Genomic DNA, 57,671 nt, shown 5'->3' with positions numbered 1-57,671 from the left:
CCTGGACGTCCCCGGCGAGCAGGGCGGTGGTGGCGTTGACGCCGGCGGGCTCGGTCATCAGCTCGACGTTGACGCCGGCCTCGGCGAAGAAGCCGAGCCGCTGGGTGAGCATCGCGGGCAGGTAGATGACCTTGTCCAGGCCGCCGACCATGATCTTGACCTTGGGCCCGTCGACCTGCTGCCCGGCCGGGGCGGCGACCGCCCCGTGCCCGGCGGTGGCGGCGTCGTTGGCGCAGGCGGAGAGCGGGAGGAGCAGGGCGGTGGCGAGGACGGCGGCAGCGGCTCTGCCAGTGGAGTTCGGGCGCATGGGTGGGGGGTGCCTCTCTCTTCTTGCCGGCAGGGGGGGTCAGCGGCCGTCGCCCGCGTCGGCGGGCTTCCAGCGGAACAGCTTCTTCTCGGCGAAGGTCAGCAGCCCCTCGGTGAGCAGCGCGACGACGGCGAGGATGGTCATGGCGGCGTACACGCCGGCCGCGTTGAAGGTGCCCTGGGCGGCCGCGACGAGCAGGCCGAGCCCCTTGGTCGCACCGATGTACTCGCCGACGATGGCGCCGATCAGCGCGAAGCCGAAGCTGACGTGCAGGCTGGTGAAGATCCAGGTGGTGGCGGCGGGGATGACCACCTGGAGGGTGACCCTGCGGTTGTCGGCGCCCAGGATGCGGGCGTTGGCGACGAGGTTGCGGTCCACCTCGCGGGCGCCCTGGAAGGCGTTGAAGAACACCGGGAAGAACACCAGCACCACGGCGGAGGCGACCTTGGAGGCCGGGCCGAGGCCGAACCAGATCAGGAAGATCGGCGCGAGCACGATCCGCGGGATCGCGTTGAGCACCTTGACGTACGGCCCGAACACGTCGGCCAGGAAGCGGATCCGGCCGAGTGCGATGCCCAGCAGCACCCCGCCGACGACGCCGATCACCCAGCCGGTGAGGGCCTCGTAGAGGGTGTAGCCGATCTGCTCGCCGAGCGAGCCCTGCGCGGTGCCGTGGGTGATCCACTGCCAGATCTGGTCCCAGATCCTCGACGGCTGCGAGAAGTTGAACGGGTCGATGACGCCCGTCCGGGCGCAGACCTCCCAGAGGCCGAGGAAGGCGGCGAGGACCGCACCCCTGGCGGCGTGCACTCCCAACTTCCGGTTGCGGGCGGCCCGTTCGCGGGCCTCGGTTCTCGTCGTGACGGCCGGGGGCTTCCCGGCGGCGGACGACGCGGTCTCGGACGCGCTCTCGGGCGCGGTATCAAGCGGCACGACCCGCTCCTCTCTCCCGGGTGATGCGCACCTCTTCGCCGAGCGAGGCCCAGATCTCGCGGTACAGCTCGACGAACCTCGGTTCCAGCCGGACGGCCTCCACGGTGCGCGGTCGCGGCAGGTCGACGGTGAAGACCTCCTTGACGGTGGCCGGTCCGGCGGTCATGACGACGACCCGGTCGGCGAGCGCGATGGCCTCGTCCAGGTCGTGGGTGACGAAGACGACCGACGAGCCCGTGCCGGCCCACAGCTCCAACAGCTGGTCCGACATGAGGGCGCGGGTCTGCACGTCCAGCGCCGAGAACGGCTCGTCCATCAGCAGGATCGCCGGGTCATTGACGAAGGTCTGGGCGAGCGCGACGCGCTTGCGCATGCCGCCGGACAGCTGGTGCGGGTAGCGGTCCTCGAAGGCGGCCAGGCCGACCCGGCCGAGCCAGTCCCGGGCCCGCTCCCTGGCCTCGGCGGCCGGCACGCCGCGGAAGCGCGGACCGGCCATGACGTTGGACAGGACGGTGCGCCAGGGGAAGACGGCGTCCTGCTGGAAGACGAACCCGACCTTCGGGTCGATCCCGCCGACGGGCTCGCCGTACACCCGGACCTCGCCCTCGGTGGGCTCCTCCAGACCGCTGACCAGGGTCAGCGTGGTCGACTTGCCGCAGCCGGTGGGGCCCACGACGGCGACGAACTCGCCCTGGGCGACGGTCAGATCGAGATCGCGGACGGCGGTGTGCAGGGCCCCGGACGGGGTGCGGAACCGTTTGGTCGCGCCGGTCAGCTCGATCGCCGGGGTTGTGCTCATTCGTTCCTCCCGGGTCAGTGCTTGCCCCGGAAAGGTAGGAGCGGCCCCGGCCCCGGCGGGAGCCTTCTTCGCGTAGTGCGACTTCTCCGCATTGAGGGGTGTTCTGCTCGTTTTGCTTCCGCTACAACTGCGGGGACGCGGCTGACAGAAACCCGCCCGAAACGTAGGGTGTCCCGACCCCCACCCGCGGACGCCCCCGGCTCCTCCCGAGCTCACGGCCCCGCCCGAGAACCGTCCCGCTCCCCCACGGGACCGAACGCCCCCGAACCACCCGCCCCCGGAACCACCCGCACCCCCGCGGAACCGCCCGAAGCCGCCGAGAGGAGGCCCGGATGAAACTCCCCCACTGGCCCCGCCGGGTCTTCGCGCAGCTGCTGCTGAGCCAGACCGTCGTCACCGTCGGTGTCACCGCCGTGACCGCAGGGCTGTTCCTGGCCCCGGTCAGCAGCGAGCTGGACCACGACGCGATGCAGCGGGCGCTGTCGATCGCCCAGGCCACCGCGACCGACGAGACGATCGCGCGGGCCGCCGACGCCCGCGACGTGGTCACCGCGCAGCGCAACGCCGAGCAGATCCGCCTGGCCACCGGCGCCAGCTTCGTGGTGGTCACCGACCTGGACGGGATCCGGCTCTCGCACACCGACCCGGGCCGGATCGGCCACCGGGTCAGCACCGACCCGGAGCCCGCGCTGGCCGGCCGCAGCGTCACCGCGATCCAGGAGGGCACCCTGGGCCGCACCGCGCGCGGCAAGGTGCCGCTGCGGATGTCGGACGGCCGGATCGTCGGCGAGGTGTCGGTGGGCATCAGCGACGACTCGATCCGCCGCCGGCTGCTGAAGATGCTCACCGGGATCCTGCTGTGCGCGGGCGCCGGCCTGGCCGCCGGTACGGTCGCCACGCTCGCCCTGGCCCGACGGCTCAAGCGCCGCACCCACAACATCGCGCTGGCCGACATCTCCGCCCTCCTCGTGGAGCGGGAGGCGATGCTGCACGGCATCCGCGAGGGCATGCTCGCGCTGGACGAGCGCGGCCGGATCCGGCTGGCCAACGACGAGGCGGTCCGGCTGCTCGGTCTGCCCGGGGACTGCACCGGCCGCCCGATCGCCGAGGTGCTGCCGCCGGGCCGGCTGACCGACGTGCTGACCGGGCGGATCACCGGCGCCGACCTGCCGGCCGTCCGGGACGACCGCGTGCTCGTGGTGAACCGGATGGCGACCGCCGCGGAGCTCGGCGGCCGGCCCGTGGGCGGCGCGGTGGTCACGCTGCGCGACCGCACCGAGCTGGAGTCGCTGGTCCGCGAGCTGGACACCACCCGCAGCCTCACCGAGGCGCTGCGCGCCCAGGACCACGAGCACGCCAACCGGATGCACACCCTGCTGGGCCTGCTGGAACTGGGCCGCCACGAGCAGGCGGTGGCCTTCATCTCGGAGCAGTCCGGCTCGCACGCCGTGGTCGCCGCGCGGATCGCCGAACAGGTGCAGGACCCGCACGTCGCGGCGCTGCTGGCGGGCAAGACGGCGGTGGCGGGCGAGCGCGGGATCCGCCTGGCACTGGCCCCGGCCGCGCACCTGCCGGACGCGGTGGTGGACGCGCGGGCGCTGGTGACGGTACTCGGCAACCTGGTCGACAACGCGGTGGACGCGTTGACGCCCGGAGGGGGCGGCCGGGTGGAGGTGAGCCTCGCGGCGTCCGGCTCCACCCTGCTGCTGCAGGTCGCGGACAGCGGCCCGGGCGTGCCGGAGGAGCTGCGCGAGCGGGTCTTCGAGGAGGGGTGGACCAGCAAGGACGCACCCGCGCACCGTCCGCGCGGGCTGGGACTGGCGATGGTGCGGCGGCTGGTCGAACGGACCGGCGGCCGGATCGTGCTCGACGCAGGGCCGATGGGCGGCGCCCGGTTCACCGTCGAGCTGCCCGAGGCCCTGCTCACCGATCGGCTCGTGGAGGCGTGATGATCGACGTACTCGTGGTGGACGACGACTTCCGGGTCGCCGACGTGCACGCCGCGTACGTGGCCAAGGTGCCGGGCTTCCGGGTCGTCGGCACCGCGCACTCGGCGGGGGAGGCACTGGCCTCGCTGGAGCGCCGGCCGGTGGACCTGCTACTGCTCGACCACCACCTGCCCGACGAGACCGGCCTGGCCCTGGTCCGTCGGCTGCGGGAACGCCAGGTGACCTGCGACGTGATGATGGTGACCGCCGCCCGCGACGTGTCGACGGTGCACGCCGCGATGCAGCACGGTGCGCTGCAGTACCTGGTCAAGCCGTTCACCTTCGCCGGTCTGCGGGACAAGCTGGCGGCGTACGCGCAGCTGCGGCACGCGCTCGCCGCTCCGGCCCGGGAGGCCGGCCAGGACGAGGTGGACAGGCTGTTCGCGACCCTGCGCAGCGCCGCCGCCCCGGCCGGGACGCTGCCCAAGGGGCACTCGGCGCCGACCACCGACCTGGTGCTGGGCGTGCTGCGCGGGGCGGGTCGGCCGCTGTCCGCCCAGGAGGTCGCCGACGCCACCGGGCTGAGCCGCTCCACGGCGCAGCGCTACCTCAAGCAGCTGGAACGGGACAGCCGGCTGCGGCTGACCCTGCGGTACGGCGACACCGGCCGCCCGGAGCACCGCTACGGGCTGGCGGCCCGCGCGTAGCCCCGGCCCGCGGCGCGGCGCCCGGCCCGATCGTGACCTGGCCCTGACCTGGCCCTGACCCTGGTCCGGCCCCGGCCCCGGACATGGCCCCGGACATGGGGGAACCCCGGCGGCCCCAGGCCCGCCGGGGTTCCCCGGGCGCGACGGCTCAGGCCGCGCCCGCACCGGTGAGGGCCCGCACCTCCAGCTCGGCGAACCGGTCCGCGTCGGCGGGCTCGGGCGAGGTGATCGTCCCGATCCAGCCCGCCAGGAAGCCGAGCGGGATGGAGACGATGCCGGGGTTCTCCAGCGGGAACCAGTGGAAGTCGACGCCGGGGAAGAGCGCCACCTTGGTGCCGGAGACCACCGGCGAGAAGAACACCAGCACGATCGCCGGAACCAGCCCGCCGTACACCGACCAGACCGCGCCGCGGGCGGTGAACCGCGACCAGAACAGGCTGTACAGCAGGACGGGCAGGTTGGCGGAGGCGGCGACGGCGAAGGCCAGGCCGACCAGGAAGGCGACGTTCAGCTGCTGGGCGTAGAGGCTGATCACGATCGCCGCCGCGCCGATCCCGCCGGCCGCGAAGCGGGCGACGACGACCTCCTGCTGGTCCCCGGCCCCGGGCCCCGGCTCCCCCGCGGACCGGGACGTCGCGACGCCCTCGGCCGACCTGGTCGCCGGGACGGCCTCGCCCCGCCGCCGGCGCCCCCGGGCGCGCGCTGCCCGGGCCCGGCGCGGCCGGGTGCGCCAGGCCCCGGCCCAGATGTCGTGGGCGAAGGCCGCCGAGGACGCCAGGGTCAGCCCGGCGACCACGGCGAGGATGGTGGCGAAGGCGATCGCCGAGATCAGCGCGAACAGCACCACCCCGCCGGTGCTGCCGTTGCCGCCGCCGAGCACCAGGGCGAGCAGCGGTACGGCGGTGTTGCCGGCCGAGTTGGCGTGCCGCACCTCGGCCGAGCCGACCAGCGCGGTGGCGCCGAGGCCCAGCACGATGGCCATCAGGTAGAAGCCGCCGACCAGGCCGATCGCCCACATCGTGGAGCGGCGCGCGGCGCGCGCGGTGGGCACGGTGTAGAAGCGGGACAGGATGTGCGGCAGGCCGGCCGTACCGAGCACCAGGGCGAGGCCGAGGCTGAAGAAGTCCAGCCGGCTGGTGAAGCTGTGCCCGTACTTGAGCCCGGGTTCCAGGTAGCGGTGCCCGGCGCCGCTGTGCTGCGCGGCCTGGCGCATCAGCTCGCCGAGGTCGCCGTGGAAGCGGACCACCAGCAGCACGGTGAGCAGCACCGAACCGGCGGTGAGCAGGCAGGCCTTGATGATCTGGATCCAGGTGGTGGCCCGCATCCCGCCGATCGTGACGTAGACGATCATCAGGGCGCCGACCGCGATGATCGTCCAGGTCCGGGCGTGCGGGCTGTCGGTGCCGAGCAGCAGGGCGACCAGCGAACCGGCGCCGACCATCTGGGCGACCAGGTAGAGCAGGGTGACGACGACGCTGGCGCCGCCGGCCGCGGCGCGCACCTTGCGGCGGCGCAGCCGCAGTGCGAGCACGTCGGCCAGGGTGTACCGGCCGGCGTTGCGGACGAGTTCGGCGACCAGCATCAGCACCACCAGCCAGGCGACCAGGAAGCCGATGCTGTAGAGCACGCCGTCGTAGCCGTACAGCGCGATCAGCCCGGCGACACCCAGGAAGGACGCGGCGGAGAGGTAGTCGCCGGAGAGCGCGAAGCCGTTCTGCAGCGGGGTGAAGTCGCGGCCGCCGGCGTAGAAGTCCTCGGCGGCGTTGCCCTGGCGGCCGACCCAGAGGGTGATGCCGAGGGTGACCAGGACGACGACGGCGAACAGCACGATCGCGAGCGAGTGGTGGTCGCCGGTGGGGGCGACGGGGGGCGGGGTGGCGGTCGTCAGCACGGTCGTCACCGTGTTCCTCACCGCACCGGTCATCAGGGTCGTCATCACGCTCGTCATCGCAGTTGGTCCTGGGTGTCCCAGCGCAGGCCCAGGGCGGCGCGGTCGCGCTTGGTCCGGGCGTTGCGGGCGTAGAGCCAGGTGAGCAGGAAGGTGGAGGCGAACTGCAGCAGGCCGAGCAGCCAGGCCACGTTGAACGGCCCGGCCACCGGGGTGCGCATCAGGCCGGGGGCGGCCGCCTGGGCGGCGACGTACAGCAGGTACCAGCCGAGGAAGGCCCCGGCGACCGGGAAGACGAACGAGCGGTAGCTGTGGCGGATGGCCTGGAAGGCCGCGCTGGCCTGGACGGCCCGGTAGACCTCGGTGCGGTCGACGGCCTCCGGAGCAGCCGCGGCGGGCGGCCCGTCCCGGTGGACCGGCGGGACGGCGGTCCCGTCGACCGGCGCCGCGGCGGCCCACGGTTCGGGCCCGGCCGCGACCGGGTGCTCCGCACGGGCGGGGGCCGTGTGGGCCGGGGCCGGATGGGTGGGGGCCGTCCGGACGGGCACCGGCTGCGCCGGTACGGCCGTTCGGCGGTGCGCCGCCGACTGCTCGGACGGGAAGCCCGGCGGGATGCCGGACGGAGCCCCCGGCGCGACGCCGGACGGGGCGTCGGCCGGGTCACCGGACGGGGTGTCGGACGGGATGCCGGCGGCCGGAGCGGCCCACCAGTCGAATCGCTGCCCCTGGCCGGGACTGCTCGCCTGTTGCTGTGGCACTGCTGCTCCTGGACGGCCGGACGTTCTGACCCGAACCATGATGCTGGCCCCCGGACAGCCCCTCCGACCATCGCAGATACGTTCACTCGATGAGGTGATCGATCATCCGACAGACACTCATCCGACTACTGCTGCGTACCGGTGATTCCGTGTCGGAACGCGTATGCGACCGCCTGCGCCCGGTCCCGGACGGCGGTCTTGGCGAACAGGTTGTTGATGTGGGTCTTCACCGTGGCCTGGCTGACGAACAGCCGCTGGGCGATCTCGGCGTTGGAGAGCCCCTCCGCGATCAGCGCCAGCACCTCGGCCTCCCGGGCGGTCAGCCCGTCGGGCAGCTCGTCCGGCCGGGCGGCGGGCCGATCGGCCGTCGGCGCGGACCGGCCCTGCTGCTCCGACAGCCTTTCCAGCAGCCGGAGTTGGACCTGCGGGGAGAGCCCGGCCGTGCCCGCCCGGACGTCCGCGATGGCCCGGGCGATCTGTTCGGCTCCGGCGTCCTTGGTGAGGTAGCCGCGCGCGCCGGCCTGCAGGGCCGGGAACAGGGAGTCGTCGTCGGCGTAGGTGGTGAGGACCACCACCTCGGTCTCCGGGTGCGCCGCCCGGATCCGCCGGGTCGCCTCGACGCCGTCGCAGCGCGGCATCCGGAGGTCCATCAGCACCACGTCCGGGTGATGCCGCTCCACCAGGGCGACGGCCTCCTCGCCGTCCCCCGCCGCGCCGACCACCTCGATGCCGGGCAGCAGCCCCAGCAGCATCACGATGCCCTCGCGCACCACCGTCTGGTCGTCCGCCACCAGCACCCTGGTGACCGCCGCCGTCATGCCGGCACCCGCAGCAGCACGCGCCACCCTCCGTCCTCCGGGCCCGCCAGCAGCGTGCCGTCCAGCAGTTCCGCGCGTTCGCGCATTCCCAGCAGACCGTACCCGCCGCCGCTACCGGCCAGCTCACCGGAGGACTCGCCGCGCGGTGGCCGGGTGTTGCGCACCTCCAGCTCCACCACGTCGTCCAGGTAGCGCAGTTCGACCGAGCAGCGGGCGCCCGGCGCGTGCTTGCGGACGTTGGTCACCGCCTCCTGCGCCGTGCGCCGCACCGCCAGCGCGGCCTCGGCGGCCAGCGGTCGGGGCGTACCGGTCACGGTGAGCGGGGCGCGCTCCCGGTCGGCCAGTTCGACCAGGAACTCCCCGACCGGGGTGAGCTCGCCGCGCAGCGCGGACAGCGCCTGCCTGGTCTCGGCCAGGCCGTCCTGCGCCATCCGCCGGGCGGCGACGACCCGTTCGCGGATCTGCTCGCGGTCGGTGTCCCGCTCCAGCATCAGCCGGGCCGCCTCCAGGTGGACGAGCTGCGCGGAGAGGCTGTGCGCGAGCACGTCGTGGATCTCCCGGGCGATCCTGGCCCGTTCGGCGAGCGCCGCGCTCTCCGCCTCGGCCGCCCGGGCGGCCCGCTCCTGGACCAGCAGCCGGCGGGCGGTGCCGCGCGCCTCGATGTCCAGCCGCAGCAGGAAGCCGACCAGTACGGAACCGCCGATGGTGGCGGAGACGCTGAGCCAGCTCGCCGGGGACGCCGCCGTGTAGGAGCCCAGCGCGGCCGCTGCGACGAGCAGCGCGGGCGCGGGCGGCAGCCGGATCAGTGCCGTGACGGCCAGCCCGATCCAGAGGAAGTCGGCCAGCGTGTGGGCCAGCCCCCGGTTGGCGAGCCAGGCGCCGCCGACCAGGGCGGCGGACAGCAGGTACGAGGCCGCCGGGCGCTGTTCCCGGGTGACGCGCAGGAAGAGCGCCCAGAGCGCGGCGGCCGCGACCAGCCCCGCCGCCGCGGCCGCCACCGCCCACCCGGCGTACTTGCCGTCGGAGAAGGTCCCCCAGCCGACGACGACCAGCAGGACGGTCCGGCCGAACGCGGTGAGGACCCGCCGCGGGCGGCTCTCGGCCTCGCGCTCCAGCCCCTCGCGGGACGGCCAGCCGGTCCAGTGCCACCCGGCCACGGGTGCCTCCTCTGTGCTCACGGCGGCCCCGGGGCCCGCCGGCGGTGGATCACTGCGGTCCGTCGACGGGGTCACCGCGCTGCGGCGGTCCGCTCGGCGGGCTCCAGCATCCGGGCCCGCCAGTTCACCACGAGCGAGCGGACCATCAGCATGACCGCCATGCCCAGCATCAGCGAGCTGCCCGACTGGTGGACGTGCAGCGCCGAGCCGATCCCGTAGAGGCCGATCCGGATCGCGATCATCCCACCCCAGGCGGCCATCGTGGCCTTGGTGCCCTTGGCCAGCACGGCGCCGTCGGCATCCCGCCAGAGCCGGACGGTCCAGCCCCAGACCGAGCCCATCGCGAGCACCGTGACCAGTCCTGCGGCCAGCAGGGCCACCGAGAGTCCGGTGTGCCCGTGGTCGATGATCTGCGGATCGCGCAGGGCGAGGACGCCCAGGACCAGTGGCAGCAGCCAGAACCGCCGCTCGGTGTCCAGGCGCTGGACGCGCATCTGCCGCTGGACCACCAGGACCACCACCACCGCGATCACGAGGAGGTTGGCAAGGGCGTTCATGGGAGGTTCTCCGTCCCGACGGAAGGGCTTCTGCTGACCTCTCCGACGCTACGGACCGGCGCCTTCCCGCTGATCGGAGCCGGGGTGGACCTCGGGTGGAACGCAAACGCGCGGGCCCTCCACCCGTGGGTGGAGGGCCCGCGCGGCGGAACGCGTCAGGCGTCGATGCGCGAGCGGTCCAGGGTGGCCGCGGAGTCCACGATGAACTCCTTGCGCGGGGCGACGTCGTTGCCCATCAGCAGGTCGAAGATCCTCTCGGCCTGCTCCAGGTCGCCCAGGTTGATCCGGCGCAGGGTGCGGTGGCGCGGGTCCATGGTGGTCTCGGCCAGCTGGTCGGCGTCCATCTCGCCGAGGCCCTTGTAGCGCTGCACCGGCTCCTTCCAGCGCATGTTCTTGCGCTGGAACTCCAGCAGGGTGGAGCGCAGTTCGGCGTCGGAGTAGGTGTAGTGGTACTTCTCCTGGCCGCGCTTGGGGCTGGTGAGCTCGATCCGGTGCAGCGGCGGCACCGCGGCGAAGACCCGGCCCTGCTCGACCATCGGCCGCATGTAGCGGTGGAAGAGGGTGAGCAGCAGGGTGCGGATGTGCGAGCCGTCGACGTCGGCGTCGGCCATGAAGATGACGCGGCCGTAGCGGGCCTGGTCGATGTCGAAGGTGCGGCCCGAACCGGCCCCTATCACCTGGATGATCGCGGCGCACTCGGCGTTCTTGAGCATGTCGCTCACCGACGCCTTCTGCACGTTGAGGATCTTGCCGCGGATCGGCAGCAGCGCCTGGAACTCGGAGTTGCGGGCGAGCTTGGCGGTGCCGAGCGCGGAGTCCCCCTCGACGATGAACAGTTCGCTGCGGTCGACGTCGTCGCTGCGGCAGTCGGCCAGCTTCGCGGGCAGCGAGCTGGTCTCCAGCGCGGTCTTGCGGCGCTGGGCCTCCTTGTGCTGGCGGGCGGCGACCCGGGTGCGGGCGGCGGCGACGACCTTCTCCAGGACGGCACGTGCCTGGAGCTTCTCGTCCTTCTTGGCCGAGGTGAGGAAGGCCTTGAGCTCCTTGGCGAGGACGGCGGCGACGATCCGGTTGGCCGCCGAGGTGCCGAGCACCTCCTTGGTCTGGCCCTCGAACTGCGGCTCGGCGAGCCGGACGGTGACGACCGCGGTGAGGCCCTCGGTGGCGTCGTCCTTGGTGATGTCGTCCTCGGCGACGCGCAGCAGCTTGCCCGCCCGCAGCGCCTCGTTGACGGTCTTGGCCAGCGAGCGCTCGAAGCCGGTGACGTGGGTGCCGCCCTTGGGGGTGGCGATGATGTTGACGAAGGAGCGCAGGGTGGTGTCGTAGCCGGTGCCCCAGCGCAGCGCGATGTCCACGCCGAGGTGCCGGGTGACCTCGGTGGGGGTCATGTGGCCGAGCTCGTCCAGGACGGGCACGGTCTCCTTGAAGGTGCCTTCGCCGCGCAGCCGCAGCACGTCGCAGACCGGCTTGTCGGGGGCCAGGAACTCGCAGAACTCGGCGATGCCGCCGTCGTAGCGGAAGACCGACTCCTCGATCTGCTCGCTCTCGGTGAGCCGTTCGTCACGCACGACGATGGTCAGGCCGGGGACGAGGAAGGCGGTCTGCCGGGCGCGGCTGTGCAGCGTCTCCAGGGAGAGCTTGGCGTCCTTGAGGAAGATCTGCCGGTCCGCCCAGTAGCGGATCCGGGTGCCGGTGCGGGTCTTCGGCACCTTGCGGGCCTTGGTCAGGCCGTTGGCGGGCTCGAAGGGCGCGTCCGGGCTGGTCTCGGTGAAGATGCCGGGGGTGCCGCGGCGGAAGCTGATCGCGTGGGTGTGGCCACTGCGGTCGACCTCGACGTCCAGCCGGGCGGAGAGGGCGTTGACCACCGAAGCACCGACGCCGTGCAGACCGCCGGAGGCCGCGTAGGAGCCGCCGCCGAACTTGCCGCCGGCGTGCAGCTTGGTCATCACGACCTCGACGCCGGACAGCCCGGTCTTGGGCTCGACGTCGACCGGGATGCCGCGCCCGTTGTCGCGGACCTCGACCGAGGAGTCGGGGTGCAGCACGACGTCGATGCGGTCGCAGTAGCCGCCGAGCGCCTCGTCGACGGAGTTGTCGATGATCTCCCAGAGGCAGTGCATCAGGCCGCGGCTGTCCGTCGAGCCGATGTACATGCCGGGACGCTTGCGGACCGCCTCCAGGCCCTCCAGGACGAGCAGGTGCCGCGCGGTGTAGTTGGAACCGTCGTCGCCGGCCAGCAGCGCGGACGGCACGGTCGTTTCGGCACTCACGGCGGCACTCTCCTCGGTGAAGTTCTGTCTCATCGGTCACATCCGGACGGATCCGGACCAAACGCCAGTGCAGCACACCGCACCGACATCCGTCGCTCTGCGTGCCCGCACCCCTCCGCCGGGTCCACAGCACGTCGAGCCGGCCCCTCGCAGCTTGTACGCGCTGCGCGAACAAGGACCGCGCCGGGGCGTGGGCCCCCGGGGCGCCATCTCCTCCCGGTAGCACCGGTCCTGGCGGATCGTGGGGCCCGGTACAGGCTCCGGAACTGCCGTTATGCAGGCTACCGGGGCCCGGGACGGGGCTTATGCTCCAACCCGGCAGAGGATTATGCTACGCGGACCTCGAACCCGATCCCGATCGGACGTTCGAGCGACGGGCGGATCCCGGGTTTCCGGCACGCATGAACCACCGGCCCCCGGGGCACGTCCTCATCAACACAGCAGAATCCTCAGAGAAGAAAAGCCACGAGCGGGAACGTTTTCGGCCTGGTTGGATGTTGACCCTGGTACGACAGCTCGTCGAGCTAGAGAAGAGGCGACGTGACTACTGTTCTGACACCTGCGAGCCCGCTCACCGCGGCTGACCGCTGCGACCGCTGCGGCGCCCAGGCCTACCTGCGCGTCGTGCTCGCCAGCGGCGGAGAGCTGCTCTTCTGCGCCCACCACGGCCGGAAGTTCGAGCCCGAGCTCAAGAAGATCGCCGTGGAGATACAGGACGAGAGCGGCCGTCTCAGCACCACCACCGCGACGGCCGACGACGACGAGCGCTGATCCCAGGCGCCACCACCGGCAGCCGACGTCGAGCTGTGTCCGGTCGCGCACCGCGCGCGACCGGTGAGCCGGGCGACCGACCCCCGCGGGGGCCGGTCGCCCGGCTCTGCTGTTCCACCGACGGTCCCGGCCCCGCGGACGACTCCCGCCCGGAGGACGGCTCCTGTTCCGCGGACGGTTCTCCCGCGTTCATCCGCCCCGACCCGCGCTCTCCGACGCGGCGTCAGAACGTGACCGCCCCGTCACCCACCGCGAGGTCAGCGGCGGTCGCAGGCCGCTCACAGCACCGAGTGCACCGCGTCCGCGACCGAGGAGATCCGGGTGTAGACCCCCGGATGGGCCGCCTCGGCGCAACCCGTCCCCCAGGAGACCAGGCCGACCAGCCGCCCCTCGACGATCAGCGGGCCGCCGCTGTCGCCCTGGCAGGCGTCCTTGCCGCCCTTCTCCTCGCCCGCGCAGACCATGCCCCGGGCGTCGAACTTGCCGTCCTGCCCGCCCGGGTAGGCGTGCGCACAGGACTCGTCCGGGACCATCGACACGTCCACCCCGCGCAGCACGGGCGAGTAGTCGCCCCGCCCCGTGGTGTCACCCCAGCCGAACACCCGCGCCCTCGTCCCGGCCGCGTACGGCGCGGTCTCGCCCTGGCCGACCAGCTCGACCACCGGCCGCGCCCCCTGGGGCTCGGCGAGGGTGAGCACCGCGACGTCGTTCATGTTCGCGGCGAAGGAGTAGTCGGGGTGGATCCAGACCGAGCGCACCGGCACCTCGCGGCCGGACGTGCCGCGCATGTCGTCCCGGCCGACGATCACCTTGAGGCCAGGCCGTTCCACCCGCCCCTTGGCCTCGTCGTAGAAGCAGTGCGCGGCCGTCACCACCTTGGTCGGGCCGACCAGCGCGCCTCCGCAGAACTGACCGGAGCGGCCGCTGCCGAACTGCTGACGGCTGGCCAGCGCCACGATCCACGGGTGGTCGACGGTGCTCGCCGCATTGCCCCCGACCACCCGGCGCTGCGCCTCGGCCGGCGCCGCCCCGAGGGCGACCAGCGGGACGGGCACGGCGGCGAGCAGCGCCAGTGCGGCGGCCCGGCGGCGGCGGTTCGCCCGCGGGGCGGCCGGGTCGCTCCGCGGCGGGGCGGGGTTCGGCAGGTCAGTGCGGTCCGGCTCGGTCGGCACCGTGACTCCAGAAGGCTCGGCAGCAGGCAACCGGCACAGCGTAGGTGACCGGCTACACCGTGCGACCGCATCCGGACGAGCCGCCACCCGGACGAGCGACAACCACCACCCGGACGCTGACACACCGGGTCCGAACAGCCGCGAAGGCCCGGAACCGTACGGTTCCGGGCCTTCGCGCCGACGATCGTTGCCGATCCGATCCGGCGATCAGTCCAGGTAGTCGCGCAGCACCTGGGAACGCGACGGGTGGCGCAGCTTCGACATGGTCTTCGACTCGATCTGGCGGATGCGCTCACGGGTGACCCCGTACACCTTGCCGATCTCGTCGAGCGTCTTCGGCTGGCCGTCGGTCAGGCCGAAGCGCATCGAGACCACGCCGGCCTCGCGCTCGGACAGCGTGTCCAGCACCGAGTGCAGCTGCTCCTGGAGCAGGGTGAAGGAGACCGCGTCGGCCGGGACGACCGCCTCGGAGTCCTCGATGAGGTCACCGAACTCGCTGTCGCCGTCCTCGCCCAGCGGGGTGTGCAGCGAGATCGGCTCACGGCCGTACTTCTGGACCTCGATGACCTTCTCGGGGGTCATGTCGAGTTCCTTGGCCAGCTCCTCCGGGGTGGGCTCGCGGCCCAGGTCCTGGAGCATCTGGCGCTGGACGCGGGCCAGCTTGTTGATGACCTCGACCATGTGCACCGGGATGCGGATGGTGCGGGCCTGGTCGGCCATGGCGCGGGTGATCGCCTGGCGGATCCACCAGGTGGCGTAGGTCGAGAACTTGTAGCCCTTGGTGTAGTCGAACTTCTCGACCGCACGGATCAGACCCAGGTTGCCCTCCTGGATCAGGTCCAGGAAGAGCATGCCGCGGCCGGTGTAGCGCTTGGCCAGCGAGACCACGAGGCGGAGGTTGGCCTCCAGCAGGTGGTTCTTGGCCCGGCGGCCGTCCTCGGCGATGATCTCCAGCTCGCGCTTGAGCTTGGGGGCGAGCTTGTCGGCGGCCGAGAGCTTGTCCTCGGCGAACAGGCCGGCCTCGATCCGCTTGGCGAGCTCGACCTCCTGCTCGGCGTTGAGCAGCGGGACCTTGCCGATCTGCTTCAGGTAGTCCTTGACCGGGTCGGCGGTGGCACCGGCGACGGCGACCTGCTGGGCCGGCGCGTCGTCCTCGTCGTCGTCGGAGAGGACGAAGCCCTCCGACTCCTCCTCCGGGCCCTCGGCCTCGGCCTTGTCGCCCGGCAGCGCCGTGTCCTCGACCAGCTCCTCGTCGCCGAGCAGCTCCTCGTCGCCACCCTTGCCGGCCTTGCCGGCGGCGGTCTTCTTGGCGGCGGCCTTCTTGGCCGGCGCGGCGGTCTTCTTGGCGGCGGTCTTCTTGGCAGCAACGGCCTTCTTCGCCGGGGCGGCCTTCACCTCGGCGACCGCGACGGCCGCACCCTCGACGGTGATGTCGGCGGAGACCGTGGGGGCCGGCGCAGCGGCAGCCGCGACGGCCGGAGCCGCGACGGGAGCGCCGGGGGCGATCCGCACGGGCGGCTTGGTCGGGGCCGACGGAGCGGCCGGGGTCCGGGTGGTGACAGCCTTGGTGGCGGTGCGCTTGGTGGGGCTCTTGGCAGCAACGCTCTTGCGCTTGGCGCCGGCCGGTTCGGCCGCGCTGACCATGAGGTCCACGCCCTCCTCAATCAGCACCTGATTGAGGCTGCGCATGACGTTCTTCCACTTGGTGACCGGGATCTGGTCCGCCTCGAACGCCTGGCGCACGTCGTCACCGGCGATCTGCCCCTGGGCCTTGCCCCGCTCGATGAGCGCCAGCAGAGCTGCGGACTCGGCGATCTCGGGGGGAAGCGAACGGGATGTGCTGGCCGACACGAACAACCTCTCGGACGATGAGTGGACTCGAACCCGTACCGGCCGCCCGAGCGGGCGGGGAAGGAGATCGCGCGCCGGACGCGCGGTGTCGATTCCGACCGACTCGGGCTTGAGGACTGGGTTTGCAGGACGGCAGCAGCGCCGCGGACCAACACAGCATTCTGACATGTTGGAGTATTCCGGAGCTGCTCCCGCTCAGGAGACATCGCTGCTACTCGTCAAGTGTTACGCATGGCCTTCGTGTCGCGGGTCACACCACTCGGCGCCCACGGCCACGCGGCCGGATTCCATCATCGCGCACTCGCGCCGAAACCTTTGTCATGGCTCGGGCAGCTTTGCGGGTGGGCCGGAAGGAGCGGGGGCTGGGGCCGGGGCCAGGGGTGGCAGGGGCGAGGCCGCACGCCAGGGCCAGGGCCAGGGGCGGCGGGAGCCGGGCCACACACGCGGGGGCGGGGAGACCAGGGCGCTCGGGGGCCATGGGCCGGGCCGTCGGGCGGGCCGTCGGGCCATGGTGGGCAGGGGCCGGGTGGTCGGGGGCCGGGCCGTCGTGGGGCCGCGGTGACCGGAGCCCTGCGGGCCTCCGCATGCGGAGGCCCTCCGGCTGCGCCGCGCGGTGCGGCCGGAGGGCCCTGGCGGAGCGGACCGCCGGGCCCGGCGCCTCCGCTCGTCGGAACAGCCCGCTCAGTGCTCCCGGGGCGCGGGGACGGACGGCTCGATCTCGGGGTGGACGGTGAGCAGCGCCCGCATCGCGACCTCGCCCGCGGCGCCGTCGCCCGCCCCCAGGGCGTCCACCAGCCGGGCGTGCAGACCGACCGAGGCCTCGGAGGGCCGCTCGCAGGAGATCGCCGGGCCGCCCGAGACCTGCAGCGCGCAGGCCACGATCCCGGACAGGTGCTCCAGCATCCGGTTGCCGGCCATCTGCAGGACCAGGCCGTGCAGCTCGGCGTCGGCCCGGGTGTAGGTGGAGAGATCGGCCTGGGAGGCGGCGTGGCCCATGATCTCGACCAGCTCGACCAGCCGGTGCTGGACGTCCTCCCGGCCGTGGCCGGCGGCGAGCCGGGCGGCCAGCGGCTCGATCGCCCAGCGGAGCTCGAACAGCTCCCGGCGCTGCTCGTCCCGCTGCGGGCCGAAGGCGCGCCACTCGATGATGTCGGGGTCCAGCAGGTTCCAGTCGCCGACCGGACGGACCCGGGTGCCGACGTTCGGCCGGGCGCTGACCAGGCCCTTGGCCTCCAGCACGCGCAGCGACTCACGGACGACGGTCCGGGAGACCTCGAAGCGCTGGCCGATCTCCTCGGGGACGAGCGGGCGGTCGGCGCCGAGGTCACCGGAGACGATCATCTGGCCGAGCTGCTGGACCAGCTGGCCGTGCAGACCGCGTCCGCGGCTGCTGGTGGTCTTGCGGCCGACCCGGGAGATGTCGGACTCGGCGCCCTCCCAGCGGGGCGCCGGCGGGGTCGGCCGGTCGGCGTACGAGAAGCGGTCCAGGTCGCCGGAGCCGTGGATCGGCCCATCGGCGGAACGGGCGGGGGTCATGGTGGGGTGCGCAAGGGTACTCACGCCTCCTTTGTCGGCGATCGGCAGGCGCGGCTTGAGAATTCTCGTGAAAAGCACACGAAAGGGTGATCGACCGTGACTGGATAATTGACTTCTTATCAGGAAGAACCGCTCAATACGGTCACTGCTGGTCGATCTTGGTTTTTCGGGGCGGTCGGCTCCCGAGCGCTTGCGACGGCAGGCGCTACAGCGCGCGGCGACGGGCCAGGACGAGCAGTGCGGCGAGCAGCAGGGCGGCTGCGGGGGCGGCGACCGCCGCCAGCAGCGCCGGGTCGGTCAGCGCCATGCTCCCGGCCGCCGCACCGCGCGCGCCGCCGTACACCCAGCCGTAGGCCCACTCAATCCCGGACTGGAACGGCAGCAGCCCGGCCGCCCGCACCGGCCACGGCCGACCGGTGCGGCGCAGCAGCAGGGCCACTCCGGATTCCAGCAGCGGCGGCAGCGCGCACAGCAGCAGCATCCCGGCGGCGGCACTGCGGGTGAGCGCTGCGGCCAGTACGCCAGTCCACGCGGCCACCACGGTCAGCAGGACGAACGCCAGCAGAGCGGCCGGCACCCCGTGGCCGGCGACCAGCGCCAACGGGGCGAAGGCACCCGGCAGGTCGGACAGCCCGGACAGCCCGGCGCCGCTCACCGCCCCGGACACCCGGTCCGACAGCGCGCCGGGATTCGCCCAGGCCGCCACCGTCACCCCGTCCGGCAGCGCGAGGTGCACGGCCACCGCGTCGAGCAGCAGCGTGGCCGGCGCCAGCAGCGCCGCCACCGGGCCGACCACCAGCAGCTTGGCCACCAGCAGCCGCACCCTGCGCGGGTACGACACCAGCGAGGCCGGCAGGCCCGGGTGGCACACCTCGTGCCCGTACGAGACCGCGCCCAGCACGCCGGCACCGAGGGCCGCGAACGGCAACGGGATCAGCGGGACGGCGGCGGTCAGCAGACGCACCCCGGCGGGGGCGGCCAGCGGACCGTCCGGGGTCTGGCTCGCCAGGACGGCGGCCACGGCGGCGTCGCCGAGGAGTACGGCGGCGAGCAGCAGCCAGGTGGAGCGCAGGCCGCGCAGACGGCGCAGTTCGTAGGCCAGGACACGCACGGTTCACTCGCTCCGGTGGTCGTCGGTGGTGGCGGGCGCCGGGGCGGCGGTCACGCCCGAGGTGAGGCGGCGGAGGCGGACGGTGTCGTCGGCGAGGACGTCGGCGTTCTCGCGGCGGCCCGGGGGCTTGGCCCGGGCGGTCTGCCCGCCCGGGGCGGGCTCGTCGCGGAAGAGCCGGTCGACGGCGACGGTGGGGGCCGGCTCGCCGGACCCGGGGCGCTCGGCGGGCCGGCCGGAACCGGCGGACGCGGCCCGTGGGGCGGGCGTGCCGAGTGCGGGGAGGGCGGCGCCGATCACGGCGACGGGCAGCGCGCGGGTGGGCAGGGACCCGTCGTCCCGGTGGTGCGGCGCCTGGTGGCGGGGCGCCCGGCGTTGCGGGGTGGTCGCCTCCGCGTCGGACTCGGTGGCCGACGTGCCCTCCGGGCCGGCGGCCGACGCGCCGTCGGGGCCGGCGGCCGACGCGCCGTCGGGTTCGGTGGCCGGCGCGGCAGCGGGAACGGGCACGACGGCGGGAACGGGGACGGCGGCGGGGGCCGCTCCGGCCGCGGGCCGCGTGGGCTCGTCGACGGCCTCCCGGCCCGGCCCGGGGCCCGGTTCGGTGTCCGCCGCCGAACGGACCCGGAGGTGGCCGGAGGCGACCGGCAGGACGACCCTGGGCGCGGGCTGCTCGACCACGCGGTCGGCCAGCTCGTGCAGCAGGATCCCGTGGCGGTAGGCGAGTTCGCCGATCTCGGTGCGGTCGATGCCGGCCACGGCGAGTCCCACGCTCCCGTCCCGGCGGACCTCGGCGCCCTGGCTGACCAACAGGTCCGCCAGGCGCGCCATCTGCGGACCCCGGACGGCCACCTCGGGGCTGAGCCTGGTCCGGCGGAACTCCGTGACCGGCTGGTCGGCCACCAGGCGGCCGTGGTCCAGGGTGACGACCCGGTCCGCGAGCTGGGAGGCCTCCTGCGGGGTGCGGGTGGTCACCAGGACCGTTCCACCGGCGACGGCGAACGAGCGCAGGAAGGAGTGGAACCACTCGATGTTGCGCGGCGACAGGCCCTCGGTCGGCGCGTCCAGCAGCAGCGTGCCGGGGTCGCCGAGCAGGGCGGCGGCCAGGGCCAGCCGGCGGTGCATCCCGGGCGAGAAGCTGCGCAGCCGCTGCCCGGCGACGGCCGCCAGCCGGGTCTGTTCCAACAGTTCGTCGGCCCGTCGGGCCGGGACGCCGACGGCAGCAGCGAGCATCCGCAGGTGGCCGTCCGCCCGGCGGCCCGGGTGCCCGGCCACTGCGGCCGCGCCCTCACCCGGGCCGGGCAGCAGCACGCCGACCTCGCGCTCGGGGCGGCGTAGCCGGCGGTAGGGACGGCCGTCGAAGAGCGTGACGCCCTGGCCCCGTTCGAGTTCCAGCATCAGCCGCAGCGCGGTGGACTTGCCCGCGCCCTCGGTGCCGAGCAGCGCGGTCACCGTGCCGGGCCGGGCGTCGAAGGTCAGGTCCAGCACGGCGGGCGGAGCGCCCTTGCGGTAGACCTTGGTCAGTCCGGTGATCTGGATCATCGCTGGCTGCTCCCATGCCCTCGGCCGGCCTGCTCGACGCGGAGCACCCCCTGGTGGGCCGGCGTTCGCCCGCCGCACGGCTCCGCGCCAGCACATTAGGGGGCGGCGGAGGCTATTCCGGGCATTACGGGAACGGCACGGGCCCGGCGACTGCCCACCTCACCCGATCAGGGGAAAATCCGATCCTGCGATTCACGGGACCGCTCACCGCCGGGTCACCGCGGGGGGCAGCGGTGGGAGGGTCGCGGCGCCGCCCGACCGCCGCTCTACTGGGTCGGCCAGGGCAGTTCAGGGAGCTTCTCGCCGCCGCAGACCGCGCGGAACTCGTCGACGGCACGCTGGCCCCCGACGGCGAGCTGGCCCAGCTGCTCACGCTCGGCGGCCAGCCTCTCCTGCACGGCGGCGATCGTCTCGGGTGCGGCCTGCTCGGCCAGCAGCCGGACCAATTCCCTCTCCGTCCCGGTGGTGGTCGCGTCCAGGCTCTTGTAGTCGGCCACCAGCCCGTCGATGACGAATCGCTGGTGCACGCAGTCGTTGAGGGCCATCAGGGGGGCTCCTGGGGTCCGGGAGGCCTTCGACCCGGCGGCCGAAGCGTCCACCGACACTCTGCGTCGGTGCCCCCGCGGGCGCAGCCGGGCCGGGCCATTCGGCCGCCGGGCGCCCCCCGGGCCCCCGCCGGGAAGCGACCCGGACGCGCTGTGCCGCGGGCGGCCCGGGCGCGTGCGCCGGTGCTCAGGACTCCGGGCGGAGCATGGGCGGGTTGAGGACGGTCGCGCCGCCGGCGGTGAACAGCTGTGCCGGGCGGCCGCCCTGACGGGTCGTCGTGCCGCCGGAAGGCAGCAGGAACCCGGGGGTGCCGGTGACCTTGCGGTGGAAGTTCCGCGGGTCCAGCACCACGCCCCAGACCGCCTCGTAGACCCGGCGCAGCTCGCCGACGGTGAACTCGGTCGGGCAGAACGCGGTCGCGAGGGAGGAGTACTCGATCTTGGAGCGGGCGCGTTCCACGCCGTCGGCGAGGATCAGCCCGTGGTCGAAGGCGAGCGGGACGCCGTCGGCCGGGTTGTCGCCGAGGAGCTCGCCGACCGGGGCCCAGCGGGCGCTGCTGGCGTCACCGCCGGCCCGGGGCGTCGGCAGGTCGGGGGCGAGCACCAGGTAGGCCACGCTGACCACGCGCATCCGCGGGTCGCGCTGCGGATGGCCGTAGGTGGCGAGCTGCTCCAGGTGGGCGCCGGCCGCACCGGGGCCGACCGCGTCGTGGCCCGGGGCGGAGTGCGCGCGCAGGCCGGTCTCCTCGGCCAGCTCCCGGGAGGCGGCCTCGGCCAGGCCCTCGTCCGGGCGGACGAAGCCGCCGGGCAGCGCCCAGTACCCCTGGAACGGCGGCTCGCCACGTCTGACCAGCAGGGCGCAGAGCGCGTGGTCGCGCACCGTCAGCACCACCAGGTCAACCGTGACAGCGAACGGGGGGAAGGCCGACGGATCGTAACGCGACATGGCGACGATCATAGTCGTCTCTCTGACGATAAGCACAGGCCCTGCGCGCGGCCCGGCCGAGGCCGGTGGCCGCCCGGCACGGTCCGGACCCGGGCGGGCGCTGCCTCCGGGCCCGGAGGCGCCGAGGTGGTGTCACTGCGGTGGTGTCACCGGCGCGGCGCGGCCGGGCCGGGGAGGCGCGGCCCGGGAGGCGTGGCCGGAGCCCGCGGTCAGCGGGCCACGAGCTGCAGGTCCGCGGAGGCCTCCTCGACCATCGCCACCCCGATCCGGCTCACCCGGACCGAGAACGGCTCGCCCGCGACCCGCAGTCCGGTCAGCTCCAGTTCGCCGAGCGGCGCGGTGCTGGCCGGGCGAACCAGGACCCGGCCGCCCGGGACGTCCGGGCGGACCCCGGCGAGGGCGAACACCGCGTGTGCGGCGCCGGCCGCGGAGACCGCCGCCGGGCGGCAGGCCGCCGGGTGCGGAACGGGCGGGCAGCCGGGGGTCCGCTGCTCCCCCGCGTACATCTCCGGCAAGCGCCCCTCGAAGTGGGCGGCCGCGGCGAGCAGCCCCTCCAGCAGGGTGCCGGCCTCGTTCTCGTGGCCGGCCTCGGCCAGTCCGGCGATCGCCAGCGCCGTCTCGTGCACCCGTACCGCGCCGCCGCGGTGGCCCAACGGGTTGAAGCGGGGCGACTTGGCGCTGAGGGTGCGCAGGCCCCAGCCGCTGTCCAGCTCCGGTGCGACCAGGCGCTGGGCGAGCAGCCGGGTCTGCTCGCGGTCCAGCAGGCTCTCGTGCCGGCCGCCGTCGGCGGCGAGCCCGGGGTCCAGCAGGTGCACCAGGCAAGAGGCGAGCGCGGGCAGGGGCTGGCCGCCCGGGGCCAGCCCGGCGGCGGGGCGGCCCCCGGAGAGGTCGTCGATCCAGAACCGCTCGCGGAAGCGCCCGCGAAGCCCGGCGGCCCAGCTCCGCCAGCCCTCGGCGCCCGGGCGCCCGAAGGCCTCCAGCAGCTCGGCGCCGTGCAGGGCGGCCCGGTGGGCCTGTGCCTGGACCTCCGCACGGGCGGCGACCGGGTGGGCGGAGCGCTCCTCGGCGGGACGGCTGAGGTCGGTGACGAAGCCGTCGACCAGTCCGTCGCGCAGGGCGGCCAGGGCGCGCTCGGCGGCCGGGAGCAGCTCGGTGACCTCCGCCCGGGGCAGGCCCCAGCGCCAGGCCTCGGCCAGCACGGTGACGAACAGCAGGGTGGCCTCGGTGGCGGTGCAGGTGGGCGGCAGCTCCGGGCCGCCGTGCCGCAGGCCGCCGGGCAGCAGGCCCTCGGTACGGCCCGGGGCGGGGGCGAGCTGCTGACGGCGGGCCAGCGCCCGGAGGGTGCCCGCGGCCAGCCGGGTGCCGAGCGGCAGGGTCAGCCGGGCGGCCCAGAGCGCGTCGGCCGGGGCGAGGCCGAAGCGCCAGGGCGCGCCGGAGGCCGGGTAGAGGTCGGTCGGGCGGTCCGGGTCGGCGAACAGCAGTCCGCCGAGGGCGTCCAGGGAGCGCGAGACCAGCGGGGCGGCCCGGGAGTCGTCGCTGCGGACCTCCGGCTCGGACCAGGGCAGCGGGACACCGGTGCCGCGGCCGCCGGGTGGGCGCGGGCCGGTGGCGGCGCCCTCCAGCTCGGTGCGCAGCTCGACCGACCAGCGGGCGCCGGGCTGGACCTCCAGGTCCCAGCGGAGCACCCCGGCGCCGGCCAGCACCGCGTGCGGGGAGGGCTTGGCGCTGACCACGGCGCTGTGCACGGGACCCGTCCAGCGCAGTCCGGCGGACTGCACCTGGCCCGGCAGGTCCGGCGGGCGGTGCCCGGCGGCGATCTCGGCGACCGGGCCGAGGTCCGTGCCGACGGCGATCTCCAACGGCAGCCTGGCGGGCCGCGGTCCGGTGTTGCGCACGACGACGGTCTCCACGCCGTCCGCGTGGCGCAGCCGCTCGACGGTGAGCGCCGGGTCCGGGTCGAGGTCGCCGGGGACGCGGACGGCGCCGAGGAAGCGGGCCTGGGCGGTGCTGGTCAGGGCGCCCTGGAGGGGCAGCGGCTCCATGCCGCCCAGCCGCAGTTCCATCCGGGCGAGCGCCCGGACGCCGTTGCGGTAGAAGCCGTGCAGGCCCTGACCGCGCAGCTGGCCGTCGGGGCCGGAGGCGGCCATCGCCGGGGCGTTGACGCAGATCACCGCGTGGTGGACCGCGGGCGGCTGGGGGCGCGGCGGGGCGGTGGGCCGGCCGGGGCCGGCGGGTGCGCTCCCGGGGCCGGCCGGCGGGACCAGGTCGGGACGCCCGACCGGTCTCGGCGCGCCGAGCACGCTCTCGGCCGGCATGGCCTGTGGTGGCCTCATGGCGGTCACCGGACTCTCCTCCCCTCGGCGGTCCGGTGGCCGGGTCAGGCCGGTGGGCCGCGAGCATGCTCGATCGCGTGCTGATGGTGCCGGGCCGACGGGGTTTCCCGTCGGCGGGTGTGCCGTGTCTGGCCGTACCCGGCGGCGGGTCGTGCCATGCAGTGCCCGGTACCGGGCCGGTACCGGCGCGCCGCGCCTTCGCGTCGAGCCCGTCACCGCGCCCGACACGCCGTCAGGTCCGGTTTCCCGGCCTGCCGGTGACGCCCTGCCCCCGTAGCCCGCTCCTCGGACCGGCCGGGCGCCGGTCGGTCGGCGTCCGGACACGGGGCCCCCGGGGTGAACGCCGTGCACCGCCACCAGGTCACGCCCCGCCGCGACCGCCGCCGGCCGGGGCGGGCCCCGCCGGGCGGTCGTGCCGCTCGCGCCGGAGTGCTGCCGGGGCCTTGCCGAGAGCCGCCCGCCCCGCGGTCGGGGTCCGGTTCCGGACTTCCCGGGCGGCCGTCCGTGCTGCTCGGACCGGGCGTCGGCCGCGGTCGGCCGCCCGGTCGGACGGACGGGGGGCGGTCGAACCGGCGCTCGATCGCCGCCAGGATACGGTGCGGGGGTCGCGGCCCCGCACCCGGTGACCCCGTGATCCGCGACGCCACCGCTGTGACCAGCAGAGACCGAGGAGTTCCATGTCCACCGTCAGCCGGCTGCCCGGGATCGTCACGACCGACCACGTGTTCCAGGTCCCCCTCGACCACGCGGCCCCGCAGGGCGAGCAGATCGAGGTGTACGCCCGCGAGGTGGTGGCCGCCGGCCGCGAGCGGGACGACCTGCCCTGGCTGCTCTTCCTCCAGGGCGGGCCCGGCGGCAAGGCCGCCCGCCCGGTCGGCCGGGACGCCTGGCTGGAGCGCGCGCTGGACGACTACCGGGTGCTCCTGCTCGACCAGCGCGGCACCGGGCGCTCCACGCCCGCGACCCGGCAGACCCTCGCCCGGCGCGGCGGCCCGCAGGAGCAGGCGGACTACCTCGCGTGCTTCCGCGCGGACTCGATCGTCCGTGACGCCGAGCTGATCCGCACCCGGCTGCTCGGCGCCGACCGGCGCTGGAGCGTGCTCGGCCAGAGCTTCGGCGGCTTCTGCACCCTCACCTACCTCTCCATCGCTCCCGAGGGCCTGACCGAGGCCTTCATCACCGGTGGCCTGGCCGGCCTGGGCAGCTCGGCCGACGACGTCTACCGCGCCGCCTACCCGCGCGTGGTCGGCAAGAACGAGGACCACTACGCGCGGTTCCCGCAGGACGTCGAAGCGGTGCGGGCGATCGCCGCCCACCTCGCGGACTCCCCCGCGACCCTGCCGGACGGCGGGGTGCTCACCGTCGAGGCCTTCCAGGCCCTCGGACTGCTGCTCGGCGGCGGCAGCGGCTCCGGCGTCCTGCACTACCTGCTGGAGGAGGCCTGGGTGGAGGGCGCGGCCGGGCCCGAGCTCTCCGACACCTTCCTGGCCGGCGCCCAGGCGCAGCTCTCCTTCGCGGGCGGCCCGCTGTACGCCGTGCTGCACGAGTCGATCTACGGCCAGCGGTCGGTGGACCAGGGCGGCACCGCCTGGTCCGCCGAGCGGCTCCGCAAGGAGTTCCCGCAGTTCGACGCCCGGGCCGCGCTGGAGTCCGGCACGCCGGTGCTGTTCACCGGGGAGATGATCTACCCCTGGATGTTCGACACCGACCCGGCGCTGCGGCCGCTGAAGGAGACCGCGGAACTGCTCGCCGCCCGCACCGACTGGCCCGACCTGTACGACCGGGCGCGCCTGGCCGCCAACAGCGTGCCGGTCGTGGCGGCGGTGTACCACGACGACATGTACGTGGACACCGCCGATTCGCTGGAGACCGCCCGCGCGGTGCGCGGCCTGCGGACCTGGATCACCAACGAGTGGGAGCACGACGGCCTGCGGGTGAGCGGCGGCAAGGTGCTGGACCGCCTGATCAAGATGGCGCACGGCGAGGCGTAGCGGACCGGGGGCCGGTGCGGCGGCGAGCGGTTCAGTGGACACGGCGGCCTCCCTTCGCCGCCCGCCGGACCCCGCGGCACCGGTGCAGGCCGGTCCCGGGGCGTGCGGCCGCGGGCAGGCACGCCGCCGCACGGCCGAGCCGCGGGCTCCGGGCGGAGCGCTCCCCGGCCGGCCGGGCACGCCCGGGCGCCGCGGCCCGTCCGGGCGCCGACGACACGGCCACCGGCCCGGGGGTGCTCCCGTCCGGCGCCGGGTCGCCGGGGCCGTGACCGGTCGGCGCAGGCCCGGACGCGGGTGCCGGCACCGTGGACGAGCCCTTGCGGCGGGTGCCCCGGCGGCGTCGGCGGGCGCCGGCGGCCCGGCCCGGCCGCTCGCCGGGGGCTTCGTCCGCCGGGGCCGCGGGCGCCGGGGCCGCTCCCCCGACGGGCTGCGGGGGGTCGTCGGCCGGGGCCGACGCGGGCGCGTGCTGCTCGCGCCGCCGCCGCTGGGCCTCGACGGCGGCCAGCAGTGCCCCGGGCGCCATGCCGTCGTTGAGCGACTCGTGGAGCAGTTCGGCCAGCAGGTAGCCCGGGTCGAGCCGCAGGACGTGGCCGAGCACGACCCGGGCCGTCGCCGTGTCCCCCGCGACCCAGGAGGCCCAGGCCAGCAGGGTGAGCGGGGCCACCGCGCAACCCTCGTACGGCGGCACGGCGTGGCGGGCGAGGAAGCGCCAGAGGCGTTCGGCCGGAGCCAGCTCGGCGGCCCGGGCGTACTCGACGCCGCGGTCCCGCACGACCCGGTCGCGCAGGGCGAACAGCAGCCGGGCCGTCCGCTCCGGATCGAGCTCCCGGGCCCCGGCCGCGAACTCGGCGACGGCCTGGTCGAGCAGCCCGATGCCCTGTTCCCGGGAGACCGAGCCCACGGCCGCCTCGGCCCGGACGAGCGCCTCGCGCCGGGCGGCGTCACCCGGCGGGCCGATCGGGGTCAGCCCGGCCATGATGGCCTTGCGGCTGCCGCGCGGCACCAGGCCGGCGACCGTCGCGGCGGCGGCCGCCGGGCCCGGATCGGGACCGCGCCGCACCGGGTTGCCCGCCGGATCGCAGCACGCGGTGCCGCGGCAGAGGAAGGACCACCAGCGGCCGCCCGAGACGCACAGCGCCTCCTTGACCACCACGCCCCGGCGCCCGAAGGCCGCCCGGAGGTCGTCCGCCAGCGGCCGCAGGCCGTCCACCACCGGCGGGGCGTGCGGCGCGCCGGGATCCTGGCAGAGGTAGAGGAGCACCTGGGGCGGCCGGGCGCCGTGCCGCTCGGAGAGGGCGACCAGCAGGGCGGCCGTCTCCTCCGCGGCGGCCGGCCACTGCGCGGGCGAGTCCGGGAGGTCCGCCCGGATCACCCCGCCCTGGTGCAGGTCGGGCCCCTGGAGGCCGACCGCGACGATGCTGTCGTCGGGGTAGAAGCCCAGGAAGTAGGGCAGCAGCTCGGCCATGTCGGCCGGACCGCGCATGACGACCGGCCGGTGCTCGGAGGCCGGGCCGAGGGACAGAATGACGTGTTCGTTGTTCATCGCGTTCATGGCCGCAAGACTGGACGCAATCCGCGGACGCCGCCGAAACCCGATTTTTTTCTGTGGATAACTCCGCCTCCTGATTTTCGTTAGCTCATTCGGAGCAAGCGACACGCCCTCCACGGGGTGATTTTTGATCGCCGTTCAGCGGATCAGCGGATGAAATACACCTCGCCTTCCCCCGTCGCCGCACCCCGGCATTCGCTCCTTGTCGGCGGTACGGGGTTACATGGACGCCATGCAGCAGCCCGACACCCACACCACCGCCACCGCCGACCGCGCCGAGGTCCGGGCGCGGGCCGAGGCCGTCCTGCGCGAGCTCGCCGGCCCCGGCGCCGCCCTGCGCGAGGACCAGTGGACGGCCATCGAGGCCCTCGTGGTCGACCACCGCCGCGCCCTGGTCGTCCAGCGCACCGGCTGGGGGAAGTCCGCGGTCTACTTCATCGCCACCGCCCTGCTCCGGGCCCGGGGCGCAGGGCCGACGGTGATCGTCTCGCCGTTGCTCGCCCTGATGCGCAACCAGGTCGACTCGGCGGCCCGGGCCGGCATCCACGCCCGCACCATCAACTCGGCCAACACCGACGAGTGGGACGAGGTCCAGGCCGAGGTCGCCGCCGGGAAGGTCGACGTCCTGCTGGTCAGCCCCGAGCGGCTGAACAACCCGGACTTCCGCGACCAGGTGCTGCCCAAGCTCGCCGCCTCCACCGGCCTGCTGGTGGTCGACGAGGCCCACTGCATCTCGGACTGGGGCCACGACTTCCGCCCCGACTACCGCCGGCTGCGCACCATGCTCGCGGAGCTGCCGCCCGGCGTCCCGGTACTGGCCACCACCGCGACCGCCAACGCCCGGGTCACCGCGGACGTGGCCGAGCAGCTCGGCACCGGCAGCTCCGACGAGCACGCCCTGGTGCTGCGCGGGCCGCTCGACCGGGAGAGCCTCACCCTCGGCGTGCTGGCCCTGCCCGACCCGGCGCACCGGCTGGCCTGGCTCGCCGACCACCTCGACCGGCTCCCCGGCTCGGGCATCGTCTACACCCTGACGGTGGCCGCGGCCGAGGAGGTGACGGCCTTCCTGCGCGAGCGCGGCTTCCCGGTGGCCTCCTACTCCGGCCGCACCGAGGACGCCGAGCGCCGCACCGCCGAGGCCGACCTGCTGGCCAACCGGGTCAAGGCGCTGGTCGCCACCTCCGCGCTCGGCATGGGCTTCGACAAGCCCGACCTCGGCTTCGTCGTGCACCTCGGCTCGCCCAGCTCGCCGATCGCCTACTACCAGCAGGTCGGCCGGGCCGGGCGCGGCGTGGACCGGGCCGAGGTGCTACTGCTGCCCGGGCGCGAGGACGAGGCGATCTGGCGGTACTTCGCCTCGCTGGCCTTCCCGCCGGAGGAGCAGGTGCGGCGCACCATCGACGCGCTGGCCGAGGCCGGTCGGCCGCTCTCCACCGCCGCCCTGGAGCCCCGGGTGGACCTGCGCCGGGCCCGGTTGGAGACCATGCTCAAGGTGCTCGACGTGGACGGCGCCGTCCGCCGGGTCAAGGGCGGCTGGACGGCCACCGGGCAGAGCTGGGCGTACGACGCCGCCCGCTACGCCAAGGTCGCCGCCTCCCGGGAGGCGGAACAGCGGGCGATGCGCGACTATGCGGCGGCCACCGGCTGCCGGATGGAGTTCCTGCGCCGACAGCTGGACGACGAGCAGGCCGCACCGTGCGGGCGGTGCGACAACTGCGCGGGGCCGCTGCACACCCCGGACGTCTCCGCCGAGACGCTGGCCGCCGCCCGGGCCGCGCTCGGGCGCCCGGGCGTGAGCTTCGAGCCGCGCCGACTCTGGCCGACCGGGATGGACGCGCTCGGAGTGCCGCTCAAGGGCCGCATCCCGGCGGGCGAGCAGGCCGAGACCGGCCGGGCGCTGGGCCGGCTGTCGGACATCGGCTGGGGCACCCGGCTGCGCACCCTGCTCGCCGAGCAGGCGCCGGACGTGCCCGTCCCCGGCGAGGCGGTGGACGCGCTGGTGGCGGTCCTCGCCGACTGGGCCCGCGGGCCGGGCGGCTGGGCCGGCCCCGCGACGGCGGAGGGCACCCGGCTGGAGCGGCCGGTCGGCGTGGTGACCATGGCCTCCTCGACCCGCCCCCAGCTGGTCGGCAGCCTCGGCGCGCGGATCGCCGAGATCGGGCGGATGCCACTGCTCGGCAGGATCGAGTACGCCGGTGGGCTGCCGCCGCACGGGGCCCGTAGCAACAGCGCCCAACGGCTGTACTCACTGGCCGGGTCGCTGGTCCTGCCGCCGGAGGTGGAGCAGGCGGTGGCGGCCGCCGGCGGGCCGGTGCTGCTGGTGGACGATCTCGTCGACTCGGGTTGGACGGTCACCGTGGCCGCCCGGCTGCTGCGCCGGGCCGGAGCGCGCGCGGTGCTGCCGCTGGTGCTGGCCGTGCAGGGGTGACAGGACGGCAGACGGCCGTCGAGGGAACAACGGCCTTCACTCGAATGGCCTAACAGAAAGGATCAAGCCAAGCGATTTCGATCACACTGGCCGGCCGGCTCGGGAAAGGGGTGGTCACCGCGCCGGCAACGGCCCGCCTCGCGCTCCGAACGTTGTGGATCAAGGCGTGTCGACATCCCGGCAACGCCCGGGCGATGGTGGAACATATCCGGCAGACCATGGGCTATCGGATGGCGTTCATCATTTCATCGTTGCCGCCCTGCCCCCGATGCCCCGAGAATTGGGGGGTACCCGAAACTCGGTCCGCCAGACCCGCCCTTCGGCGTACCCAGGCACCCACCTGCCCACGGGTCAGGAAGGAGGATCGTGATCAACGGTATCGACCGAGGTCAGCATCCCCTCTCCCGGAGTTCGGTACCCAGACGGGTGCTGGACCTGGAGACCTGGGCCGCCTCGGGGATCCCGTTGCTGCGCGACCCCCGCGAGTTCGTCCTGGAGCTGCACCAACGCCACCTGCCCCAGCCGGGCACGGTCGTGGTCGGCGTCGTGGACGCGCTCCACCACCTCGCCGCCTCGGCCTCCTTCACCCCCTGGTCGCGCGACACCGACGGCTGGCAGCACCGGAACGCGCTGCTGGCGCACCTGCGCCGGATCGTCCCGCACGACCTGCGCCTGCCCGAGCCGACCCGCACGGTCGTGGTGCTGCGCTGCCGCGACGGCGCGCCCGGCTGGACGGAGCAGGACGGCGCATGGATGTGGGCACTGCAGGACGCGGCCGTGCTGCACGGACTGCGCTGCGGCGCGTACATCGGGCTCACCCCGGCGGGCTGGCAGGTCCTCGGGGACGGGCGGAGCGGACGCAATCCGCACGCGGGCTCGTGGGCGGACGGGCCGGTGCACACGGTGACCGAACTGCCGCCGCGCTCGGCGCTCGACGCACCGCGGGGCCCGCGCGCCCACCGACCGCCGGTCGAGCAGGGCGAGCACGGCACGGACTCGCAGCGCTCCCCGCAGTCCGAGACCCCGTGGATGCCCGCGCGGGTCGCGGCGGCCGAGCCGAGCCGCCGTACCGGAACCCGCTGAGCCCGCTGAGCCCGCAGAGGCCGCTGATCCGGCCGAGCCGGTAGGGCCCGCCCGGTCGGCCGAGACCGCGACAGCCGCAGAGACCGCCGTACGCACGGCCTCCGGGCACCGATCAGGCGGCCCCGGCGGCCCAGGCAGCGCCCGTCGCCGGACGGACTCGGAGCGGAAACGGCCCGTCGCCGGACGGAGTTCGGGCCCGGTACCGTACGGCACCGGGCCCGGAGCGGAACGACTGCGGTCAGGCGTTGACGGGGCGGCCGGCCGCGGGCGCGGCAGCGACTGTCCCCGCAGCCGCCGGGCCGGCCTCGCCGCAGACCACCAGCAGGGCGGTCGCACGGCCGAGCGCCTCGGTGTACGCCTCGGCGGCGCGGGCGGGCGTTCCGCCGTTGACCACCAGGACGACCACCTCGCGGCGGACCGGACGGGCCAGGGCGGCGTCCGCGTAGAACACGTCGCCGCCGTCGGCGAGCTGCGCCCAGTAGCGCTCCTCACCGAAGGACAGCTCGTGCTGCTGCCAGGGGTGGGCCTCGCCGACCGTCAGCACCAGGATGGCGCCCGGGTCTCGGCCGGCGTCCAGCAGCAGGTCGATCGCGTCGTCGGCGTGCTCCAGCGCCCGGGCCGGGGTGGCGGCAATCCGCTGGACCTCCACCTCCGGCACGGCGGGGGCGGGGGCGGGGCGACGCGGTGCCGGACCGGGCTTGGGGATCGGCAGCGGCGGACCGGGCCGGGCGGCGCGCGGCGGGGCCGGGCGAGGGGACGCCGGGCGGGGGCCGGGCACCGTGGCCGGAGCGGCGACGGTGGTGGGTGCGGTGGCGGGCGCGCCGCCGGTGGCAGGCGCGTTGAGGGCTTGTGCGTCCGACTCGCGGGGGAAGGGAACGCCGGGGCCCGGGAGGCTCTCGTGAATCTCCGGCTCCTCGGGGAAGACAGGCATACCCGGATATCTATCAAATGCCGGTCGGACGCGCACGGGCACCCCACCCATTGGACACCGAACACTCACGGCCCCCACCCGGGGCAATTCCAGACGGACCGTCAGAAACCGAGCGTCAACTGTTCGTCGGCGGATCCCCGGCCCTCGCCCGATTCCTCCCGAACGCGCTTGAGGTGACGCCACTTCGGCAGTCCGTCCATGAATGCCCAGGAGACCCGGTGGTGCTCGGTGGGGCCGAGTTCCTCCAGCGCGGCGCGGTGCACCGGGGACGGATAGCCGGCGTTCTCGGCGAAGCCGTACTCCGGGCACCCCTCGCCCAGTTCGGCCATCAGGCCGTCGCGATGGACCTTGGCGAGGACCGAGGCGGCGGAGACGCAGATGCAGGACTGGTCGCCCTTGATCACCGTGCGCACCCGCCACGGGCCGCCGAGATAGTCGTGCTTGCCGTCCAGGATCACCGCGTCGGGTTCGACCGGCAGCGCCTCCAGGGCGCGGACGGCGGCCAGCCGCAGCGCCGCCGTCATGCCGAGCTCGTCGCACTCCTGCGCCGAGGCCTGCCCGAGGGCATACGCGGTGACCCAGTCGGCGAGGACCGGGGCGAGCGCACGGCGGCGCAGTTCGGTGAGCAGTTTGGAGTCGGTCAGCCCCTCCGGCGCCTTGCGCAGGCCGGTGACGGCCGCACCCACGGTGACCGGACCGGCCCAGGCGCCGCGCCCGACCTCGTCCAGGCCGACGACGACCCTGGCGCCGGCCCGACGGAGCGAGCGTTCGACGGAATGGGTCGGCGGGACGATGGGCATGGCGGTTTCCGTTCAACTGGGGCAGCCTCCAGCCTAAGCCCGTCCCGGGCCCACCCGATCCGCCGCCCTCGCCGCGGAAGGGCCCGCTGGCCGGGGGCCCGACGGCCGGTCGCGGCGGCCGGTCGCGGCGGAAGGCCCCAGCGCCGGTCCCGACGGCCGGTCCGACCGCCGGTCCGGCAGCCGGTCCCGGGCAGCCCTCAGGCGCGGATCATCGGGTGCAGCACCTCGTCCACCAGCCGGGTGGCGAAGTCCGGCCCCAGGTCCTGAAACCCTCGGATCTTGGCCTGGTAGAGCAGCATCGCCGGGATGACGTCGGCCACGAGCGGGGTGGCCGCGCCGGGCCGCACGTCCCCGCGCTCGGCGCCGCGGCGGAGGATCTCCAGGATGGTCGCCGTCATCGGCTCGATGACGCGGTCGTTGATGAAGCCCTTGAACACCTCCGCCCGCTCCTGGTCGATCTCGACCATCAGCGCGTGGAGGGCCGCACCCACACGGGAGGCCGCAGCGGCCGTGAACGCCCCGATGAGCTGCAGGAGTTCGTCACGGGCCGCCCCCAGGTCGGGGGTGTCGTAAGGGCGTGGAAGAGTGGCGTCCAGGGCGTCGATGACGAGTTCGTCCTTGGCGGCCCAACGCCGGTAGAGCGCGGCCTTCCCGGTCCGCGCCGCGCCGGCGACCCCTTCCATGGTCAGCCGCGCGTATCCGCCGGAGGTGAGCTGGTCGAGCGTGGCCTCGAAGATCGCGTTCTCCAACTCCTTCCCCCTTCGCCTTCCGGGCCGAGCGAGGGCCTGACGGGCGGCCCGCACCGGGCAGAGAGCCGCCTCCGCACCCGACCCCGGAACCACCGCACCCGGCCCGCCAATCGCGACGTCCGAGGCACCCGAGCCGTCCGGGGCACCCGGAGGCTCCGCCCGCAAGAACGCCCCGCCCGACACCCCACCCGCCGACCCACCCGCCGACCCGCCCGCCGACCGCCCCGACGGCCGACCGGACCGGTCCGCCACCAGGCGCCGCACCAACCGCTCCATCGCCACCATCCTTAAGGAACGCTTGCGTTCACAATCGAGCCAAGATATCGTCCGGATTAGTGAACGATCCCGTTCCTTCCCGCTCTGCGCAAGGGCGCAGCGCCATACCCGGACACCGGCGGTCCGCCGGGTCCACAGCACCGAGCACATAGCCAGCAGGGGGCACATTCGTGGCTATCTCCGACACGCTCAGCAAGAACTCACCACCGCAGGACGCGAAGGGGCAGGGCAAGGGCATCACCCTGGCCGTCATCGCGGCCACGCAGCTCATGGTGGTCCTCGACGCGACCATCGTGAACATCGCACTGCCGCACATCAAGGACGCCCTGGGCTTCTCGACCACCGACCTGTCGTGGGTCATCAACGCCTACACGCTGACCTTCGGCGGGCTGCTGCTGCTCGGCGGTCGCGCGGGTGACATCCTCGGCCGCCGGCGGGTGTTCATCTTCGGCACCCTGCTGTTCGGGCTGGCCTCGCTGCTCGGCGGTTTCGCGCAGGACAGCACCCTGCTGCTGGCCGCCCGCGCCCTCCAGGGCATCGGTGGCGCGATCTGTTCACCGACAGCCTTCGCCCTGATCGCCACCAACTTCGAGGAAGGGCCGGCGCGCAACAAGGCGTTCGGCGTGTTCTCGGCGGTGGCCGGCTCGGGCGCCGCGATCGGCCTGCTCGCGGGCGGCCTGCTCACCGAGTACCTGAACTGGCGCTGGGTGTTCTTCGTCAACGTGCCGATCGCCGTGCTGATCGCGATCGCCGCGCCGCGCTACATCGCCGAGTCCGAGCGTCACCCGGGCCGTTTCGACCTGCCCGGCGCGCTCACCTCGACGCTCGGTCTGGTCGGCCTGGTCTACGGGTTCATCCGGGCCGCCTCGGACGGCTGGTCCGACAGTGTCACGCTCGGCTCCTTCGCGGCCGGCGCGATCCTGCTGGCCGCCTTCCTCGTGATCGAGAGCCGCACCGATCAGCCGATCACCCCGATGCACCTGTTCGCCGACCGCAACCGCACCGGCGGCCTGGTGATGATGCTCTGCCTGGCCGCGGCCATGTTCGGCATCTTCTTCTACGTGGTGCTGTTCGTGCAGGGCCCGCTCGGCTACAGCCCGCTGATGGCCGGCGTGTCCTTCCTGCCGATCAGCGTCTCGATCATCATCGCCGCGCAGATCGCGTCCACCTTCCAGGCCAAGTACGGCCCGAAGCCGTTCATGGCGGGCGGCGCGCTGCTGGTGACCGTCGGCCTCAGCTGGCTGACCCAGATGGGCAAGGACAGCGGCTACCTGGACGGCGTGCTCGGCCCCACGGTGGTGTTCGGCCTCGGCATGGGCATGATCTTCGTCCCGGTGATGCTGCTCTCCGTCGCGGGTGTCCCGGGCGAGGAGACCGGCGCCGCCTCCGGCCTGCTCAACTCGATGCAGCAGATCGGCGGTTCGCTCGGCCTGTCGATCCTGACCACGGTCTTCGCCCACTACGCCACGGCCGAGGCCGCCGTGCAGCTGCCGAAGTTCATGCAGAGCGCGAACCCGGACCAGCTGGCCTACCTCCAGCAGCACCACGAGTTCCCGCCGGGCACGGACGCCGCCAACACCGTGCTCACCCAGGGCATTTCGCACGGCTTCATCGTGGGCGCCGCACTCGCGGCGGTCGCCCTGGTGGTCGCGGTCTTCGCGATCAAGGCCAAGGCCGGCGACCTGCCGAGCGGCGACACCGCCGTCGCGATGCACTGACACCGGTACGGACGCCGGTACGACGTCGGCAGCGAGTCGACACGACGCCGGCACCGAGCCGGTACGACGCGAAGGGCCGACCGGGAGCAGCACGCTCCCGGTCGGCCCTTCGCGCTTCCGGCGCGTTCCGGCGCTTTCCGTCCCGACCCCGGCCCGACCCGGGCCCGGCCCCCGTCCCGCCCCCGCCCCCGCCCCCGTCCCAGCCCCAGCCCCGACCCCGGCCGGCTCCTACCAATCCCTGTCCTCGAACCCCGCCCGGTCGCAGGCCCGGTGGCCGACCCGCGGCGAGTCGTCCACCGGCGGCCGCTCCGCGAGGATCCGCCGGGCCCGGGCGACCGCGAGGTCGGTCGCGTACCAGGGCTGCGCCTCCCCGCGCAGGTCCTGCGCGATCAGCTGCAGCGCACAGCTGCGCTGCGGCTCGGGGAGCCGGTCCAGGGCGGGTACCGCGTCCGCCGACAGGTCCCGGACGTTGCGCAGGTCGATGGCCGCGGTGTGCGGGTCGGTCCGCAGGGCCTGCTCGTAGCGGGTGACGTTCTGGTCGGCGACGATCGCGTCCGGGCCCATCAGGCCGTACACCGCGAGGGTGAGCACCCCGCTGAGGAGAACGACGCGCGGCAGCCAGCCGGTGCTGCGGGTCAGCCCGGAGGCGATCAGCAGCAGGAAGACGACGCCCAGCCAGACCTCGACCACGAGCACCCAGAGCCGCAGCCGGGTGAGCCCGGAGGCGTCCACGTAGAACCACATCCGACCGAGCGCCGAGGCGACCACGGCCAGCGCCAGCACGCAGAGCAACCCGAGCAGGATCCGCGCCAGGCGGCGGTCGGCGACGGTGGTGCGCGGGGCCCAGCGCTTGGCGACCGCCACCACGACCAGGGTCAGCACGGTGATCACGCTGAGCTGCCAGAAGCCCTGCCGGGCGTACGCGGAGCGGCTCATCCCGGTGTTGCGCAGTACGGCGTCCGCGCCGCCGAGCACCACCACGGCCTGGAGCGCCGCGAAGACGCCGAACATCAGGTTGAGCGCGGCCAGCGGCAGCGCCCACTCCAGCCGTCGCCGCTCCCGGCCGGGCGGGACCTCGGTCCGGTCCCAGCGGCGCGGGCCGGCCGCGATGTGCGCGAAGCCCAGAGCGGTCAGCGTCCCGAGCACGAACAGCACTCCGCGCCCGGGGAGCTGGGCGAGGTCGAGGTCGGGGCTGAGGCCGCCCAGCAGGTCCGCCATGGCGGCATCGGCGCTGGCGAACAGCAGGCCGAAGACGGTCAGCAGGACGGCGGCGACCGCGAGCGCCTTGAGCACCGGGACGATCCGGTCGCGGCCGCGCAGCGAGCGCCCCTGCATGCTGAGCCGGGCCCACCGCACGGCGGGCACCGGCTGCCAGAGGATGCCGGGCAGGGCGAGCAGGACGCCCGTCCAGCGGCGGCCGCCGTGCACGGCCAGTGAGGCCAGGGCGAGTGCACCCCCGATCGCCAACAGGCCTGGCCAGGCGGCGCTCCACACGGCCGGGACGGCCAGCAGGGCGAGGGCGAGCAGGCTCCATGCGACCGTCCAGGGCCGGACCCGACGGCCCGCCGCCCGGGCGGCGAACCCCGCCCCGGCCGCGGTCGCGCCCCCGCAGATCAGCAGGTTGGCCCCCAGGCCGTCATAGAACAGCCAGGCCGTCAGCAAACCGGTGAGCAGGGCAGCCAGGACGACCCGGGGCGTGGCCCCGACCCGCCGCTCGGGGTCGCTCGCTCGCAGGCGGCTCGCTCGCTTCGGCGGCGGCGCGACAGGGGTGCCGGACGTGCCGGGCGCGCCGGGCGCGCGCCAGGGCCTGGCCGGGTCGTACAGGTCCCAGGAGCCGTACGGCCCGCCCGGCTCCGGCGACCCCGGCATCGTCCCCGGCTCCGGAGCTGGTGGCGGATCGGCCGAGGCAGGCGTGGACAGACCGGACATGGGTCCCCCTCAGTGGTCTACAGGCATGCGGAAGCCGCCCTCGGGGCAGTCCGCCGGTGGGCGCGCCGGGCGCCGCACCGCCGACTGTAGACCATTCTGAACAGGTTCAAAAGTTGCTTCTGAACGCGTTCAGAACCACCGTTCCACGTACCGCCCCCTCGACGCCCCGCCCGCTACCCCTTCACCGACCCGGCCAGCAGCCCCCGGACGAAGTACCGCTGCAGGCTGAAGAAGACGACCAGCGGCACGATGATCGACAGGAACGCCCCGGCCGTCAGCAGCTCCCAGCGGCCGCCGAGCGAGCCCGACAACTGCGCCAGCCGCACCGTCATCGGCGCCACCTCCGGTGTGCCGCCCGCGAAGGTCAGTGCGACCAGCAGGTCGTTCCAGACCCACAGGAACTGGAAGATCGCGAAGGAGGCGAGCGCCGGGGCGCTCAACGGCAGCACGATCGAGCGGAAGATCTTGAAGTGCGAGGCGCCGTCCACCACGGCCGCCTCCATCAGGTCGCGCGGCAGCTGGGCGATGAAGTTGTGCAGCAGGAACACCGCGAGCGGCATCGCGAACATCGTGTGCGCCAGCCAGACCGGCGCGTAGCTGCCCTTCAGGTCCACCGCGGGGATCAGCGTCAGCGGGCCCAGGTGCGCGCCGCTGGAGAACAGTCGCAGCAGCGGGATCAGCGCCATCTGGAGCGGCACCACCTGCAGTGCGAACACGGTGAAGAACACCGCGTCGCTGCCCCGGAACCGCACCCAGGCCAGCGCGTACGCCGCCATCGCCGCCAGCACCAGCGGGAAGACGGTCGCCGGCACGCTGATCGCCAGCGAGTTCACCAGGAAGGGCATCAGCCCGGTGGAGGCGCCGGAGCCGCCCTCGAACAGCACCGAGTGGTAGTTGCCGAGGCCGAAGTCCGGGTGGAGCAGCGCGCTCCACCAGCCGCTGGTGGTCACGTCCTGCTTGGGGCGCAGCGAGGTCACCAGCAGACCCAGCGTCGGGATCGTCCAGAGCACCGTCATCGCGATCACGAACACCGAGGCCGACGGACTGCTGAAGGCCTTGCGGACCGGACTGCCGGGGCCGCCGGCCACCCGCGGGGACCCCTTCGGGACGGACGCCTTCGAACCGGACCCCTCCGGGGCCGACGTCGTCGAGCCGGACCCCTTCGAAACGGACACCTTCGGACCGGAGGACTTCCGAAGCGAGGTCACCGCACCTCACGCTCCTTCCGCAGCTGGACGATGTTGTAGGCCACCAGCGGCAGGACCGCGAGGAAGAGGATCACCGCGAGGGCGCTGCCCCGCCCGGAGTTGAACTGCACGAAGGACTGCGAGTACATCTCGTTGGCCAGCACCTGGGTGCCGAAGTTCCCGCCCGTCATGGTGCGGACGATGTCGAAGGCCTTCAGCGTGATGATCATGACGGTGGTCAGCACCACCATCACCGTGGTGCGGATCATCGGCACGGTGACGTACCAGAACAGCCGCACCCCGCTCGCGCCGTCCAGCCTGGCCGCCTCCACCACCTCGTCCGGGATCGCCTTGATGGCTGCCGACAGCACCACCATCGCGAAGCCGGTCTGCACCCAGACCATCACCACCATCAGCAGGAAGGTGTTCAGCGGCTGCGAGAGCATCCAGTTCGGCGGGGCGTCCCAGCCCACGGCGACGGCGAGCCGGCTGAGCAGGCCGATCTGCGGCTGCCCGGGCCCGCGCGACTCGTAGACGAACTTGAAGATGATCGACGCGCCGACCAGCGAGATCGCCATCGGCATGAAGATCAGCGACTTGTAGACCGACTGCCCGCGCATCCGGTCCACCAGCAGCGCCAGCACCAGCCCCAGCCCGGTCGCCACCAGCGGTGCGACGACCAGCCACAACAGGGTGTTGACCAGGACCTCCTGGACCGAGTCGGTGGTCAGGGCCCAGCCGAAGTTCTCACCGCCGACGAACCGGGTGCCGTCGTCGTTCAGCAGGCTCAGGTACACCGTGCGGATCAACGGCACCACCAGGCCGACCGCCAGCAGCAGCACCGCCGGGCCGAGGAACACCGCGACGGCCAGCGGACGGGCCAGTCGGCCGCGGGCCCGCCCGGCGACCAGGAAGACCACCAGCAGGATGCCGAGGAATCCCGCCACGGCGCCGAAGGTGTTGCCGAACTTGACCGCCGCGTCGCCCCAGGAGCCGACCGCCAGTCTCTCGGCGGCCGGCCCGGCGACGGGTGACAGGGATCCGGGTACGGACATGGCTGCGCGTCCCTTCGGGTGCGGTGGGAAGGGGGCGGGGGGGGGGGGGGGGGGGGGGCCCCCCCCCCCCCCCCCGGGGGGGCCGGGGGGGGGCGGGCCCCCGCCCGCCCCCCCCCCCCGCCCGGGCGGGGCCCCCCCCCCCCGGGGGGGGTTCCGGGGGGGGGGGGGGGCCGGGGGGGGGGGGGGCGGTGGGGGGGGGGGGGGGGGGGGGGGGGGGGGGGGGGGGGGGGCCCCCCCCCCCCCCTCGACAGGTGGTCCTCGGGTGCGCCCTGCTCCGGCCCTGCCGCGACGCGGCGCCGGAGCGGGCCCGCGGGCCGGTTACTGCGGCCAGGCGGCGTCGATGTCGGCGGCGGTCTTCTGGATCGACTGCCCCTCGGCGAACCAGGCGGTCAGCGACTTCCACTCCTGCCCGGCGCCGACCGCGGCCGGCATCAGGTCGGAGCCGTCGAACCGGAAGGTGGCCCCGGGGTCGGTCAGCGCCTCGGCCGACAGCTTGTCGATCGGGTCGGTGTACAGGCTCTTGTCCACGCCCTGGTTCGCCGAGACCCAGCCGCTCGCGGTCCGCACCCGGCTGCTCGCCCAGTCCGAGCTGGAGAGGTAGTTCTGCACCGCCTGCACCTCGGGCCGGCCGGCGAAGGCCGCCAGGAACTCACCGCCGCCCTCGACCGGGTTCGCGACGGACGGGTTCACCGCGGGCAGGTGGAAGGCGAAGACGTCCCCGTCCGGGCCGACCTTGGTGCCCTTGGGCCACTGCGCCTCGTAGAACGACGCCTGCTGCAGCAGCATGCACTTGCCGCTCAGCACCGGCGTGCCCGCGTCCTGGAAGGTCGTGGTGGCGATCGACTTCACGTCGCCGAAGCCCGCGTTGACCCAGGCCGGGTTCTGCATCCAGTCGGCGACCGTCTTCATCGCCGTGGTGATCTTCTCGTCGGAGAACTTCACCTGGTGGCCGACCCACTGGTCGTACACCTCGCCGCCGTAGCTGCCCAGCACCACCTCCTCCAGCCAGTCGGTGGCCGGCCAGCCGGTGGCCGTACCGGAGGCGATGCCGCCGCACCACGGCCTGGGGCCGCCCGCCCTGGCGATCCGGTCGCTGAGCGCCATCAGGTCCGCCCAGGTCTTCGGCGCCTCGTAGCCGGCCGTCTTGAAGGCCTTCGGCGAGTACCAGACCAGCGACTTCATGTTGGCGCTCATCGGCGCCGCGTAGAAGGTGCCGTTGACCGAGCCGTAGGTCTTCCAGATCGGGCTCCACTTGTCCTGGTTCGCGACGGTCTGGGCGGGCGGCTTCACCACCTTGCCGCTCTTCACCATCTGCGCCAGCAGACCCGGCTGCGGGATGATCGCGAAGTCCGGGGCGTTGCCGCCGGCCACCCGCACCGGGAGCTGCGACTCGAAGTCGTTCGACCCCTCGTAACTGATCTTGATTCCGGTGCACTTGCTGAACTCGGACCAGGACTTCTCCAGGTTGTCCGACTCCGGGCTCAGGATGGAGGCGAACATCGTCACGGTCGTGCCCGAATGCCCGGCGTACGGCTGGTACTTGGCGCAGTCGCCGGACAGCGACTGGGTCGCGCCGCCCCCGCCGTCACCCGAACCGCCGGAGCTGTTGGAGCACGCCGCGGTCAGCGCCAGTGCCGCCACCAGGGCGGGTACGGCGGCCAGCCGCCGGCGGCGGGAACTCGGTTGCGGCGCGGTCGGGTTGAGGGTCAATGCGGTCCTCCTCGCCAGGGCATTGCTGCCGACGGTGGCTGAACGACATTGCGCTGTACCGGAGACGGGCCTACAGGGATCGCGGGCGGACGGCGGCCGAACTGATCGAAGACGTTAACGCAGCAGCCGCCCGGCGCCAAGGTCCACGTTCGACCTTCACAAGGCGGTGTCCCGACCGTGACCCGCGACCAGCCGGAATCCGGACCACCGCCACCAGAAGTCGAAGGCCCCGCCCGGAAACCCGGACGGGGCACATTTAATGACGCCTCATCAGATCAGTCAGAGGTGCCAGAGGCGTCAGAGAGGTGGGAGGTGGGAGGTGCCAGAGGCGTCAGAACAGCCGGATCGGCAGATCCAGCAGACTGTTCACCACCAGCGACGGACTCGGCCGGAGATCGGCGTCCGGCACCGCGAGCGACAGCTTCGGGAACCGCTCGAACAGCGCCGGCAGCGCGACGCCCGCCTCCAGCCGGGCCAGCGGCGAACCCGGGCAGACGTGCGGCCCGTGGCCGAAGGACAGGTGCCGGGTCGGGTCCCGGGTGACGTCGAACAGCTCCGCCGTCACCCCGTGCTGCAGCGGGTCCCGGCCGATCGCGTTGTACGAGACCAGCACCGGCTCGCCCGCCGGGATCACCACGTCGCCGACCGGGATGTCCGCGGCGGTGAAGCGGAACAGGAAGTTGCTGGTCGGCGGCGTCCAGCGGAGCGACTCCTCCACCACCGCGTCCCAGGACACCTGCCCCGAGCGCACCAGCTCCAGCTGGTCCGGGTGCGCCAGCAGTGCCCGCACCGCGTTGCCGATCAGGTTCACCGTGGTCTCGTGACCGGCCGCGATGATCACCCGCAGGGTGGCCGCCGCCTCCGCGTCGGTCAGCGCCCCGCCCTCGGTGTCGGCCGCCAGCAGCACGCTCGCCAGGTCCTCGCCCGGGGCGGAACGGCGCTGCGCCACCAGGTCGTTGACGAAGGCGTTCAGTCCGGCGATGGTCGCCTGGATGCCCGACGGGTCCGGCTTGATGCCGAAGAACCGCTCGTACAGGTCGCGCAGCACCCCGTGGTCCGACTCCGGCACACCCAGCAGCGAGCAGATCACCGTCATCGGCAGCGGGAAGGCGAAGGCCGTCTTCAGGTCGACCTCCGGCTCCCCCGCCGCCAGGGCGTCCAGCAGCGCGTGGGTGATCTCCTCGACGCGCGGGCGCATCAGCTCCACCCGGCGCGGGGTGAAGGCCTGCGCCACCAGCGCCCGCAGCCGGCGGTGCTCGGCGCCGTCCGTGGTCACCATGCTCGGACCGGGCACCGCCAGGCCGATCAGCGGCCAGGTCTTCGGCACCTCGCCGCGCTGGTAGGCGCCCCAGTGCGCGGCGTCCTTCACCAGCCGGGCGTCCGTCAGCAGCTCGCGCGCCGCCGCGTGCCGGGTCACCGCCCAGGCGGCCACGCCGCCGGGCAGCTCGACCGGCACCACCGGGCCGGCGGCCCGCAGCAGGGCGCCCTCGGCCGCGTTGTCACGGGCCAGCGGGTCGAGGACGATCGAGGCCTGGGCAGCGGTCATCGCAACTCTCTTTCGGACGACGGGGTGTCGACGGGGGCCGGACCCGCCGACGGTCGGCAGACGATCGGCACCGATGGGCGACGGTCCGCGACGGACGGCGACGGACGACGGGTGTCGACGGGTTCGACGGGTTCGACGGATCAGGCCGGGTGGCCCGGGGTGAACGAGACCGGCAGCGCCACCAGCCCGCGCACCCAGGCCGACGGCCGCCACACCAGCGCGTGCTCGGCGACCGCCAGCCGGAGATCCGGCAGCCGGTCCAGCAGCACCTCGATCGCAGTCGTCGCGATCACCTCGGCCGCCTCCTGGGCCGGGAACGGACAGCCGTGCTCGCCGTAGGAGTAGCTCATGTGCGCCCGGTTGCCCTCGGCCGGCCGGCCGTCGGCCTGCCGCACCGACGGGTCCGCGTTCGCCCCGGCGAAGCCCAGCAGCACCATGTCGCCCGCACCGATCCGCTGGCCGCCCAGCTGGGTGTCCCGGACCGCCCAGCGCCCGGCGAAGATCTGCGTCGGGGTGTCCTCCCAGAGCGCCTCGTTCAGCGCCTGGCTGATGCTGCGCCGACCGCCCGCCAGCGAGGCGGCGAACCGCTCGTCGGTCAGCATCAGCCGCAGCGCGTTGGAGATCCAGTACGAGGACGGCTGGTGGCCGGCGATCAGCAGCACCCGCAGGTCGCGCATCACCTCGTCGTGGTTCAGCCCGGCCTCGTGTTCCAGCATCCGCGAGGCGACGTCGGCGCCCGGGTGCTCGGCCTTCTCCTCGACCAGGGCGAGCATCAGCTCCAGCAGCCGCTGGGCGCCGGCCGGCGCGTCCGGACCGCCGTCCAGCATCGACAGCAGCGCCGCGATCAACTGCGGTGCCTGCTCCTCGTCCAGGCCGAGCACCCGGCACAGCACCAGCAGCGGCATCCGGTGCGCGTACTCGGCGACCAGGTCCGCCTCGCCGCGGCCGGCGAACTCGTCGATCAGCCCGTCGGCGATCTCCTCGGAGTGCTTGCGCAGCTCGTACGGGTCGATCCCGGCCAGTGCGTCGGTGACCGCGCGCGAACGCCGGACGTGCTCCTCGCCCTCGGCGTACAGGATCGAGGGGACGGGCGCCATCATCGGCTTGAGCGGCCAGTCTGCGGGCAGCGTCTCCCAGGCGTTCCACCGGCTGGAGTCACGGCCGAACAGCTGCGGCTGACCGGTCACCAGCTGCAGCTCGCGGTAGCCGATGACCAGCCAGGCGGGCACGCCGCCGGCCAGCTCGACCGGGGCGACCGGGCCGTGCGCGGCCCGCAGCTCGCGGTAGAGCTGGGCCGGGTCGGTCTGGAAGCGCGGCCCGTACAGCGGCGTGGCGCCGGCGTGCGCCGGGCAGCCCGGCGGCGGGGTGACGGCGGGCTCGGTCACGGGGTGCTCTCCTCGTACATCGCGGTGGGGGCCGCTGCCGGGGCGGCAGCCTCTTCGGAGCCGGTCGGGTCGGCTGCAGGGGCACCGGCCGGGTGGCCGGCCGCGTCGGCACCGGCGGCGGCACCAGCGGCACCAGCGGCCTCGACGGCCTCGGCCAGGTAGGCCTCGTCGGCACCGGCCAGGGCCGCCAGGTGGTGGACCAGTTCGATCAGCACCCGCTTGCCGGACTCGCGGTCACGCGCGTCGCAGTCCACCAGCGGCACCTCGGCCGGCAGGTCGAGCGCCTCCCGGACCTGCTCCAGGGTGTGGCTCGGCTCGCCGAAGTTGTTGCGGGCCACGATGAACGGGGTGCCGTGGTGCTCCAGCCGGTCGATCGCGTACCAGGAGTCCTCCAGCCGCCGGGTGTCGACCAGGACGACCGCGCCCAGGGCGCCGCTGAACAGCCGGTCCCAGAGAAACCAGAAGCGCTCCTGCCCGGGCGCACCGAACAGGTACAGCACCTGGCGCTCGGAGAGGGTGATCCGGCCGAAGTCGAAGGCGACCGTGGTGGAGCGCTTGCCCCAGGAACCGGCCGGGTCGATGCCCTCCCCCGCCCGGGTCATCACCTCCTCGGTGTTCAGCGGGCGGATCTCGCTGACCGAGCCGACCAGGGTGGTCTTGCCCACCCCGAAGCCGCCGACCACGACGATCTTCAGCGCGTTGTCGGCGGTCGCCCGCAGCGGAGTGCGCCCGGCGGGCCGGACGTCAGAGCCGTTGGAGGCCATGCAGCACCTGCTTCAGCGTGTCGAGGTCGGGCAGCCGGGCCTTGTTCGGCGCGAACCGGGGGTGGCGGGCGGTGACCGCCCCGGACTCCAGCAGGTCGCCGAGCAGGATCTTCACCACCGAGATGGGCAGCGCCAGCTCCGCCGCCACCTCCACGACGGCGGTCGGGGCCTCGCACATCCGCAGGATCCGGACGTGCTCCGACTGCATCCCGGGCGTCGGCTGCCGTTCGGCGACGATCAGGGTGACCAGGTCGAAGGCGTTCTCCGGGGCGCGGCTGCGGCCCTTGGTGATGGTGTAGAGGCGGTCCGGGTCGTCGTCACGGCCCGGCAGCACCGACCCGTCGGTCATATCCCCGCGCCCTCCGGTGTGGCGGCGCTCTCGTCCGCCGCCCCGTCCTCCGTGCTGCGGGCCGGGGCGCTGAGGTGGATGCCGATCTGCTCGATCAGGCCGTGCATGTTGTGGCCGACCACGCCGACGTCCGCGTCGTCGTCCGTGACCACCGCGAGGTGCGCGCCCTCGCCGGCCGCCACGATGCACAGGATGCCGCCGTGGAACTCGGTCATCGACTGCCGGACTCCGCCGCTGCCGTCGCCGAACTCGATCGAGGCGCCGTGCGCCAGGCTCTGCAGGCCGGACGCGATCGCGGCCAGCTGGTCGGCCTGGTCGTTGCCGAGCCCGGCGGTGTGACAGAGCTTGAGGCCGTCGGCGGAGAGAACCAGGGCGTGCCGGGTGCCGGGGGTTGCCGCCAGCAGGTTTTCCAACAGCCAGTCGAGGTCGCGGTCGGGGGCGCTGCTCATCAGGTGTCCTTCTCGGTGACGGGGGAAGCGTCGGGCGTGGTGTCGGTGTCCGTGGTCGGCGTCCCGGTGGAGTGCTGCTCGCCCTCCACCGGACGGGCGGCGGCCCGGCGGAACGCGCCGAACCGGGCGGCCGCGCTCGCCGCGTCGGTGCGGACGGGCTTCGCGGCCCGGTCCGCCGCCGGAGCGGTGGCCAGCGTCTGCCCGCGCCGACGCTGCGGCAGGCCGCTGTCGGTCACGCGGGCGGGAGCGGGCGGGAGCGGGGCCGCGGAGACGGGTGCGGCCGGGGCAGTGCGTGCGGTCGGGGCGGTGAGTACGGTCGGGGCGGTGAGCGCGGTCGGTGCGGCGGGCGCCGGCGGCAGGGGGGTGGGGGCCGGGCGTGCGGGGGTGAGCGCCGGGCGCGCGGACTCGGCGACCGGTGCCTGCGTCGGGACGGCCGCCGGGGTGGGCGCCGGAGCGGGGTGCGAGACCAGCTGCTGGGGGATCAGCATCACCACCCCCGTACCGCCGCGCGCCGACGGCCGGAAGGAGATCTGCAGCCCGTGCTTGCGGGCCAGCGCACCGACCACCGCGAGGCCCAGCCGGGTACCGGCGGACAGCATGGTCAGGTCCAGCGGCTCGGGGGAGACGGCCCGTTCGGCCCGGCGCAGCCAGCTGTCGCTCAGGCCGAGCCCGCTGTCCTCGACGGTGACCACCAGTCCGGCCGGCACCTCCTCGACGTAGACGTGCACCTCGGCCGGCGGGGCGGAGAAGTTGGTGGCGTTGTCCAGCAGCTCGGCCAGCGCGTGCATGACGCCCTCGGCGGCGTACCCGGCGACCGCAGCGGTGCTGGCGTTGTGCAGCCGCACCCGCTGGTAGGCGCCGATCCGGCCCAGCGCACCGCGCAGCACCGACTCCACCGCGATCGGCTTGGCCCAGCGGCGGCCCGAGCGGGCCCCGGTGAGCACCGCGATGCTGTCGGCCATCCGGCCCGCCTGGGCGGTCGAGTGGTCCAGGCTCAGCAGGTCGCCGAGCACCTCCTCGTTGTGCCGGTGCTGCATCTCGCGAAGCTCGGCGTGCATGCTCGTGGCCAGCGCCTGGACCCGCCCGGCGGCGGTCGCGCAGACCGCGAGCGCGGCGGCCCGCAGCCGCTCGCCCCGGCCGATCTCCTCACCGACGGCGCGCAGCAGCGCGTACTGCGGGTGCTTGCGGTGGGCGGCCAGCGCGCTGTCCACGGCGGCGCCGGCGCGCAGCTTCTTCACCACCTCGGGAAGGACGCCCTCGGCGATCAGGTCCAGCTCGGCGCGCTCGGCCTCGGCCCGCGCCCGCTCCGTCTCCAGGCCGGCCCGCTCGGCCGCCAGCTCGGCCCGCACCCCGGCCAGCTCGGCGTCCAGCTCGGCCCGCACCCGGGCCAGCTCGGCGTGCGCGGCGGAGACGTCCGACTCCGCCCGGGCTTGCTCGGCCCGAGCAGCGTCCCGCTCGGCCTCCGCAGCGGCGGTGCGGCCCTTGGCCGCCGCTTCGGCCTGCCGGGCGGCGCCGGCCACGACCAGCGCCGTCATCGCCTCCTGGTGCCGGTCCTCCACGTCTTCGGCCAGCCTGTGGGAGCGTTCGGTGCCGGTCGCGGCGAGGCCGACGGCTATCAGCCACAGGACGGTGACGGCGCCCACCGCGAGGGCGGTGAGCGGCTGGTGCGCGCCCAGCGCCCGGCTGACGCCGACCGGTGCGGCGACCAGCGCCAGCAGGACGGCGGCCGCCGTCAGGGCGACGGTACGGGGTGCGGGCCGTCGGCGCGGCCGGCCGTCGGGGCTGGTGGCTTCTCTCATCGGTGCGGTCCTCGGCAACGTCGGCGGGCGGCGGCACGGCGGCGGATCGGCGACGGTCGCGACCGCCGACAGCTGGTGGGGCGCATACCAGACCGCCCGGCGACGTCGCGAAACGTCTCCGGGCGGCTGATCGGTTCACGCTTGTCGGCCGATCATATCGATTCAGACATTGGCCTCAAGCGGTCAGTTGACGGGCAGTCTCCTCCATCCACGACCCGTACACCGATTCGCGACGCAACCGCCGCACGACCGAGCGGCCCGGTTCACAACCGGGGCTTCACTCCAGCGTCCGCTCGACCGCCTGCCGGACGGCGTTCGGATCCAGCCCGTGGTCGACGACCACCCGCACCCCCAGGCCCTCCCCCTCGCGGAGCACGCCGAGCAGCAGGTGCCCGACCCCGATCTCCCCCGACTTCAGCCGCAGCGACTCCCGCAGCGACAGCTCCACCGCCTTCCTCGCCCGCGCCGTGAACGGGATGTGCCCGCCCCTCGCGCCGCCGGAGCGGAACCAGCCCCGACGCTTCGGCGCCTCCTCGGGCGGGGCGTCCAACGCGCCCTCCCCGAAGACCGACTCGACCGCCTCCCGCACCGCGTCCAGATCGACCCCGATCGAGGCGAGCGCCTGCGCCTGGCCGGTCTCCCCCAGCAGACGGCGCACCGCCTGCCGAGCCGTCCCGTGGTCCAGGCCGGCCTCCGTCAGCACCCCGGCGGCCGGGTCCTCCGCCCGGCCCAGGACCGCCAGCAGGAGGTGCTCCGTGCCGACGTAGCCGTGCCGCAGCTCCCGCGCCTCCTGCTGCGCGGCGACCACGACCTGCCGCGCCGACTCGGTGAATCGCTCGAACATCCCTCAGCCTCCGTCCTGGTCCCCACCGGTACCTCGCCGGGCGTACTTCTTGTGCACCGCCTGCCTGGTCACCCCGAGGCAGACCGCGATGTCCTGCCAGGACCAGCCCTGCGACCGGGCGTTGCCCACCTGCAGGGCCTCCAGGCGGTCCGCCAGATCGCGCAGGGCGCGGACCGCCCGGAGCCCCACGGCCGGGTCACGGCTGCTCGCCGCGGCCGCGAGTTCTCCGCTCTCGCTCATGCTGTCAACTTTGGTTGACACTCGCGCGGATGTCAACCCTGGTTGACAACTCCGCCGAGGGCTCCGGCGGCAACTCCGCCGGCGACCCGGCCGACGACCCGGGCCTCAGCGGCCGCCGAACCGACGCTCCAGCGCCTCCTCGAAGGTCCCCCGGCCCACCGCCCGCTCCGGCGCCAGGTTCCCGCCCGCCCGCAGCCCGCGGCCCGCCGCCCCCGGCACCCGCAACGGCAGCAGCACCCGCCGCTTGCCCGCCGCCCGCAGGTACGCCCCGGCCAGCTCCCGGTACGTCCGCACCTGCGGCCCGCCCACCTCCGGTGCGAACCCCGCGGGCTCCTCCCCCACCAGGGCGACGACCGCCGCAGCCACCTCCCGGACGTCCACCGGCTGGAACCGCGCCCCGCCGAGCACGGGGAACACCGGCAGCTTCACCGAGGCGTCGAAGAACCTCAGCAGCAGGTCGTGGAACTGCGTCGCCCGCAGCACCGTCCACCCCAGCCCCGACTCCCGGACCACCTGCTCACAGGCGAGCTTCGTGTTGTAGTACGCCATCGGCACCCGGTCGATCCCCACGATCGACACGTACAGCAGGTGCCGGACGCCGGCCTCCCGCGCCTGCGCCACCAGCGTGCGGACCGCCGCCACGTCCGCCTTCCTCTGCGTGGTCGCACAGTCGACCACCACCTCGACCCCGGCCATCGCCCCGGCGATCCCGGCCCCGCTCACCAGGTCCCCGACCACCCACTCGACCCCGTCGTCCCCGCTCCGCGCCCGCCGGCTCAACCCCCGCACCGCCACCCCGCGCGCCACCAGCAGCCGCACCACCTCCCGTCCCAACGTCCCCGTCGCCCCGGTCACCAGCACAGTCCCGTTCACCACACCGCTCCTCTCGTCGACTGCCTTCCCCCTAGGGACCGGACACGGCCCCGATCCGTGACATCGGCGGATTCGGAGCACGAAAAGAGGCGGGGCGAGGACACGAAGTCCTCGCCCCGCCTCGGGTTTCACCTCATCGGGTGGAACCGGGGTCGATCACGATCAGCTGCAGCCGCTGGTGGAGCCGCAGCCCTCGCAGAGGTAGCAGCTGCCGGCGCGGCGCATCTTGGTGCCGCAGGAGAAGCAGAGCGGGGCGTCGGCGTTGAGGCCGAGCTGGATCTCCATCAGCTCCGTGGAGTTGTGGGCCTGCTTCGGGGCCGCCTTGGGCGCCTCGACCGCCGGGGCCGGCTTGGCGGCCACCGGGGCCGACTGGGCGAGCGACTCGGTGTCGAGCTCCTCGGCCTCCAGCGGCTCGTAGGAGCCGGTCTCCAGGTGGCGCGTGCGCTCCTCGACGGAGTGGATGCCGAGCGCCGAGCGGGTCTCGAACGGCAGGAAGTCCAGCGCCAGGCGGCGGAAGATGTAGTCGACGATCGACTGCGCCATCCGCACGTCCGGGTCGTCGGTCAGACCGGCCGGCTCGAAGCGCATGTTGGTGAACTTCGAGACGTACGTCTCCAGCGGCACGCCGTACTGCAGGCCGACCGAGACGGCGATCGAGAAGGCGTCCATCATGCCCGCGAGGGTCGAGCCCTGCTTGGACATCTTCAGGAAGACCTCGCCCAGGCCGTCGTCCGGGTAGGAGTTGGCGGTCATGTAGCCCTCGGCGCCACCGACCGTGAAGGAGGTGGTGATGCCCGGACGGCCCTTGGGCAGACGCTTGCGGACCGGGCGGTACTCGACGACCTTCTCGACCGCGGCGGGGGCCGTGGCCTCGTCGGCCTTGGTCTCGGAGTCCTTCTTCTTGGCCGACAGCGGCTGGCCGACCTTCGAGTTTTCGCGGTAGATGGCGAGCGCCTTGACGCCCATCTTCCACGCCTCGAAGTAGATCTCCTCGACGTCCTCGACGGTCGCGGCGGCCGGCATGTTGACGGTCTTGGAGATGGCGCCGGAGATCCACGGCTGGATCGCGGCCATCATCCGCACGTGCCCCATCGGCGAGATGGAGCGCTCGCCCATCGCGCAGTCGAACACCTCGTAGTGCTCGGACTTGAGACCCGGCGCGTCCACCACGTTGCCGTGCTCGGCGATGTGGGCGACGATCGCCTCGATCTGCTCGTCCTGGTACCCGAGGCGCCCCAGTGCGCGCGGGACGGTGCCGTTGACGATCTGCATCGAGCCGCCGCCGACGAGCTTCTTGAACTTGACCAGGGCCAGGTCGGGCTCGACGCCGGTGGTGTCGCAGTCCATCATCAGGCCGATGGTGCCGGTCGGGGCGAGGACCGAGGCCTGGGCGTTGCGGAAGCCGTTCTCCGCGCCGATGCGCACGACGTCCTGCCAGGTCTTGTTGGCCGCCAGCCAGACCGGGGCGTCCAGCTCGTCCACCGAGACGGCGTCGAGCGAGGCGTCCGCGTGCTGCTTCATGACCTGCCGGTGCGCGACCGCGTTGCGGGCGTAGCCGTCGTAGGGGCCCACCACGCCTGCGAGTTCGGCGCCGCGGCGGTAGGCGGTGCCGGTCATCAGGGAGGTGATGGCGCCGGCCAGGGCGCGGCCGCCCTCGCTGTCGTAGGCGTGGCCGGTGGCCATCAGCAGGGCGCCGAGGTTCGCGTACCCGATGCCGAGCTGGCGGTAGGCGCGGGTGGTCTCGCCGATCTTCTCGGTCGGGAAGTCGGCGAAGCAGATGGAGATGTCCATCGCGGTGATGACCAGCTCGACGACCTTGGCGAAGCGCTCGGCGTCGAAGGAGTCATCGTCCCGCAGGAACTTCATCAGGTTGAGCGAGGCGAGGTTGCAGCTGGAGTTGTCCAGGTGCATGTACTCGGAGCAGGGGTTGGACGCGTTGATGCGGCCGGACTCCGGGCAGGTGTGCCAGTGGTTGATGGTGGAGTCGTACTGGATGCCCGGGTCGGCGCAGGCCCAGGCGGCCTCGGCCATCTTGCGGAACAGCTTCTTCGCGTCGACGGTCTCGATGACCTCGCCGGTCATCCGGGCGCGCAGGCCGAACTCGGTGCCGTTCTCGACGGCGGTCATGAATTCGTCGGAGACGCGGACCGAGTTGTTGGCGTTCTGGTACTGGACGGAGGTGATGTCGTCCCCGCCGAGGTCCATGTCGAAGCCCGCGTCGCGCAGGGCGCGGATCTTCTCCTCCTCCTTCACCTTGGTCTCGATGAAGGCCTCGACGTCCGGGTGGTCGACGTCGAGCACGACCATCTTGGCCGCGCGGCGGGTGGCGCCGCCGGACTTGATGGTGCCGGCGGAGGCGTCGGCGCCGCGCATGAAGGAGACCGGGCCGGAGGCGTTGCCGCCGGAGGACAGCAGCTCCTTGGAGGAGCGGATCCGGGAGAGGTTGAGGCCGGCGCCGGAGCCGCCCTTGAAGATCATGCCCTCTTCCTTGTACCAGTCGAGGATCGACTCCATGGAGTCGTCGACGGCCAGGATGAAGCAGGCGCTGACCTGCTGGGGCTGCTTGGTCCCGACGTTGAACCAGACCGGCGAGTTGAAGCTGAACACCTGGTGGAGGAGGGCGTGGGTCAGCTCGTGCTCGAAGATCTCGGCGTCGTCCGCGGTGGCGAAGTAGCCGTGCTTCTCGCCGGCGGCGCGGTAGGTGAGCACCACGCGGTCGATGATCTGCTTGAGGCTCCACTCGCGCTGCGGGGTGCCGACGGCGCCGCGGAAGTACTTGGACGTGACGATGTTGACGGCGTTGACCGACCAGAAGTCGGGGAACTCGACGCCGCGCTGCTCGAAGTTGATCGACCCGTCACGCCAGTTGGTCATGACGACGTCACGCCGCTCCCAGCGGACCGCGTCGTACGGGTGCACGCCAGGAGTGGTGTGGATGCGCTCCATCCGCAGACCGCCCTTCGGGGCCTTGGCGCCCTTGGCCGCGGCCTTCTCGGACTTCGACCCGCGTGCGGAACCGCTCGTGGTGTCTGTCACTTCTCGCTCCTCCTCCTGGGCAAACGCCCGAAGTGCCCTGAAAAGTCCGGGCACCGCTGGTTCGTTCTTCCGGTGTGCGGGCAGGCGGGGACGCTGCCTGCCTTCGCACGGTTTGTAGTGTTCTGCGTCCCGTTTCCGGGCACGCCGGGGCCCCGTGGGGCCTTGTGGTGCGGCCGGGCCCCGACTGGGGCCGGTGACGCCGGCGCCTCCTAGGGCGCGGCGGCGGAGACGGACACGCGGGCGTCGTCCGTCTCCGGGGTGCGGGGCCGTTCGGCGCGGAGTTCCGCGATGGCGGCCTCGAAGTCTTCCAGTCCGTCGTAGGCCTGGTACACGCTGGCGAAGCGCAGGTAGGCGACCACGTCGAGTTCCTTGAGCGGGCCGAGTATGGCCAGCCCCACGTCGTGGGTGGTCAGCTCGGCGCTGCCGCTGGCGCGCACGCACTCCTCGACCCGCTGGCCGAGCTGGGCCAGCGCGTCCTCGGTGACCGGTCGGCCCTGGCAGGCCTTGCGGACGCCGGTGATGACCTTCTGCCGGGAGAACGGCTCGGTGACGCCGCTGCGCTTGATGACCATCAGCGCGGCCGTCTCCACCGTGGTGAAGCGGCGGCCGCAGTCCGGGCACTGCCGACGGCGGCGGATGCAGCTGCCGTCCTCGGTGGTCCGGCTGTCGACAACGCGGCTGTCGGAATGCCGGCAGAAGGGGCAGTGCACCTCGGGATCCCTCCCTGGCAGATCGTGCGGACCAGTCGAGTCTATGCGATGCGCCCCCGGCCTCGGCAAGCTGATCATGCGCGGCGACCACTAGTACTGGGCACGGAGAGGACTGTAGCCACTACATCTAGGCCTTCGGGGGAAGTGACACCCCTGGCGTGTCGACGCCGATTAGACTGCCGGAGTCGGGTTCCGGTCGAACATTTACTCGATGTACAACAAAGCCTTGATCGAGTCAGCCAACTCCCGAATAATTCACTCGAACGTGTGTTTGGCGCAACCTTTCGATAGGAGGTGCGTTGGGCTGGAAAAGGGAGAGGACAGCCGTCGAGAGGGGCCGCCGTGAACACGATCGAAAGCAACACCATCCCGGTGCAGGAACACTCCCAGTTCAAGGTGGGGCAGCGCACCACGAATCAGCAGAGCGTGGACATCAGCATGGACCGCAGCGAAGACCACCGGCTCTCCGGCACGGCCCTTTCCGGCTCCAACCGCGTGCCCGACCAGCCGATCGAACACTCCTCGGCGATGGACGACACCCACTCCTCGCCCGCCCGCGCGATGCCGGGCCGCCCGCCCGGCATCCGCACCGACGAGGCCGGGCTCACCGAGCGCCAGCGCCGGGTGATCGAGGTCATCCGGGACTCCGTCCAGCGCCGGGGCTACCCGCCGTCCATGCGCGAGATCGGCCAGGCCGTCGGCCTCTCCAGCACCTCCTCGGTGGCGCACCAGCTGATGGCCCTGGAGCGCAAGGGCTTCCTGCGCCGGGATCCGCACCGTCCGCGGGCGTACGAGGTCCGCGGCGTCGAGGTGGCGCGCCCCAACACCGCCGAGACGGCGGGCCGCCCGTCCACCTCCTACGTGCCGCTGGTCGGCCGGATCGCCGCCGGCGGGCCCATCCTGGCCGAGCAGACGGTCGAGGACGTCTTCCCGCTGCCCCGCCAACTGGTCGGCGAGGGGGAGCTGTTCGCGCTCACCGTGCGCGGCGACTCGATGATCGAGGCGGCCATCTGCGACGGCGACTGGGTCACCGTGCGCCGCCAGCCGGTCGCCGAGAACGGCGACATCGTGGCCGCGATGATCGACGGCGAGGCCACGGTCAAGCGGCTCAAGCGGGAGGACGGCCGGATCTGGCTGATGCCGCACAACCCCGCGTACGAGCCGATCAACGGCGACAACGCGACCATCCTGGGCAAGGTCGTCGCGGTGCTGCGCCGCCTCTGACGCCCCCCGGCGCCCTCGGAGACCCCCGGACACCCTCCGGCGGCCCACGGCAACGGGAAGGGGCTCCACCGCGATCCGCGGGGAGCCCCTCCGTCGTTCCCTCCCGGGCCCGCACCGACCGGGCCCGCACCGACCGGGCCCGCACCGACCGGGCCCGCACCGACCGGGGCCGTTGCCGCCCGAACCCACGCCGACCGGGCCCACGCCGCCCGGGAACGCCGGCCGGAGCACCACGGGTGGCCGGCGCATCACGGCCCGGGACGATCAGCCGGCGATCAGCCCCGCTTCACCACCGGCCGCACCGGAGCCGCCGAGGCGTCGATCGCCGCCAGCGAGCGGCGCACCTGGTTGCGGTCCGTGGTGTACCAGAACTCGGGCATCGAGGAGCGGAAGAAGCCCCCGTACCGCTTGGTCTCCACCCGCGGGTCGAGCACCGCCACCACGCCGCGGTCGTCCGCCGCGCGCACCAGCCGGCCCGCGCCCTGCGCCATCAGCAGCGCCGCGTGCGTCGCCGCGACCGCCATGAAGCCGTTGCCGCCGCGCTGTTCGACGTCCTTCTGGCGGGCGCTCATCAGCGGGTCGTCGGGCCGGGGGAACGGGATGCGGTCCATCACGACCAGCTGGCAGGCCGAACCGGGCACGTCCACGCCCTGCCAGAGCGAGAGCGTGCCGAACAGGCAGGTGGACGCGTCCGAGGCGAACTCGCGGATCAACTCGCCGAGGGTGTCCTCCCCCTGGAGCAGGATCCGCTGGTCGAGCCGTTCCCGCATCGCCTCGGCGGCGGCCTGGGCGCCGCGCATCGAGGAGAACAGGCCCAGTGTCCGACCGCCGGCCGCGCCGATCAGCTCGGCCAACTCGTCCAGCATGTCGGGCCGTTCGGGATCGCGCCCGGGGTCGGCCAGGTGCTTGGCGACGTACAGGATGCCCTGCTTGGGGTACTTGAACGGGGAGCCGACGTCGATCCCGCGCCAGTGCGGCACCGCGTCCTCGCCGAAACCGGGGCCGGGCTCGGGGTTGTCCCCGGCCGTCCGGACGTCCGGCAGCCGGGTCTCGGACGGCAGGCCGACGGAGGCGGCGACACCGTTGAAGTCCCCGCCGAGCTTGAGCGTGGCCGAGGTGAGGACGACCGAGCGCTCCTTGTACAGCCCCTCGCGCAGCAGCCCGGAGACGCTCAGCGGGGCGACCCGCAGCGAGGCGGTGCCCAGCCCGTAGCGGTCGCTGCGCTCGATCCAGACCACGTCGTACTCGGAGTCCTCCAGCAGCCGCTCGGCGGTCTCGTGCAGGGTCTCGGCCGAGGCCATCGCCTGCTTGCGGACGGCGTCCTCGTCGCTGAGCCCCTTGTCCCTGGTCTCGCCGAGCGAGCTGATCACCTGGCGGGCGGCGTCCCGGATCGCGGTGACCGCGTACGCCAGGTACTCGGGCAGTTCCTCGACCCGGCCGGGCTGGGCGGTCTCCATCAGGCCGTGGTAGTTCTCGGCCGCGGCCTGCAGGGCGTCCACGGCCTTCTCGTTGGCGAGCCGGGCGGCCCGCTTCACGGCCCGGTTGACCGCGCCGACGGTCAGCTCGGCGGTGGCCGCACCGGTGACCCGGTTGACCAGCTCGTGCGCCTCGTCCACGATCAGCAGCCCGTGTTCGGGCAGCACCGGAGCGCCCTCGATCGCGTCGATCGCGAGCATCGCGTGGTTGGTGACCACGACGTCCGCCAGCTTGGCCCGCTCCCGCGCCTTCTCGGCGAAGCACTCCTGCCCGTACGGGCAGCGGGTGGCGCCCAGGCACTCCTTGGAGGTGACCGACAGCTGGGCCCAGGCCCTGTCGGAGACGCCGGGGCTCATGTCGTCCCGGTCCCCGGTCTCGGTCTCCTCGGCCCAGTCGCGCAGCCTCAGCACGTCCTGCCCGAGCTTGCCGGTGGGCCCGCCGAGCGCGTCCACCGGGTCGAACAGGCCCTCGCCCTCGTCGCTCGGGGTGCCCTCGTTGGCCCGGTGCAGGCACAGGTAGTTGGAGCGGCCCTTGAGCATCGCGAACAGCGGGCGGCGGCGCAGCACCGGGTGCATTGCCTCGACGGTGCGCGGCAAGTCCCGCTCCACCAGCTGGCGTTGCAGCGCCAGGGTGGCGGTGGCGACCACCACGCGGTCCCCGTGCGCGAGCGCGGGCACCAGGTAGGCCAGGGACTTCCCGGTGCCGGTGCCGGCCTGGACGAGCAGGTGCTCGCCGTGGTCGACGGCGTCGGCGACGGCCTCGGCCATCCGGACCTGGCCGGGGCGTTCGACGCCGCCGACGGCCGCCACCGCGGCGTGCAGCAGCTCGGGGATCCGCGAGCGCGGGACGGCCACGGCTTCCCCGGCGTCGTCGCCGAGGTCCGCCGCCCGCTGGGATTCGGAGTCGTGGGATTCGGAGTCGTTCGTCATGACACTCCCACCCTACGGGGCGGGGGTGACAATCCGGTCCCGTTGCGCGGGCAGTCGCACGTCCACCGCCACCAACGCGTTCGGCACGGTCCCGAACCGGGCGGCGTGCGGGCGGTGCGGGCGGTCCTGGTAGCCGTCGAGGAGCAGCCGGTTGCGGTTGAGGCAGAGCCGGTCGATCCGGGGCCGGAACAGGTCGAACAGCTCGAAGCGCTCGCGCAGCTCGGGGAAGCGGTCCTGGTGGCGCAGGACCTCGGCGCGCAGCAGGGCCCAGAACTCGGTCTCGGGCAGTCCGGTCTGCGCCTCCAGCAGCGGGGCGAGGTAGCGGAAGACGCCGATGAACAGCCCGGAGTGGATGAACTGGCAGAGCCCCTGCGCCCCCTCCCGCAGCAGCACGTCGGCGACCTCGGCGGGCAGGTCGCGCAGCTCGGGCAGGTCCTGCGAGCTGAGGTTGACGTCGTCCACGAAGTCCTTGACCGCGAGCCGGGTCGGGGTGTCGCGCTCGTCGAAGACCACGATGGCGTTCTCGCCGTGCGGGGAGAAGACCAGTCCGTACCGGTAGAGGAAGTGCAGCAGGGGCGGCAGCATGGCGGCGAACAGCTGGCCGGTCCACTCGGCCGGGGTGAGGCCGGAGCGGGCGATCAGCTCGGCGGCGAGGGCCCGCCCGTCGGAGCCGGTCTGCAGCAGGGCGGCCAGGGTGCGGGCGCGCTCGCCGCCGTCCAGG

At 73.8% G+C, this 57,671-nt stretch carries 46 protein-coding genes (2 of these 46 cut by a window edge); 8 read left to right on the top strand and 38 right to left on the bottom strand.

Features of this window, described 5'->3' with window-relative positions:
* The 3 genes in view from ACIRST_RS26820 to ACIRST_RS26810 are tightly spaced (at most 39 nt apart) and all read right to left on the bottom strand, a layout consistent with a single transcriptional unit that may run on beyond the window.
* A protein-coding gene (locus ACIRST_RS26820) for an ABC transporter substrate-binding protein (RefSeq protein ID WP_350523333.1) crosses the window boundary here: on the bottom strand, positions 1–307 show its beginning. It extends 770 nt beyond the left edge of the window; only the first 307 of its 1,077 coding nucleotides appear in the window; its start codon is at positions 305–307; its stop codon lies off the left edge, out of view.
* 39 nt (positions 308–346) lie between these two features.
* A complete protein-coding gene (locus tag ACIRST_RS26815) occupies positions 347–1,240 on the bottom strand; it encodes an ABC transporter permease (protein ID WP_396549722.1) in 894 nt (297 codons plus the stop codon).
* The gene (locus ACIRST_RS26810) at positions 1,230–2,039 is read right to left on the bottom strand and encodes an ABC transporter ATP-binding protein (protein ID WP_350523335.1); all 810 of its coding nucleotides are present in this window, start codon (positions 2,037–2,039) and stop codon (positions 1,230–1,232) included. The genes ACIRST_RS26815 and ACIRST_RS26810 overlap by 11 nt, the downstream gene beginning before the upstream one ends.
* 332 nt (positions 2,040–2,371) lie before the next feature.
* Between ACIRST_RS26810 and ACIRST_RS26805 the strand changes: the two genes are divergently transcribed.
* Together ACIRST_RS26805 and ACIRST_RS26800 are read left to right on the top strand one after the other, a co-directional pair.
* A complete protein-coding gene (locus ACIRST_RS26805) occupies positions 2,372–3,988 on the top strand; it encodes a sensor histidine kinase (RefSeq protein ID WP_350523336.1) in 1,617 nt (538 codons plus the stop codon).
* Positions 3,988–4,674 (top strand): response regulator, encoded by a 687-nt coding sequence (locus ACIRST_RS26800; RefSeq protein WP_396549718.1) that lies wholly within the window; start codon positions 3,988–3,990, stop codon positions 4,672–4,674. Before ACIRST_RS26805 ends, ACIRST_RS26800 begins: the two co-directional genes overlap by 1 nt.
* Positions 4,675–4,822: 148 nt before the next feature.
* Here ACIRST_RS26800 and ACIRST_RS26795 read toward each other — a convergent pair whose 3' ends face one another.
* From ACIRST_RS26795 to ACIRST_RS26770, 6 genes are all read right to left on the bottom strand, one after another.
* A complete protein-coding gene (locus tag ACIRST_RS26795) occupies positions 4,823–6,622 on the bottom strand; it encodes a cation acetate symporter (RefSeq protein ID WP_402804899.1) in 1,800 nt (599 codons plus the stop codon).
* Complete coding sequence (locus ACIRST_RS26790) at positions 6,619–7,320, bottom strand: DUF485 domain-containing protein (RefSeq protein ID WP_402804897.1); 702 nt, start codon at positions 7,318–7,320, stop codon at positions 6,619–6,621. The genes ACIRST_RS26795 and ACIRST_RS26790 overlap by 4 nt, the downstream gene beginning before the upstream one ends.
* 125 nt (positions 7,321–7,445) lie before the next feature.
* Entirely contained in the window at positions 7,446–8,138 is a 693-nt protein-coding gene (locus tag ACIRST_RS26785; protein WP_402804895.1) for a response regulator, read from the bottom strand.
* Positions 8,135–9,295, bottom strand: coding sequence for a histidine kinase (locus tag ACIRST_RS26780; RefSeq protein WP_350523340.1), 1,161 nt, complete (start codon positions 9,293–9,295; stop codon positions 8,135–8,137). Before ACIRST_RS26780 ends, ACIRST_RS26785 begins: the two co-directional genes overlap by 4 nt.
* Before the next feature lie 71 nt (positions 9,296–9,366).
* Positions 9,367–9,852, bottom strand: coding sequence for a DUF1453 domain-containing protein (locus ACIRST_RS26775; protein ID WP_350523341.1), 486 nt, complete (start codon positions 9,850–9,852; stop codon positions 9,367–9,369).
* Positions 9,853–10,007: 155 nt separating this feature from the next.
* Positions 10,008–12,119 (bottom strand): DNA topoisomerase IV subunit B, encoded by a 2,112-nt coding sequence (locus ACIRST_RS26770; protein WP_350523342.1) that lies wholly within the window; start codon positions 12,117–12,119, stop codon positions 10,008–10,010.
* Positions 12,120–12,659: 540 nt separating this feature from the next.
* Between ACIRST_RS26770 and ACIRST_RS26765 the strand changes: the two genes are divergently transcribed.
* Entirely contained in the window at positions 12,660–12,890 is a 231-nt protein-coding gene (locus tag ACIRST_RS26765; RefSeq protein ID WP_350523343.1) for a hypothetical protein, read from the top strand.
* A 278-nt stretch (positions 12,891–13,168) separates the two neighbouring features.
* Here ACIRST_RS26765 and ACIRST_RS26760 read toward each other — a convergent pair whose 3' ends face one another.
* The 8 genes from ACIRST_RS26760 to ACIRST_RS26725 form a co-directional block, all read right to left on the bottom strand.
* Entirely contained in the window at positions 13,169–14,035 is an 867-nt protein-coding gene (locus ACIRST_RS26760) for a S1 family peptidase (RefSeq protein WP_402804926.1), read from the bottom strand.
* Positions 14,036–14,269: 234 nt separating this feature from the next.
* The gene (locus ACIRST_RS26755; protein WP_350523345.1) at positions 14,270–15,913 is read right to left on the bottom strand and encodes an RNA polymerase sigma factor; all 1,644 of its coding nucleotides are present in this window, start codon (positions 15,911–15,913) and stop codon (positions 14,270–14,272) included.
* 681 nt (positions 15,914–16,594) lie between these two features.
* Positions 16,595–17,527 carry an FCD domain-containing protein gene (locus tag ACIRST_RS26750; RefSeq protein WP_350523346.1) on the bottom strand — a complete coding sequence of 311 codons (933 nt, stop codon included), beginning with the start codon at positions 17,525–17,527 and terminating at the stop codon, positions 16,595–16,597.
* 127 nt (positions 17,528–17,654) lie between these two features.
* Positions 17,655–18,560: a hypothetical protein gene (locus tag ACIRST_RS26745; protein ID WP_402804892.1), complete on the bottom strand. Its 906-nt coding sequence runs from the start codon at positions 18,558–18,560 to the stop codon at positions 17,655–17,657.
* 3 nt (positions 18,561–18,563) lie between these two features.
* Positions 18,564–20,096, bottom strand: a complete 1,533-nt coding sequence (locus tag ACIRST_RS26740; RefSeq protein ID WP_402804890.1) for an ATP-binding cassette domain-containing protein — start codon at positions 20,094–20,096, stop codon at positions 18,564–18,566.
* A gap of 266 nt (positions 20,097–20,362) precedes the next feature.
* The gene (locus tag ACIRST_RS26735; protein ID WP_402804888.1) at positions 20,363–20,641 is read right to left on the bottom strand and encodes a hypothetical protein; all 279 of its coding nucleotides are present in this window, start codon (positions 20,639–20,641) and stop codon (positions 20,363–20,365) included.
* 187 nt (positions 20,642–20,828) lie between these two features.
* Complete coding sequence (locus ACIRST_RS26730) at positions 20,829–21,587, bottom strand: NUDIX domain-containing protein (RefSeq protein ID WP_350523350.1); 759 nt, start codon at positions 21,585–21,587, stop codon at positions 20,829–20,831.
* 209 nt (positions 21,588–21,796) lie between these two features.
* Positions 21,797–23,920, bottom strand: a complete 2,124-nt coding sequence (locus ACIRST_RS26725) for a glycogen debranching N-terminal domain-containing protein (protein ID WP_350523411.1) — start codon at positions 23,918–23,920, stop codon at positions 21,797–21,799.
* Between the two features lie 677 nt (positions 23,921–24,597).
* Here ACIRST_RS26725 and ACIRST_RS26720 point away from each other — a divergent pair.
* Positions 24,598–25,911, top strand: coding sequence for an alpha/beta fold hydrolase (locus ACIRST_RS26720; RefSeq protein ID WP_402804886.1), 1,314 nt, complete (start codon positions 24,598–24,600; stop codon positions 25,909–25,911).
* A gap of 31 nt (positions 25,912–25,942) precedes the next feature.
* On the opposite strand, the gene ACIRST_RS26715 is transcribed toward ACIRST_RS26720, so the two are convergent.
* On the bottom strand, positions 25,943–27,463 hold the full coding sequence (locus ACIRST_RS26715; protein ID WP_402804884.1) for a DUF4192 domain-containing protein: 1,521 nt from the start codon (positions 27,461–27,463) through the stop codon (positions 25,943–25,945).
* Positions 27,464–27,692: 229 nt separating this feature from the next.
* Between ACIRST_RS26715 and ACIRST_RS26710 the strand changes: the two genes are divergently transcribed.
* Positions 27,693–29,888: a RecQ family ATP-dependent DNA helicase gene (locus ACIRST_RS26710; RefSeq protein WP_402804882.1), complete on the top strand. Its 2,196-nt coding sequence runs from the start codon at positions 27,693–27,695 to the stop codon at positions 29,886–29,888.
* Positions 29,889–30,266: 378 nt separating this feature from the next.
* Positions 30,267–30,971 (top strand): hypothetical protein, encoded by a 705-nt coding sequence (locus ACIRST_RS26705; RefSeq protein ID WP_402804923.1) that lies wholly within the window; start codon positions 30,267–30,269, stop codon positions 30,969–30,971.
* Positions 30,972–31,209: 238 nt separating this feature from the next.
* Here the strand turns inward: ACIRST_RS26705 and ACIRST_RS26700 are convergent, their stop codons facing one another.
* From ACIRST_RS26700 to ACIRST_RS26690, 3 genes are all read right to left on the bottom strand, one after another.
* Positions 31,210–31,902, bottom strand: a complete 693-nt coding sequence (locus tag ACIRST_RS26700) for a hypothetical protein (protein WP_402804880.1) — start codon at positions 31,900–31,902, stop codon at positions 31,210–31,212.
* 101 nt (positions 31,903–32,003) lie between these two features.
* Complete coding sequence (locus ACIRST_RS26695; protein ID WP_402804878.1) at positions 32,004–32,702, bottom strand: ribonuclease HII; 699 nt, start codon at positions 32,700–32,702, stop codon at positions 32,004–32,006.
* A gap of 197 nt (positions 32,703–32,899) precedes the next feature.
* A complete protein-coding gene (locus ACIRST_RS26690; RefSeq protein WP_350523357.1) occupies positions 32,900–33,451 on the bottom strand; it encodes a TetR/AcrR family transcriptional regulator in 552 nt (183 codons plus the stop codon).
* Positions 33,452–33,897: 446 nt separating this feature from the next.
* On the opposite strand from ACIRST_RS26690, the gene ACIRST_RS26685 reads away from it, so the two are divergent.
* Positions 33,898–35,445 (top strand): MFS transporter, encoded by a 1,548-nt coding sequence (locus tag ACIRST_RS26685; protein WP_396549686.1) that lies wholly within the window; start codon positions 33,898–33,900, stop codon positions 35,443–35,445.
* A 228-nt stretch (positions 35,446–35,673) separates the two neighbouring features.
* Here ACIRST_RS26685 and ACIRST_RS26680 read toward each other — a convergent pair whose 3' ends face one another.
* The 15 genes from ACIRST_RS26680 to nrdR all read right to left on the bottom strand — a co-directional run bounded on the left by ACIRST_RS26680 (position 35,674) and on the right by nrdR (position 53,321).
* Positions 35,674–37,314: a DUF4153 domain-containing protein gene (locus ACIRST_RS26680; RefSeq protein ID WP_402804875.1), complete on the bottom strand. Its 1,641-nt coding sequence runs from the start codon at positions 37,312–37,314 to the stop codon at positions 35,674–35,676.
* Positions 37,315–37,547: 233 nt separating this feature from the next.
* Complete coding sequence (locus ACIRST_RS26675) at positions 37,548–38,462, bottom strand: carbohydrate ABC transporter permease (RefSeq protein ID WP_350523360.1); 915 nt, start codon at positions 38,460–38,462, stop codon at positions 37,548–37,550.
* Between the two features lie 116 nt (positions 38,463–38,578).
* Entirely contained in the window at positions 38,579–39,616 is a 1,038-nt protein-coding gene (locus ACIRST_RS26670; protein ID WP_402804873.1) for a carbohydrate ABC transporter permease, read from the bottom strand.
* Positions 39,617–39,934: 318 nt separating this feature from the next.
* Positions 39,935–41,326 (bottom strand): ABC transporter substrate-binding protein, encoded by a 1,392-nt coding sequence (locus ACIRST_RS26665; protein WP_402804871.1) that lies wholly within the window; start codon positions 41,324–41,326, stop codon positions 39,935–39,937.
* Positions 41,327–41,657: 331 nt separating this feature from the next.
* Positions 41,658–42,872 (bottom strand): cytochrome P450, encoded by a 1,215-nt coding sequence (locus ACIRST_RS26660; protein ID WP_402804869.1) that lies wholly within the window; start codon positions 42,870–42,872, stop codon positions 41,658–41,660.
* A 140-nt stretch (positions 42,873–43,012) separates the two neighbouring features.
* Positions 43,013–44,257, bottom strand: coding sequence for a cytochrome P450 (locus tag ACIRST_RS26655; RefSeq protein ID WP_396549676.1), 1,245 nt, complete (start codon positions 44,255–44,257; stop codon positions 43,013–43,015).
* Complete coding sequence (locus ACIRST_RS26650; RefSeq protein ID WP_402804866.1) at positions 44,254–45,021, bottom strand: GTP-binding protein; 768 nt, start codon at positions 45,019–45,021, stop codon at positions 44,254–44,256. The genes ACIRST_RS26655 and ACIRST_RS26650 overlap by 4 nt, the downstream gene beginning before the upstream one ends.
* Complete coding sequence (locus ACIRST_RS26645) at positions 45,002–45,370, bottom strand: DUF742 domain-containing protein (RefSeq protein WP_350523365.1); 369 nt, start codon at positions 45,368–45,370, stop codon at positions 45,002–45,004. The genes ACIRST_RS26650 and ACIRST_RS26645 overlap by 20 nt, the downstream gene beginning before the upstream one ends.
* The gene (locus ACIRST_RS26640; protein WP_402804864.1) at positions 45,367–45,819 is read right to left on the bottom strand and encodes a roadblock/LC7 domain-containing protein; all 453 of its coding nucleotides are present in this window, start codon (positions 45,817–45,819) and stop codon (positions 45,367–45,369) included. Before ACIRST_RS26640 ends, ACIRST_RS26645 begins: the two co-directional genes overlap by 4 nt.
* Positions 45,819–47,618 carry a sensor histidine kinase gene (locus ACIRST_RS26635; RefSeq protein WP_402804862.1) on the bottom strand — a complete coding sequence of 600 codons (1,800 nt, stop codon included), beginning with the start codon at positions 47,616–47,618 and terminating at the stop codon, positions 45,819–45,821. Before ACIRST_RS26635 ends, ACIRST_RS26640 begins: the two co-directional genes overlap by 1 nt.
* 277 nt (positions 47,619–47,895) lie before the next feature.
* Positions 47,896–48,462 (bottom strand): Clp protease N-terminal domain-containing protein, encoded by a 567-nt coding sequence (locus ACIRST_RS26630; protein ID WP_402804860.1) that lies wholly within the window; start codon positions 48,460–48,462, stop codon positions 47,896–47,898.
* A gap of 3 nt (positions 48,463–48,465) precedes the next feature.
* On the bottom strand, positions 48,466–48,702 hold the full coding sequence (locus tag ACIRST_RS26625; RefSeq protein WP_350523369.1) for an RNA polymerase subunit sigma-70: 237 nt from the start codon (positions 48,700–48,702) through the stop codon (positions 48,466–48,468).
* 105 nt (positions 48,703–48,807) lie between these two features.
* Positions 48,808–49,575: an SDR family oxidoreductase gene (locus tag ACIRST_RS26620; protein WP_396549666.1), complete on the bottom strand. Its 768-nt coding sequence runs from the start codon at positions 49,573–49,575 to the stop codon at positions 48,808–48,810.
* 162 nt (positions 49,576–49,737) lie between these two features.
* Entirely contained in the window at positions 49,738–52,611 is a 2,874-nt protein-coding gene (locus tag ACIRST_RS26615) for a vitamin B12-dependent ribonucleotide reductase (RefSeq protein ID WP_402804857.1), read from the bottom strand.
* 209 nt (positions 52,612–52,820) lie between these two features.
* Positions 52,821–53,321 carry a transcriptional regulator NrdR gene (gene nrdR / locus ACIRST_RS26610; protein WP_350523372.1) on the bottom strand — a complete coding sequence of 167 codons (501 nt, stop codon included), beginning with the start codon at positions 53,319–53,321 and terminating at the stop codon, positions 52,821–52,823.
* A 438-nt stretch (positions 53,322–53,759) separates the two neighbouring features.
* Between nrdR and lexA the strand changes: the two genes are divergently transcribed.
* On the top strand, positions 53,760–54,545 hold the full coding sequence (lexA, locus tag ACIRST_RS26605) for a transcriptional repressor LexA (RefSeq protein WP_396549750.1): 786 nt from the start codon (positions 53,760–53,762) through the stop codon (positions 54,543–54,545).
* A 275-nt stretch (positions 54,546–54,820) separates the two neighbouring features.
* On the opposite strand, the gene ACIRST_RS26600 is transcribed toward lexA, so the two are convergent.
* Positions 54,821–56,950 carry an ATP-dependent DNA helicase gene (locus ACIRST_RS26600; RefSeq protein WP_350523374.1) on the bottom strand — a complete coding sequence of 710 codons (2,130 nt, stop codon included), beginning with the start codon at positions 56,948–56,950 and terminating at the stop codon, positions 54,821–54,823.
* Between the two features lie 12 nt (positions 56,951–56,962).
* On the bottom strand, positions 56,963–57,671 hold the final stretch of the coding sequence (locus tag ACIRST_RS26595) for an IucA/IucC family protein (RefSeq protein WP_402804855.1). Its footprint extends 1,115 nt past the window's final position; only the last 709 of its 1,824 coding nucleotides appear in the window; the start codon falls outside the window, past its right edge; the stop codon is at positions 56,963–56,965.

Origin of the sequence: Kitasatospora sp. NPDC101447 (genome assembly GCF_044767225.1) — a bacterium.
In the GTDB taxonomy this organism is placed as follows: domain Bacteria; phylum Actinomycetota; class Actinomycetes; order Streptomycetales; family Streptomycetaceae; genus Kitasatospora.
The sequence above is the reverse complement of the archived record's forward strand: the minus strand, read 5'-3'. Positions and strand labels throughout refer to the sequence as shown.

What these genes read in the sequence shown, in the direction of transcription:
- ACIRST_RS26805 (WP_350523336.1), top strand. Translation starts at nt 2,372, where the DNA reads ATGAAACTCCCCCACTGGCCCCGCCGGGTCTTCGCGCAGCTGCTGCTG.
- ACIRST_RS26810 (WP_350523335.1), bottom strand. Translation starts at nt 2,039, where the DNA reads ATGAGCACAACCCCGGCGATCGAGCTGACCGGCGCGACCAAACGGTTC.
- ACIRST_RS26795 (WP_402804899.1), bottom strand. Translation starts at nt 6,622, where the DNA reads ATGACGAGCGTGATGACGACCCTGATGACCGGTGCGGTGAGGAACACG.
- ACIRST_RS26660 (WP_402804869.1), bottom strand. Translation starts at nt 42,872, where the DNA reads ATGACCGCTGCCCAGGCCTCGATCGTCCTCGACCCGCTGGCCCGTGAC.
- ACIRST_RS26695 (WP_402804878.1), bottom strand. Translation starts at nt 32,702, where the DNA reads ATGCCCATCGTCCCGCCGACCCATTCCGTCGAACGCTCGCTCCGTCGG.
- ACIRST_RS26800 (WP_396549718.1), top strand. Translation starts at nt 3,988, where the DNA reads ATGATCGACGTACTCGTGGTGGACGACGACTTCCGGGTCGCCGACGTG.
- ACIRST_RS26700 (WP_402804880.1), bottom strand. Translation starts at nt 31,902, where the DNA reads ATGCCTGTCTTCCCCGAGGAGCCGGAGATTCACGAGAGCCTCCCGGGC.
- ACIRST_RS26710 (WP_402804882.1), top strand. Translation starts at nt 27,693, where the DNA reads ATGCAGCAGCCCGACACCCACACCACCGCCACCGCCGACCGCGCCGAG.
- ACIRST_RS26740 (WP_402804890.1), bottom strand. Translation starts at nt 20,096, where the DNA reads ATGATCCAGATCACCGGACTGACCAAGGTCTACCGCAAGGGCGCTCCG.
- ACIRST_RS26735 (WP_402804888.1), bottom strand. Translation starts at nt 20,641, where the DNA reads ATGGCCCTCAACGACTGCGTGCACCAGCGATTCGTCATCGACGGGCTG.
- ACIRST_RS26670 (WP_402804873.1), bottom strand. Translation starts at nt 39,616, where the DNA reads ATGTCCGTACCCGGATCCCTGTCACCCGTCGCCGGGCCGGCCGCCGAG.
- lexA (WP_396549750.1), top strand. Translation starts at nt 53,760, where the DNA reads ATGGACCGCAGCGAAGACCACCGGCTCTCCGGCACGGCCCTTTCCGGC.
- ACIRST_RS26730 (WP_350523350.1), bottom strand. Translation starts at nt 21,587, where the DNA reads ATGTCGCGTTACGATCCGTCGGCCTTCCCCCCGTTCGCTGTCACGGTT.
- ACIRST_RS26775 (WP_350523341.1), bottom strand. Translation starts at nt 9,852, where the DNA reads ATGAACGCCCTTGCCAACCTCCTCGTGATCGCGGTGGTGGTGGTCCTG.
- ACIRST_RS26600 (WP_350523374.1), bottom strand. Translation starts at nt 56,950, where the DNA reads ATGACGAACGACTCCGAATCCCACGACTCCGAATCCCAGCGGGCGGCG.
- ACIRST_RS26625 (WP_350523369.1), bottom strand. Translation starts at nt 48,702, where the DNA reads ATGAGCGAGAGCGGAGAACTCGCGGCCGCGGCGAGCAGCCGTGACCCG.
- ACIRST_RS26785 (WP_402804895.1), bottom strand. Translation starts at nt 8,138, where the DNA reads ATGACGGCGGCGGTCACCAGGGTGCTGGTGGCGGACGACCAGACGGTG.
- ACIRST_RS26635 (WP_402804862.1), bottom strand. Translation starts at nt 47,618, where the DNA reads ATGAGAGAAGCCACCAGCCCCGACGGCCGGCCGCGCCGACGGCCCGCA.
- ACIRST_RS26725 (WP_350523411.1), bottom strand. Translation starts at nt 23,920, where the DNA reads ATGAGGCCACCACAGGCCATGCCGGCCGAGAGCGTGCTCGGCGCGCCG.
- ACIRST_RS26650 (WP_402804866.1), bottom strand. Translation starts at nt 45,021, where the DNA reads ATGGCCTCCAACGGCTCTGACGTCCGGCCCGCCGGGCGCACTCCGCTG.
- ACIRST_RS26680 (WP_402804875.1), bottom strand. Translation starts at nt 37,314, where the DNA reads ATGCCGGGGTCGCCGGAGCCGGGCGGGCCGTACGGCTCCTGGGACCTG.
- ACIRST_RS26720 (WP_402804886.1), top strand. Translation starts at nt 24,598, where the DNA reads ATGTCCACCGTCAGCCGGCTGCCCGGGATCGTCACGACCGACCACGTG.
- ACIRST_RS26715 (WP_402804884.1), bottom strand. Translation starts at nt 27,463, where the DNA reads ATGAACGCGATGAACAACGAACACGTCATTCTGTCCCTCGGCCCGGCC.
- ACIRST_RS26640 (WP_402804864.1), bottom strand. Translation starts at nt 45,819, where the DNA reads ATGAGCAGCGCCCCCGACCGCGACCTCGACTGGCTGTTGGAAAACCTG.
- ACIRST_RS26645 (WP_350523365.1), bottom strand. Translation starts at nt 45,370, where the DNA reads ATGACCGACGGGTCGGTGCTGCCGGGCCGTGACGACGACCCGGACCGC.
- ACIRST_RS26630 (WP_402804860.1), bottom strand. Translation starts at nt 48,462, where the DNA reads ATGTTCGAGCGATTCACCGAGTCGGCGCGGCAGGTCGTGGTCGCCGCG.